Genomic DNA, 57,671 nt, shown 5'->3' with positions numbered 1-57,671 from the left:
TACCGATGCAGGTGCCGCTATGACACGCCAGCTCAAAGATGAAGGTCACCTAACCAAGCGCGAAACCGACGTTTTCACCATGTTCCAGTTCACTGCAGGCGCCGCGATTGTGAACTTCTTCTCCTCTGGTGCCGTGCTTTTCACATTAACGCTTATGGACGGCTCTCTTGCCGTGACGTCTTCAATTGGGTTAGCCGTCGCCGTCATGTTCTTGTTTAAGTTTGTTGGCGCTAACCTGTTCCGTGTGTACTTGAACATCACTGAAGGCAAAGAAGATAAGACACCAAAACAAGACCAAGCAAACACGCAGCAGGAGACCGCATAATGAGCGACGTAAAAGCGAAAAAACCTATGGTCACCGACATTTTTGTTGAAGGCGCAAAGAAAGGTTGGGTCATCGCCACCACTTCAACCGTACCGAATGTCCTAATGGCATTTGTGATCATCAAAGCGCTGCAAATTACGGGTGCCCTGGATGCTATGGGCGCCATATTTGCTCCAGTTATGGCCATTTTTGGTTTACCTGGCGAAGCGGCTGCTGTACTTATTGGCGCTTGGATGTCGATGGGCGGCGCGGTTGGTGTGGTCATCACCCTGTTTGACCAAGGCATATTAAATGGTACTCACATTGCTATCCTAGCACCTGCTATCTACCTGATGGGCTCTCAAATTCAATACATGGGTCGTATCATGGGACCGATTGGTACTGAAGGGCGTTACATTCCAGTGATGATCGCTATCTCTGTACTCAACGCCTTTGGCGCTATGTTCCTAATGAACATTCTGGTCTAGCGACACCACTAGCTGCGCTCAAAAAAATGGTTCATCGCGGATTAGCGGGAGCTGAAAACAAAAACGGTAGTTAATGGTATGGTTACATCGCCAAACACAACCTGCCAAAAACTACCGTTTTCATGTCGAATAATACTTTCCTATCTTCCTTCTGGGAAGGCTTTGAAATCATAAAGTCCCACAAAACTGACTCCTTAATTACAATCACCTTGAAGCCTGACTCTACCGCTCACTGCCAATGCGGTCGCTCATCCGACTCTATTCATGACTACCAATGGCGAGTGCTAAAAGAAACAATGATGTTCGATATTCCTGTTGAGCTTTTGGTACAAACTCGACGGATAAACTGTCCTGACTGTGGCGTAAAAACGGAAGCTATACCATGGGTTGCACCATATGCTCGAATCACAAATCGCTTGAAGGGCTATATTGAAAAGTTACTGCCCCTATTGCCTATCAAGCATATCTCCGAGCTGACCGGAGTGCATTGGCATACGATTAAAGAAATTGATAAACAACGTCTTAAGCGAGTTGTGCCAACGGTGCCTTGGAGTGATTTGCGTCAACTTGTTATGGACGAGTTCGCCATCTTCAAGGGGCACAGATATGCGACGGTCATTGCTGATGCTCAAACACACCAAGTGCTTTGGATTGGCATAGGCCGAAGCCGAAAGGACATTCGCCCATTCTTTGAAGAGCTCGGCGACAATGCCGTCAACATTGAAGTTGTGGCAATGGATATGAACACAGCTTTTGACCTTGAAGTGCAGGCGCATTGCCCAAATGCTCGTATTGTCTATGACATGTTTCATGTTGTAGCCAAGTTCGGTCGAGAGGTCATGGATAGGGTTCGTGTAGACCAAGCAAATCAATTAAAAACGGACAAGAAAGCACGTCGTTGGATAAAACGTTCCCGTTGGGTGCTTCTGAAAAACCGAGAGAACTTGAACGTAAAACAACAGAGTTATCTTGATGAAATACTCTCAATCAACCGAGACCTCATGATCACTCATCTGCTTGGAGCTCAACTCAAGGAACTTTGGTATTGTGACTCAGAGGAGCACGCTAAAGGTTTATGGGAAGTATGGTGGCAGCAGGTGAATGAAAGTGGCATACAACCTCTTATTAATTTTGCTAGAAAGCTCAAACCTTACCTTCACGGAATAGTGGCATCAGCTTCATACCATCTGAATACTTGCACCTTGGAAGGTATCAATAACAAGATAAAACTCATCAAGCGAATGGGTTATGGTTACCGAGACACGGACTACTTCTTTCTAAAGATTAAAGCGGCCTTCCCCGGAAAGCCGCGATGAACCAAAAAAATGCCCATCAATTGATGGGCATTTTTAATGGATAAACGTTACACCTTAAAATTAGCGACTTGCTGATGAAGCTCGCCCACGTTCGCTGTGACCTGCTCAGTCACCTCGTTCGCTGAACGTGTTTGCCCTGCGACCGCAGTAAGAGAGTCATTGATATCATTGACTAGCCCTGAGATAGTTTGTGTCGCATTCGCCTGCTGCTCCGCAGTCGCAGCCAAGCTCGCCATTTGCGCATTCACAAGCTCTACCTGCTCTGCTGATAATTGGATTCGGCCCAGTGCTGCGTCTGTTCGCTCCATCGCATCAGAAGCGATTGAGGTCCCCTCATTGATCTGCTCTTCCACTTTTTGGGTTGAACTACGGATAGCGTGCACAATGGCGTTGATCTCTGTGGTGGATTCCGTTGTTCGGCTAGCAAGCATTCTCACCTCATCGGCAACCACGGCAAAACCTCGACCTTGCTCTCCCGCTCGCGCCGCTTCTATCGCTGCGTTAAGCGCTAATAAATTGGTTTGCTCAGCCAAGCCTTCGATTACTTCAGTCACTTTACCAATGGCTTGACTCTCATTGCTAAGCTTCGCGACGAGCTGCTGCGCCGTTTGAATCGCACTCACCAAATCCGTCATATTGCCGTGGTTTTCGGTCAGCATGGTTTCGCCTGAGGCCAACTCTTGCTTAGCATCCACCAGCGCAGAAGAAGAAATCTGAACCTGGCTTGCGGTTTGCTCAGAGCCCACCGCCACTTCAGACAACGAATGACCGATGTTATCTAGGTTTGAAGACTGCAACTCAACTTGCTGCAAGCTTTGGCGACTATGTTTGGTAAGGTCATCCATTTTATCCTCAACAGCGCCCACACTCTGCGACACTTGCCCCACTAACTTAGACAGTGATTGATTCATGCTGTTAATCGAGGTCATAAGATCCGCCAATTCATCGCGGCCAGTGACCGTCAGTGGCGCACTCGACACATCACCTGCTGCGATCAATTGCGCACGCTTAGCGATAAGCGACACGCGGCCACCAATTTGGCGCCCCAAGAAATGGGAAACGACAAAAGCAACACCAAGAACAACAACGCAGCTTAACGCTAATATTGCCAGCAATGAATTCACGCTAGAGCCGATTCGATTTTCTGTCTCGCCTGCTTTTTGCTGAGCAAGAAGAACCACATTATCTAACTCACTTTGAACGTTCTGAATTGCGGGTAGTAATTCAGATTCCATCAAGAAATTAGACTGGTTCCAGCTCGGAGACTGGCGCAGTTCAATCACTTGTTTTGCTAACGGTAGATACAGCCCCTTCATCTCATTGAAAAGAGACCATAGGCTTTCATCACTACTACTGAGTAACTGTGTTTTGTAGCCGATTTGTTCGACAACTTTAGTGTGCGACTTCAAAAAGTCATTGTACTTATCGAGGTAATCTTGGTTACCGTACTGAAGATAATCTCGCTGAGCAGAAAGTGCATTGGCAAGAGAGTTGTAGGCATCGGCATAGAGTTTGAATAAGTGTTTGCGCTCACCACCCGCCGCACGACCTGCTTCGTCGTTGATAAGCCCCTGAATTTGATCAAGAGCGACTTCTGCTATTGGCGCTGCTTCATTGATAAATAGCGCATGAGCTGGAAGGTTGTCATGGGTTTGCGCAATCTCTAAGATTTTATTCGCAGTCTCTTTAATTGATGCCCAGCGCTCACTGACTGCCAAATAGGTTTGTTCTGGCAACAATCCTTCTAAGCTAATAAGTTGAATATCGACGTGATCAATATGTTGCAGCACTTTGGCTTTTGAGGCTTCGACTTGCTCTTCCGAGCCCACCAGCAACATATGGCCTCTTAACTCAGAAACCGTTGTTTGCAATGACTGGCCAAGTTGGCGACTGGCATCAACCGTTGGTAGGTCAAAACGCAATAATGAATGTGTTTGTGTTTGCAGTCCATCGACGCTTCGATACACAAACAGAGATGAGACGATAAAAAGTACCGCAAGCGCCAGATAACTCATCCGAAGCTTACTCGATATCGAGAGTTTCATCCTTAAACCTCTATAAAATACAACCGAATAATCACTATATCGGTAAAATGGAAGAATTCTAAACATTTTGTTGATGTTTTTATTAGCAGTTTTTTGCGATGCCATGGTTTAGACTTTAAGATTGAGATCAAAGTCGACATCACAAGGTGCAGTTATGGCTAAAGATTTATTCGCCAATCTTGATTTAAACTTATTGCGAACCTTTATCATCTTGAACCAAGAGCGCAATATGCGAAAAGCCGCAGAGCGCCTATTTGTCTCACAGCCAGCGGTGAGTAAAGCTCTGCAACGTCTACGAGATCACTTTGATGATGAGCTGTTTGTCAAAACACACCATGGACTGCGCGCCACCGAAAAAGCACACCAACTTGCAGATACTTTGAGCCCTGTTATGGATGACTTAGCCAGCGCAGTCAATCACTCTGCGGAATTTGACCCAGCGGAACTTGATGTCACCTTAAAGATTGCTGTCTCTCCTTTTTTCCTCGCAGGGATTGCCAACCAACTGTTCAATGCCATCAGAGCCGAAGCGCCTAATGTGCAGGTTCAGTTGCTCAACTGGAGTAAGTCGACGATTCAAGACATTGTCAATGACGATATTCATTTAGGCCTAAACTACACTATCAATCACGCGCCTAAGGAGATCATTCAAAAACGCATTGCCGAAGAGCAATTTAAAGGTTACGTGCGAGCCGGACACCCTCACGAAAAAGACTATCTAGAGATTGATGATGGTGTTGAGTTTGAAATTGCTACCCTTATTGCAGCTGATGTGAATTCAAATCAGTCCATCACCGAAAAAATGATCCGTATGCGCGGCCACGAACCTAAAATCGTATTTCGCTCCGAGATCCCTTCTGCTTTAGTCGATGTGGTGAAGAACTCCGATATGATGTTCCCAGGCTCTAGCTATTTAAACCTAGATACACATCCAGGATTACGCTCACTCGATATCTACTTCGGTAACGCCACCGTAGATACAGACATCAATACCTTCTACCACTATAAAAACCGAAACAGCGCGACCACTTTGTGGCTAAGTAAGCTTATTAAGAAGATTTTAACTGCTGATAACCCTAAGTTATCAGGCCAATAATTACAATTTATTAATAACTTAAGTTCATTTCCATGATAAAGGCTGTTCATTAGTTCAGCCTCATCAAACTGTTTATAGTTCTCTCATCGGCTCGGAACGCCACTTAAAAAGCAAGATGCCCCCTTTAGTTCCAATACAATTTTGAGAGATACCCATGAAACTTAAATTAATCAGTGCAGTCATCGCCGCTTCTTTCCTAGCAGGTTGTTCATCTAATGGTTCTAGCAACGACGGTGGTGAGCAAGCTCCGCAAGATGGAATCGCCAACGTAACCGTTCATGAAGGTGATGTGTTCAACGCTGCGCTGGTTGAAGGCGACGAAGGTAACCACAACGTACTTGCTATAGCGGGCGACGAAGGCAATGGCTACATCATTCACAATGGCACAACATATCTCGTCGAGGCGGGTGATGTCACTACCGTTGACGGCCAAGAAGTAGGTAGCATTCAAGCTCAAGACGGCGGCTTCATTTTCCACGGGGTTAATGGCGGTGAAGTTAAGCTGACTAATGTTGATGGTCGACTCATCGTTTCTGATTACCAGCCACCTCGCCCTGATAACGATTTGCCAATTACCGATCCAGATTTCGGAGTCACGCCAAGTGATGTTTGGTTTATCGACAGCGAAACTGGCGAGCTCAAGTTTAACGGTGAGACTGTGGGAACCATCACTCCGACGGATGACGTCATTGATGGGACCGGCACTTACGAAATTGTTATCGGTGATTCCAATGAAGCGAAGCTGGTACAAGTCATCAACTACGGTGGTTATGTAGAGGTAAAAGTACCAGGTAAAGGTCGCCTTGCTATCACTATCGATAACGGCGTGATCAGTCGCATTGGGTGGGATGCTCCAGAAATGGATCAACCTATCGAGATTGACCCAGGCTTTGACAATGATCGAGTAATTAAAGACATCGAGCGCCAAGAAACAGCAACAGGTGTTGAAATCAAACTCGTTGGTTTTAACGGCGGTGAAGTTTATGTATACACTGACCGAAATGGCAAAGTAGAAGATGTAAAAATGAACTCAGAAGCGAGCGCGTTCATTAAAGCTCACTTACCTAAAACAGAGATAAACCGCGATGAAGTTAGACAGAAACTGCAATCACTATCTCAAGAACAACGCCAACAAATCAAGCAAGCAGTAAAAGACCGCGTTGGTCGCTCTTAACAGACAACATCATTAGATAAAACCAAAGGAGCCGGATTTATTCGGCTCCTTTTATTTTGAGCGAAACAAATATGAAGAGATACATTGCTACCGCGATGGCGTTATTGCCTTTTTCTACGTTGGCCGGTCACCATGAGCTGTCCTACTACGAACCAACCATGAGCTTTCAAACTTCGAAAGTGGCAGACTCTTGGATCGGGACATTGTCGGGTACGGTTCAAGCGACGGAAGAAATCAACCTTGGCTTTGAGATTGACTCGACAGGTTATCTAGAGCTAGGTGCCGGGTATGGGATGTTACTTGGTGAAACCTATACCGAAGCATTTGCAACCTACGGCAGAGCAGACCTAGTCGACATTTATAATCTTGGTGCGTTTGCAGGTCGAATGCTTAGTCACAATGTTTTAGTCTTCGCTTCAACATCCTATGAGTGGCGAAAAAATGTCTTTCAGAGTGATGACTTCCCTATTCTAAGTCCCAATTTCAGCACTCACAGAGAATGGAAAGCCAGCTTAGGCGCAAGCTACACCCCAGTAACTTGGCTAACCTATAGCTACGCACTTAACCACGACCGAATTATGTCCGACACCCATTTGGAACCGAGTATTTTCCACGCCGACTTTACCCTAACCTTCAAGCCAAAGTACGTCGAGCCATATGTAAAATACCGATACGGCCAACACCGTGTGCGCCCGGGAGAGCCAAGAACGACCGAAGGGACTTTTGAGTTTGGGTTTAACCTAAACTTTCGTTAGTCCTAAAATCAGATAAGACCAAATGCAGCTCGCATTTGGCCTCAGGCAGGTGGACGGAACTTGGCGCTTCTGCAAACTATAAGACTACTTCCGCTTCCTAGCTCGATGTTGTTTAAGTGACGCAAGCGTTAACAAAGCAAGAAACGACAATATTGACGCTGACCCGCCATTACTTGTAGTAGCGGATGGTGCCGTAGGTAATTCAGGAACGTCAGTATTAGGGTCGAGGCGTGGGGTGTTTTCATCACAGCGATCGATACTGTTAGACTGCGCCGGCTGACAATGAGCGATATAATCGACCTCCATCGTTGCACGTTGCAAATCAGGATCTATTTGTCCTCCTAACATGCCTCCCATGGCAACATTGAGCAGCACAAACATCGGCTCTTTATAGCGTGGACACTGGCTCACATCATGGCGAATGACTTCCTGCTCATCAACGAAAAACGTAATCGAGTCCTGATCCCATTCGATGGCATAACGATGCCAATCTAAAACATCTTGGGCACCATTGGGGTATGGGTAACGATATTCAGCACCGCAACCCGCAGTATTAAAGAAGTTGGTAATGTAGCTTTGGGGCTGATTAGAGAACCACTCCCAAACATCAATTTCACTCGCCCCTGCATTCGGCCAACCGACGCTATCGTTGTCACCTTTAATTGGTTGCTCAGCGATTCTGTTTTCCAGCATCCAAAATGCTGGCCAAGTACCCGCTTCTAAATCATGGAAGCGAATACGTGCTTCTATGCGCCCATACAAAAACTCTCGTTTGTCTTTGCTATTAAGTCGCCCTGAGGTCCAAGTTTTGGTTTGCCCTCCTAGCGTCACACATTGGTTGGTGTGCTTTCTAGCGATAATCTTGAGCGTGCCATCGGAGACATCGTAGTTACGCATCTCAGAAGAGTCATCATCGGTATAACACTGAACTTCGTTGTTGTAGTTTGCTTGTGTTTGCGCTGTCCAGTTATCCCAATTGACCGCTTCGCCTTCAAAGGTGTCAATCCAGTGAACCTCCCATCCAGCAATCGCTTGTGGCGCTGCGATGCTGGCTGTTAGCAAACCAAACCAGAGGCCTAGGCTGCTATACCTTTTTCTAACCATTTTTAACTCCTGTACTACAGACAGCACAAAAGCCACTTGCGGCACGGTGGCCGAAGTAGAGTTGAGCTGTGTCATTGGTGAAAAAATTGGCGATGGCATCACTGCCACCGCCTATTGATATTTACCTTCTATCGATAATGAAGGTAAGGCTTACGTTCTTGCTTCTGAGAGTGCAGACTCACTCGAGCACTACTCGAACCAAGAGATATTGCGAACCTGAATATCTGCATCAGTAAGACCTACTTTGGTGGTACCGTGCACAATAAACGGCTGAGTGACTTGATTTAAGTTTGGATCACTTGAGAACTCGCTGATATCAACTTCAAACGATTGCCACTCAGTCGTGAGCTGACGCTCACCTTCGTTAAAGCGAATCGTATGATTGGTTGACCATTGCTCGCCCTTATCCGATTGGAAACCAACGCCAAAGCCAAACTCGGCGAGTGCCTTACCGCCTTCAATAGAGCCACGGATTTCAAATTTCAGTGTCTTAACCGCGGTAAAATCACGGCGGCTGTCGTCACCAATGTGTGCGCCCCAACCCCAATCTTTCGCAGTGTTTGGTGAAGTGGCCACCGTTAACACGCCCTCTTCATCAACACCTGCCCAAGCCGTATCTTCCCATGCATAGGCACCGGCACCGCTAAATAGACCAGCACCAAGGACCTTGAATTCACCTTCTACTGGAGGCTGTTCAACAGGAGCGAACGGAGGTGGTAGAACATCATCCAGAAGTGACGCATAGATCCCACCGTAACTAGCAGTAAAACCATTACAGTCACGCGTCAGCCCAAGCGCATTGAGAGTTTCAACTTTGTCCCACGCGACGTACTTAACATTACAGTCGATATCGATAAGGCCGAAGTTTTTCTCTGAGTGACCAGGGTTATCTCCGCCTTTCCATGGCTCGTCAAACGCTTGGAAGAAGAACAGCGATACGCCTTCGTTATTAGCGAAATCACGCATATCGTCATGGAACATTTTCTGTTTGTACTCATCAGCAGCTTGTGTGCCACCCTCGCCGTAGCCGTCGTTTGAGTTAGTAGACCAACCTGTCTCACCGATATGAATTGGCTTGGTTGGATCAACACTATTCACGAACTGCTGCGCCGCAGCATACTGCTCAAGTGAATGCTTGTACGCTTTCTGCATTGAAATGGCGATTTGTTGTTCTTTCGTCAGTGTTTGATCCGCTTCTGCAACCTTCCAGTCTTCCTTAAATTCTGGATGATAATGCGTGTCGTGATGAGCGTAGGTGTGCAACGATACATAATCCACTGCCTGTATCAATGCTTTAAGATCCGCTTGATCACCGTAGTTACCATTGGCATCAATACCTGCCCATACTGCCCAGTTATCGGAGGTGGTGACCCAAAGGTCTTCAGTATCAGTACTTTCCAACTTCCAGCTTTGTAGGTCATTCACATGGTTTAAGATAATTGAAGGGTGAACCTTATACGAGGCAGCCCAGTCGACCATAGCTTCATTGCCCACCGCTATCACTTTGACGATATCTGGATAAGCCAGTGCTAACTCTTTTGCTTTGGCAAGTTCCAACGCATTATTAGGTGAGTCGACAGACGAATCGATAGGTTCACCCGTCCACGCGTTGTTGGCATCTATCCAAACGCCAAGCATAACGTACATCTCAAAGCTATTGCTATCCGCGGCCGCTTCATCTTTAAGCTGACGAATCGCTTCTAGCAAGTTTTCTGTGTTGCTCTTGCCATCAGTGCCAATAAATCCTTGAGTGTTATAAGTACGAACGACCTTAATCCCCATGGCATTGAGAATTTTCATGTCTTCAATGTGATCCGCCACTGAAGGAACGAGTTCACCCGATGCACGAGAGTCGCTACGCCATGCACCATAAGAAATCGCTTGATATTGAGGGTTACCCAAAAGTGGTTGACCCGTATCGGAAATCGGGTAGCTTACGGGTACAGGTTGTGACTCTAGTCCCTCACCTTCTAGACGAATATTGTCCCAGTAAAAGACTTTATCGCTACCTACATTGCCAAAGTCAAAAAACAGACTCTTCATATCGTAAGTAATGGCTTCACTTAGCTCGCCTTGATTCAATTCGGTAAAGTCAAAAGTAAGCTGCTCCCATTCATTCGCCTTGCTCGTTGTGACTAAGACTTCCGCAAACTGAGTGCCATCATTAGAGTTTTCAACTTTGAGCAACACCGGTACGTCAACCTCTGGCGAGTAAACCCAAACAGTCACAAGGCTTCTTTCACTGCTTAACTCAAGACTCGAGCTATCAGCAATGGTGCTTCCTGCCCACGTTTCCGCTCCGGCCAATTTTGTCGTCTTAAGTACTGAGCCCGTGACGTACATGGAAGTTGGATCTGGGTTGATAGCATTAACTTCTGTGAGCGCATTACCAAAATCTATCGGTGCTTGCGATTTCACGTCCATCTGATAATCAGGCGTAACAGAAACAGTGATTTCACTGCCACCACCGCTATTGTCTCCACCTTGATTACCACCATCTGTCGTAGTGTCTGTAGAGTCAGAACCACAGGCCGCGAGCATCGCTGTCGCTGTAGCAAGAACAAGAGGTTTCAAACTGCTTTTGATCATTATAACTTCCTTGCGTGTTGGAGTTTTTTATTGTTGATGGTGCATGTCACCACCGGCAGATCAGCTTAAAAGACGACCAAATCTAGGTAAGCGCTTTCTTTTTTAAACAAAGAAAATTACCGATGGGTCTCTTTTTATTTCACTAACAATGGCGAATTAATGGTTAATGAAAAGCTTGTATATCTAGTATTAATCAACAGTTTGTAGGTGTATAGCAGTTAAAAAAAGTTGTTGTCGTAAACAAGAAAACCATCACCAAAAAGAAAGCGCTTACTTTAGTGCGATGTTAATCAATAGGCATACGCTAAAATTATTTCGATGATATTTGCCCAAATTACCACCGTCTCACATCCCCATCTTAGCAAGCCGATTCACCTAAAAAGCACGTTACCCCCTAGAGAATTCAAGGAGGCGACGTGCTTTACTATAAAGTACCGGAAAGAAAAAAGGAGCATACGAATATGCTCCTTTGAGTGAGTTAACCTTATGTTTAATGACTATCTTTCAAATCGAATATTATCGAGCTTAAACGTCATTGCACCCTGAGGTTCAAAAACTAGCAGGTTGTTTACCGCTTTCGGGTCCGCCTGTGCACCAGGAGCGAAGCTGTTATCACTATCTAGAATATCCGCGATAGCGATTTTCACCTGTCCCCACTCTCCCTCTGCTGGCGTAGGAACGACATAGTCACTCGTGTTTGGCCAGCCACTGTCCATCTTGATAAGTAGCTCAGTATCTGAGCCCTGCTCTACTTTGATATCAAAAATTAAGGTGCCGTTTTTCTTCCACTCGGTCATGTCCGTCACTGGCGATCGGAAGTAAAGGTTACCCGCACCATTTTGCTTGGTAATTTCAAGTACCGAGCCACGATCAGCTTCTTCGACGACCGCATGCTCCACTAAGTTCACTGGATCGTAACTTGCGAACGCCAGTGCTGCATTCAGCGTATCCGTGAAAATATCCAGTGTTGGGCCGTCGGCATAACTATCGTCCGCCGCCAGGATTGCCGGTGCTGCATGACCTTCTACATGCTTCGCTAGTTCAGAACGACTAGAACACCCTTTTCCTTTCCAACGATCCACACCGCATCGATACACTTTGACGTAATCCACCAACATGGTTTTTGGATAGTCGCTGTCGTCCACACCTTTATCATTGGCATTCGCAGACCACGAACCACCTATCGCCAGATTAAGCAGTAAATGGAACTTCTCATCAAATGGCGCAGCACCCTTGGCGTTGACCAATAAACCCTTCTCTTTTTCGTATTGGCTATACCAGCCATCTTGTGTTTGTGTCGCGTAATGCAAGTTATCTACATACCAACGGATCTCTCCTTCTTCCCACTCAATCGCGTAGGTGTGAAAGTCATCCGCAGGGTTGACACCATCAGGCAGCGTTGCGCCTTGACCACTATAAACGTTGTCCGGCCACTTTTTACCGTAGTGCAAGCTACCATAAATGCGATTTTCCCCGTCACCAGCCTGTGCGTTAGGTGCATCCGACTGAGTCTTAAGGTTTACAGCTTCCATAATGTCTATTTCACCGGAAGCCGCCCAAGTGCCGTATTTGTTTTCGGTTGGCAACATCCAGATTGCAGGCCAAGTGCCCTGACCTGTCGGCAGTTTTGCGCGAATTTCAAAGCGACCGTATTTCTGATCACGTTTATCTTTCGTTCTTAGCCTTGCAGAGGTGTAAGGCAGTGTCTTTTCTGGTCCTGCTTTGCCTTCTGGGTTATCCGGCCCTGTATAGCGCTCCTTGTGCGCCACGATGTGCAGTAGGCCATCTTGAACAAAAGCATTCTTGCTGCGACTGGTGTAGCATTGCTGCTCATTGTTACCACCGCCCCAACAGTTTTGCTCTAAGCTCCAGTTTCGTTTGCTGATGCTGTCACCCTCAAACTGATCTTCCCAAACCAGTTGCCAATCACCGCTCACCTCTACTGGCGCATTTGTTAGCACTACCGGCGCTTTCGTTTGCACTAAGCCTGTGTCTGTTTCTTGATCCTTATCCGTGCTTGCGCAGCCCGATAATAGCGCCAGTGAGATAACTGAGCCCAGTAATGTCGGGGTTAAAGTTGCTGTTCGCTTTTCCATTCGCATCACTACTCCTTGAATACGAGTATGCCTAAACCGATTAAAACTGTTTAACCAAAAACTTATTCTCGATTCTGTCCTAGATAAATTGAAAGCGCTTACTTCTTATTTTGTAAAAATAGGCGTTCAAATTACTGACTCCACCAATAAGTTTTGAGCTGTTGTGCTGCCTCTATCACTAACGCAGCCCGTAATAACTAGTTCACTACAAATAAGACACCTTGTACACAGCATTAAAAGTCCCTTTCCTCAAAACTAGCGAGTCATCACCAAAAAGAAAGCGCTTTCAATAGCAAAACTCGCATATTGGCTATTTTGTCATCTAGCCACCTATACGCGGCTAGAACGCAGACAAAGAAACTAACGTTTTGGTGTACGCTTTCTCAGGACTTGCAAACAACTGCTGAGTATTTCCCTGCTCGACGATCTCACCTTCTTTCATCACGATGGTGTAATGACAAAGCGATTTAACCACATTGAGGTCATGGCTGATAAATAAGTAGGTCAGCCCATACTTAACCTGCAATGACTTAAGCAAATCGAGCACTTGCGCTTGAACGGTGCGATCCAGCGATGAAGTCGGCTCATCCAATAGGATAAACTCCGGCTTTAAGATCAAGGCTCTTGCGATAGCGATGCGCTGCCTTTGCCCCCCAGAAAACTCATTCGGGTAACGATGCCGAGTTTGCGGGTCTAGGTCGACTTCACGCATCACATCACAAATCATCGAATCAAGAGTTTGCTCATCGTGCTCAAAATGGACACGCAATCCTTCACCAATAACTTGAGCGACTGACATACGTGGATTCAGTGCGGAAAATGGGTCTTGAAACACGACTTGCATTCGACTTCGATACGGCAACATTCCCTTGCGATCTAACGTTTGAATGTCTTGTCCATCAAACGCGATAAGTCCTTCACTTTGAACCAGCTTAAGAATGGCCATTCCAGTGGTCGATTTGCCCGAGCCACTCTCGCCTACTAAGCCAATGGAGTGCCCTTGCCTTAGTTCAAAATTCATATTCGTAACGGCTTTTACATGATCGATCACGCGTTTAAATAAGCCACCTTTGATTGGAAACCATACTTTTAGATCGGCAACAGACAGTAATGGCTTGGCACTGCTGCTGACTTCAACGGGTAAACCGCGTGGATCAGAATTAATGAGTTTTTGAGTGTATGGATGAGAAGGTTCATTGAATACCTGATGACACTCGCCCACTTCGACAAGTCGGCCTTTCCGCATCACGGCAACACGATCAGCAATGCGTCTCACAATACTCAGGTCATGAGTAATAAATAGCATTGCCATGCCCATCTCTTGCTGAAGCTCTTTAAGCAAATCGAGGATTTGCGCCTGGACGGAAACATCCAGTGCAGTGGTAGGCTCATCGGCTATCAGTAACTCAGGCTCATTAATCAGCGCCATGGCGATCATGACTCGTTGGCGTTCACCGCCAGAAAGCTCGTGTGGATACGCAGTAATTTTCTGTTCGGGATTACGAATGCCGACTTTTTTCAGCCAGGTAACCGCATGTTGCTCTGCTTTATTGGTTCGCATTCCCCTGTGGATAGACAAAGTTTCCACTAGCTGCCTACCGATTTTATGCAAAGGGTTAAGCGATACCATTGGCTCTTGAAATATCATGCCTATGCGGCCACCACGAATACCTCGCAGTTGACGTTCGGAACAAGCCAGCATATCGATATCGTCAAACTTGATATTGCCATTCAAATAGTGGCTTGAGCCTTTCGGCAAAAGCTTAAGAATCGCATTGGCAGTCACTGATTTACCTGAGCCACTTTCGCCTACCAGCGCTAAGGTCTCGCCTTTGCGAATATCTAATGAGACGTCAAAGGTCACTGGCTCTACATTTTTACCTCTGCCAAACCCTACCGACAAATTATCGATTGAGAGCACGTGTTTTGGATCGTCTTTAGTCATAGCGCTCTCCTTAGCCTTGTTGATGTGGGTCGAATGCATCGCGTACTGCTTCACCAGCAAATACCAGCAGAGTCAGCATCATCGATAACACAGCGAATGCGGATAAACCTAGCCAGGGTGCTTGCAGATTGGCTTTACCTTGTGCCAACAGCTCACCCAACGAAGGAGAACCCGCAGGTAAACCAAACCCTAAGAAGTCCAGCGAGGTCAGTGTGGTTACGGAACCAGAAAGAATAAATGGCATCATAGTTAGCGATGCAACCATCGCATTGGGCAGCATATGTCGTAACATGATACGTTTGTCATCCACACCCATAGCATGGGCGGCTTTCACGTAATCGAAATTTCGACAGCGTAAAAACTCCGCGCGCACCACACCCACCAGACTCATCCAGCTAAATAACACCATAATACCGAGCAGCCACCAAAAATTGGGCTCAACAAAACTTGATAAGATAATCAGTAGGAATAGCGTCGGCATGCCGGACCAAACTTCGATGAATCGCTGCCCGAACAGATCAACCCATCCACCGTAGTAACCTTGTGTGGCTCCGACCCCCACACCAATGATGCTAGAAACAAGGGTTAAAATGAAACCAAACAGTACCGAAATCCGAAAGCCATATATCACTCGCGCTAGTACATCGCGACCTTTGTCATCCGTACCTAACCAGTTGACGTTATCTGGCGCGGATGGCACAGAAGCTACAATGTCGTAGTTGATGGTGTCATAACTAAAACGGATCAGCGGCCAAATCAGATAGCCTTTTTCTTCGATAAGCTCAATGACATATGGGTCGGTATAGTCGGCCTCAGTCTCAAACTCACCGCCAAATTCAGTTTCGGCGTATTGCTCAAAGATGGGGTAATACCATTGGTTGTCGTACTCCACCAATAGCGGTTTATCATTGGCAATAAACTCGGCAAAAAGGCTGAGTACAAACAACAACATGAAAATCCACGTTGACCAGTAGCCACGTTTGTTGGCTTTAAAACGCTGCCAGCGCGCTTTTGTGAGAGGGTTCATCGCCATTTATCGCGCCTCGAAGTCGATACGAGGATCCACCCACGTATAAGTTAAGTCAGAAATAATGCTCAAAATCAGACCCAATAACGTCATGATGTATAGCGAGCTAAACACCACCGGATAGTCACGCTGTATGGTGGACTCAAAACCCAGTAATCCAATCCCTTCTAAAGAGAACATCACCTCAATCAACATCGATCCAGTAAAGAAGATACTGATAAAGGCTCCGGGAAAGCCAGCAATAATAATCAACATGGCATTGCGGAAAACATGCTTATAGAGAATACTGCTTTCATCTAAGCCTTTCGCTCTCGCCGTCACGACATACTGCTTGTTGATTTCATCTAAAAATGAGTTTTTAGTCAGCATACTAAGTGTGGCAAACCCGCCAATGACCATGGCAAGGATCGGTAGCGTTAAGTGCCAGAAATAGTCAACGATTTGCTGATACCAGGTCAGCTGTTCAAAATTACTCGATACCAGCCCACGTAACGGGAACCAGCTGAAATAGTTACCACTGGCAAAAAAGATGATAAGAATGATGGCAAACAAAAAGCCGGGAATGGCGTAACCAACAATCACCACAGCACTTGACCAAATATCAAACCTAGAGCCATGGTGAATCGCTTTGAGTATACCGAGCGGTATTGAAATCAAGTAGATGATGAGCGTGCTCCACAGTCCCAATGAAATAGAGACTGGCAGCCGCTCCTTAATAAGATCAATCACATTGCCGCCACGGAACAAGCTGTCGCCAAAGTTAAACATGGCGTAATTTTTCAGCATATCAAAGTAGCGTTCGTGAAGAGGCTTATCGAAACCAAATTGAATCTTGATCGCCTCTACAACTTCAGGATCAAGACCGCGAGAGCCTTTGTAACCAGTCGCAACATCACCCTGCCCTGAGTCCAGCTCCACCTCTGTACCGCCACCACTAAAACGCTCCATGATGCCTGAGTCTAAGCCTTGCATTTGCGCCAAGGCTTGCTCAACTGGCCCGCCGGGCGCAATCTGAATGATGAAAAAATTAATGGTTATAATCGCCCAAAGCGTTGGGATCACCAACAACAAGCGTCGGAAAATATAGGCCGCCATGCAATCCTCTTATCGACGTTTTTCAGGAAGCTGTTGTGCCTTCTGCTTTGATATCCACCAAGTATCTACCCCGAGATCATAAGTTGGCAGCACATCTGGACGTTCAAACTTATCCCAAGTCGCAACACGATACTTCTTAATATGCCACTGGGGAATGACGTAATAGTTCCATTGCAGCACTCTATCTAGTGAGCGACCAAGTACCTTTAATCTTTCTGGATCGTCTTGGCTCTCTGCAATCATGTCGGTTAATGCGTCAACAACCGGGTCTTTAACGCCAGCTTGGTTGTAAGTGGAATCAATGAAGTTTGAATTCCAAACAATTTTCAGATTCGAGCTAGGGTAACGATGCGCCGAGTAACTTGATGACACCATGTCATAGTCTCGATCACGCCAGCGTTTGAGATACTGGGTGGTATCAACGGTGCGGATTCGCATATCGATCCCCATAGCACGCATATTTTTCTGTACAGGAATAGCAATACGCTCTGTCGTCGGATTGTAGATCAACAGTTCAAAGCTCAATGGCTCACCGGTCTCAACATTCGTCATGACCTTGTTTTTCAGCTCCCAACCCGCCTCTTTTAGCAAGGCAAACGCTTTACGCATTTGCGGTCGAATACGGCCCGACCCGTCGGTCACTGGTGGATTATATTCATCCGTAAATACACGCGCTGGTATTTTGGCTTTGAATGGGGTTAACACCTCTAACTCTTGAGAAGAAGGCAACCCTTTCGCTTCATATTCTGTATTTTGGAAGTAACTGCGTGTTCGCGTGTATTGGTTGTAGAACATATTGCGGTTCATCCACTCAAAGTCCATCGCATAACTTAACGCTTCACGGACTATAGGATCGCTAAACACGGGACGCTCAATGTTAAACACAAAGCCTTGAGTAGCCATTGGCTTATGGTGCTCTATTTCTTGTTTTTTAATATAGCCACGTTCAAAATTACTCCCCGTGTAAGAGCTTGCCCAGAACTTGGCACTCGACTCTTGTCTAAAGTCGAACTCCCCTGCTTTAAATGCTTCAAGCATCACGGTGTCATCACGGTAGTAATCGTACTGAATCGTTTTGAAGTTGTTACGGCCAACATTGACGGGCAAGTCTTTTGCCCAATAATCTTCGTTGAGTTTGTAGGTCAGAGACTGCCCCATTTTGTAATCAACAATTTGGTAAGCGCCGCTGCCCACTGGAGGCTCATTCAATGGCTCTGAAAAGTTCTTATCTTTCCAAAAGTGTTCAGGCAACACTCTGGTACCTTGAGCTAGACCAAACAGTTTCTCTTTGTTTGGTACTGCCATATCAATTCTCACAGTGAGCGTATCGATGGCTTTAACGCTCTTCACGTCTTTGTAGTACGCCTTATATTGCGGTACCCCTTCAGCCATGAATTTATTAAAGGTAAATTCGACATCTTTGGCGGTGATCGCGACACCATCACTAAAGCGCGCTTTTGGGTTGATATCAATTTCAAGCCATGAATAGTCATCAGAGTAACGCACTTTCTCTGCGATAAGTGGGTAGTAGGCGTCGACTTCATCACTCGAGGGAAACATTAACGGATCATACAGCTCGCCAGTCGCTGCAGCAGGTTGGCCACGGGAGGCATAACGGTTGAAGTTGTCGAACGTACCCATCTGTCCAAAAGTGACGTTTCCGTACTTAGGCGCATCGGGATTAACATAGTCGAAGTGTTTAAAGTCCTGCGGATACTTTGCTGTGCCAAATCCAGTCAATGAAGTGGTTTCGACTACATTGGCAGCCATCACGGCCGATGTAAACAGGCCCGCACCGATCGCAACTACGGCGTATTTTATAAACGTCATCCTTTCCCCCGAAATGAAGAAAGGGCGTCATCGGCGTCCTTTCTTCGCTAGCGTAATTTTTTTGCTTATTTTCTTAAGTATATAACTATAAATAGCTGTATTTGACGGGGTTTTCAAGGGTGGTAAGCGCGAGTTAATTCAATATTAGGTTAAACCTTCATCTCAAAGGGGTTAAGCGATGAATTAATCACCACATTCGCGAATGTGTTGGATTTGATGCGTGTCAGGGCAATACATATGCACACGTCCTGAGTGACCTTTTTTCGACTTATAGAGCGCTTTGTCCGCTCGTTCGATAATGTTGCTGTCATCGGAAGTGTGGGTTGCTACACCAATGGAACATGAGACCTTGAACTGCGTGCCACTACTACTTTGAAACTCTAACGCATCAATTTTACGCGACAGTCGCGTCGCTAACGCATACGCCTGATGGACATGACTTCCCGGTAGCAACAATACGAACTCGTCCCCACCATAGCGGCACAGTTTATCTTGAGAACGCGTGCACTGGTCGATCACTGTCACGACGTCGACCAACACCCTATCGCCTATAGAATGCCCGTACTTGTCATTAATGGGCTTAAATCTATCGACATCAATGATCAATAACGAACTCGGCACGCCTAGCTCTCTGTATTTGGTTTTCTCTTCTTCAAGGGCTAAGTGTAAATAACGACGATTAAAACAGCCCGTGAGACCATCTGTGTTGGCTTCTTCAAGAAGCACCTGTCTTTCCGCCATGTCTTTCGACACATCAACAGCGAAACCAATGACACCGAGTACCTGATTGTTCTTAACGATGGGTGATGAAACGGTGAGGTGATACAACTCAGTATCATCAATAGAAAAAGGGATTTTCTGTTGGCTAGGTTTGCAGTGTTCTACGACACGTTTGTCATTTAATCGCATCATTTTGGCGGTGCGAAAACCGAACAGGTGCCAGTCGGTTTTCCCTTTAATACCCTCTATGGTCACACCAAACGTGTCGAGCACTTTGCGATTAACGTACTGGTAGTGACCATCGATATCTTTGATAAAGATATAGGCATCAACCGCATCGAATACCTCGGACAAACCAAGTAACTCTTCGCTGGATTCATGTTGCGTGGATAAAATCAGGTCAAGCATACGCTAACGCTTAGAGTGCACCGTGTTGAATATAATAATCCTAGAGTTTATACCCAAGTTTGCACTTTTGCTGTGCAAGCTCGCTATTTTGTCATTACAAATACCAATTTTGATAGCTAGCACACATTTTGAACAAAGGTCACATGATCACTCTACAAATTCATACTGCCATGATTGACACCAAACAAAACCAGTTCTTGAAACACGCTCAATTTGATTAATTATCTGAATGGGATCAGGCCGATTGACAAACCACACCGGCTTGGTGAGGCACTTGATAAATGGCTGTTTCGGTCTAGTATTAGAACAATAAGTGTGACGAGAGTCACGTTTTGTGGATATTGGAATGACTAACCACAGGATTGAGTTATGAAAACACTATTTATTGCGGCGCTGACGTTAGGCTTCTCCCTATCAGCAAGCGCCGTACAATTAGAGCCTGCAGGGGTAGCGACAGGACAAGGCGGATCGAATGTCTGCCTATATAAAGCTGCTGATACAGAAACCATCGTATACGCTCTATACAGCAATACACCTTGCCCTACCCTCACAAGCGAGTAGATGAAACCCGTAAATGAAACGAGCAACAGAGTAGCCTCGTGACTACTCTGTCTCAATGTCACTAATATTTTTTCATCGCCTCAACAAAGGCCTTCTCTGCACTTTGAGAACCAAGTGCTTCAGCTTCTTTTGACAATCTTAACGCCTTCTCAAACTGACCTTTTTCTACGGCTCGTTCAATAGCACTGTTAAAAGCCTGCTCTTTTTCCGCAGTGAGTGCGGTACCAGACTCAACTTCGACATACTGTTCTACTGTTTGCTGGCGTTCTTGCTGCTCCGCGTCAGTTTCTAGACGAGGGCCGGTTGGCTGATAATCCAGCTCCATCGTGACCAGTCCAATCGCAGCATGAGGAATGACGTTCGTCGAATAGAAAGGATCGTTCGCGGAGACTTGACCAGACTGTAGAGCAAACTCGCTTGGCTCCATTGGCTCTGAGCTTTGCGACATCGCTTCATCGGTTGTGACTACCACGAGATAAGTCGGAGCCCTGCCGTCAGGGTAACTTTTAGGAATCGAATACTCGCCAATAAAACCAGATTTATATAGTAGTGAACTCTCACGATGCTGAATGATTTTGTCATCAATCACATCAATCACTTGATACTGACTGTCTAAGATAAGAACCGTAGGCACGATTACTTGCTTTTCAATCACAGAGTAAACCGTGAGGTCCACGTTCCCCAGAGCATGTGGAAGCTTTAGCCCCTGAGCATAACTACGACCCGTTTTTAACGCAACCTTTGCAGATTCAGGGGTAAGTAGAACATCCACTGAACCAGGTTCCGTGACATTTTGATAATTAAGATCAGCCAATGTTTGGCAGCACCCTTCGGATGAAGCAAGTTGCTCAATACCGAGCACATCATCACCACTTTGTACGATTTGATTTTGTTTCGCACAACCAAAGGTGGTCGCGAGGGCAATCGCGAGGATGGTTTGTCGTAACATGGCAATACTCCTTACTGCTGTTGGCTACGTCATGCTAAGGACTATTTTAACCGAAAAGTAACCGCTTTCACGATATATTGTTGGAAAGTTAGAACTCAAACAAAAAAAGCCACTCTGTAACAGAGTGGCAAAAAGAAATAACCTAGATAAAGCAAGAACCAAATCCTTTACCTAAAGCCTAAACACAATATAACTCATCAATATTGTGAAAAATACGGATATGCTCTCTCCCCGTGATACACATATCCGTCCCCTCTAGTAGACAGTGGTTTACATTACCACCACATATCCGCTTGAATACCGACTAGTAGGTCTGCTTTGTCGCGGTTAGAACCGTCTAGGTAAGTCGCTAGGAAGCGGATTTCTGGTGCCGGACCAAAGCCTGTACCTACGGTTACTGTTGGTGCAATCGTTAATTTGTAATCGTAGCTGCTACCACCTACATCGTTTGCATCAGACCAGTCGCCATATTGGTAGCCCGCTTCTGTCGCGATAGACCAATTCTTAGCGATTGGGAACGTTGGACGAATCATCGCCGATGCCCATGAATCTTTACCACGTTTTTCTAGGTCATTATATTGGCCTTGAATGGAGTGGAAAATGCTCACGCCGTTTTCAAAGAAATAACCACCCCAAATAAGTGCGCGAGTTGATACATCACCAGAGTCCACTTTCTTCATATTTGCAGGACCCATAGCACCACCGTAACCTGGTTTCCATGCATTGTAAGTAGTAATCGTGCCACCTAGTAGCTGACCAGAACCTAGACCTTTACCTGCTTGTGCAATATATTTGGTAAAGCCTTTCTCAGATAAGCCAAATACAGTGTCAGAATGATAAATACCTGTAATTTCCATACCTGTATCTGCATATTCTACGTCATCAACAAAGTTATCTGGAAGGTATTTACCCATAGCATGAAGTTCAAAAGAACCAAAGTTCACACCAATATGAGCAGAGTGCATAGGGTTATTATCATCTAGGCCCCAGTACCCGCCTTCAGCATTATCACTGGCCATATAAGCAAAGTCCCACTTATTACCACCAAGCTCCATGCCTTCAATACCGACACCTGTACCAGACATATCTGTGTAGAAGAAGTCAGTCATAAAGATGTAGTTGTCTTTACCGTAGAAACGTTTACCACCCCACATGGTGCCCGTTTCTGTCACGCCATCAAATTCAACGAATGTCTCAATCAAACCAATGCTACCATTCGCTGCATCTGCGTTAGTACCTAATTGGTTTTTACCTGCCGACTGCGCGTTATCCGCACCAGCACGAGTCTTAATACGAATTGCTTGACCGTCCGCAGTGTCAAAGTTCTTTTGTAGTGCAAGCTCAAAGTGGTTATCTGATTCAATACCTAGACGACCCAGTTTTTCTTTTGTTGCAGGGAATTTAGAACGTTTAAAGTCATCATTCTTACTATATAGAGCACCTGCACGGAAATAACCATGGAATTCGAAACCTTGAGTATTTTCAGCGGCGATCACGTTTGAACTAGTAACACTTAGACCAGCCATAAGGCAAGCAAGCGAGATTTGTGATAATTTCATTATCAGCTCCTGATTTATTATAAATTGTTTTCCGTTTTAAAGTGCCAGCAAATAAACAAACAACCACTGCTTTTATTTAACCTACACTAAGAGATAGAAATGGAATGAAATCAGACCCCCTCTGAGTTCACACTACTTCTGGTTTTCACCCCTTCCTTAAATAAGAAAGAAAATAAATCTGATTTATCATTTTTCTAGGTAACTACCGAAATTTAGGATGCACGTTTTCCTCGACATTTTGTCGATAATTTTATTCTGTGACATGCATTCAACGTTGTAAGCGCTTTCTTTGTAGCGCTTAAAAAATGTTGCTTCGGTCAGTTCTCATTCATCTTAAACATGCTGCATAACTCACTATGCTTGAGTTTTCATACGTGATTTATCTACCTAGCCTCAATAACTCACTTCCCAACAAGGAAAGCGCTTACAATTCCTTTTAGATTTAATGACGAATAGCGTTCTCGTGATGGCTTGTTCCTCATTGCTTGGTATTCATATTAATAGTAGGCAGGCACTATGTACACAGGGCTCGTAATCGTTGATATATAAAACTTGAAGTCGATCACCGCAAAGAAAGCGCTTTCTTTTCTTAGTGTGGAGTCTGTCACTAAATGTAAGAAAACAATTCGCTATGATGCTTTCAGCCTACAAATCGCTAGCAAGATCACAGATCGTCATCGTAGATTATGCGTACAGCTTTCGAATTACCATTGCAGTTGCGCTTTGTAGTATAGTTAGAGGATGTTATTGAAGTAATTTCCAATAATTTCAATAAGATTGAATGATAGGATCGCGAATTGATTACAATTAAAGAAGTCGCTGAACTCGCCCAGGTATCTCAAGCGACGGTGTCAAGGACACTCAATGGCCACGCTTCTGTAAAGGAAGCCAATAAGCAAAAAGTCTATGCGGCAATGGAAGAATTGGGGTATCAGCCTAATACCTTCGCGCAAGCGCTTGCATCAAACCGCTCGTGTAGCATCGGAATGCTGGTTGGCACACTGGATGGTCCATTCTACGGCCCTATGATGCATGAAGTGGAAAAAGTGGTAAGGTCAGAAAACTACCACCTTATTATTACCAGTGGTCACGAAGAATATGACGAAGAGCACGAATCTATTCGTTTTCTGCGTTCTAAAAAGGTGGACGGTCTCGTGCTTACCGTTGATACCCTTTCGGACAGCGAGCTTCTCGAGATTTCTCGCCAAAATGAAGCTACGGTGCTCATTAACCGTTACATTCCCGAAATGGCCGATCGCTGTATCTGGTTAGACAATGAAAAAGGTGGGTTTCTAGCCACCGAATATCTTATTAACAAAGGGCATACTCAAATTGGCTGTATCAGTGGTCAGTTAAGTAAGGGAGACAGTCGAGATCGTTTGCAAGGTTACCGAAATGCACTGAGCCACTATGGCGTTGCTTATAATCCCAATGCTGTTGTGGAAGGCCGATTTGATAACCAATGTAACCATGATGCAATTCGTCGCCTACTTGATCGAGATATTCCTTTGACTGCTATCTTTTGCATGAACGATAACATTGCAATGACAGCTTATACTCTTTGTCTCGAGCGTGGACTTCGTGTTGGGGAAGATATTTCCATCATAGGTTTCGATAACGTACCATTTGGTCAACATATGACACCGGGACTTACAACGGTTGACTTCCCTATCCAAAAAATGGCCACCGCCGCGGCGAAAAAAGTCATGGCTATCGTTAAAGGTAAGAGCACAGCATCACAACCAATTGAGCCTATCGAGCCAAGTATCATAAGTCGTGGGTCGGTGAAAAACCTCAATAGCTAAATCTCGCTCTCTGTTATTTACACCTATTATTCAATCAATAAAAAGGCCGGACAATATTATTGTCCGGCCTTTCTGTTAACGCGGTATTGGTTACATCACCAACTTGCTCGCAGGGATGGTTACAAACACTGCTTTAACCTGTCCAGAGCGATCGAAAATGTGCTTACTTAGATTCTCAGGAATCATGTTCGACACTTTCTCAATGGTTGGGCCATTCACCAATTCAACTTTCAGTGACACATCATGCTGTTCTTCACTAAGCGAGTATACAAACGGTACCTGACATAGCGTGAATGCTAGGCTGCCAACTTCAACATCAAAGCGATTGGCCTCGCCTTTTAGGTCGAAGTATTCAAACGCAACGGACTCTGTCAAAAACTCCGACTTAGCCAGTAAGTTTGGTGTGATTTGGATTTCACCATCCGTCACCGAAATACCCAGCTCACCAAAGCGCGTGATCACCTCTTCCTTCACCTGACCAGTCATACCAGGTTGCTGAGCACCGGCTTGTTTTGGCGTATGTGAGTACGGATCCGTTGGGAACGCACCGTATACAAGTGGCGACTTGTTAAAGCCAATCCCTTCACGAACGCGATAGTAGAACTCCGCCAACTGCTGGGTTTTCTCTGTATTTCCAAGTTCAATCCACGCTTGCTGGTAGTTTTCTTGAACCGCAAGTAGCAATTTAGACACCATGTGCCAGTAGATACAACCTAAGCCCTCATAACCAAACATCGTCCCCGAACGACCGGTAAAGGCTTTGTGGTTGAAAGTCTGCTCATAGATTTCTGCAACTTTGGTCCAGTCTTGACGGCCAAAACGCGGATAGTCAGCAGCAACTTGTGCAATACGAGCTTCCAATACAGCCGCATTTTCAAAGTCAGCGCTGAAATGGACACGGTTCTCAATATCTTGATTAACAATGCGCTTATCGCCACTTTTTAGCATCGCTTGCAGCAGTTCACTGCTATCGACTAGATTTTTGGTGATATGGTTCTTCTTCAAGAACGACGTAAGGTCGCGATCTGGGTAAAGCATGAAGCTCATTTGGTCTTCACGGAACATATCGCTATCAAACAACTTAGTCAGCAAATCAACCGTCTGCGTTGCATCTAGAATACCAGCGCTCAAAATAGCTACCTGACCTTCAAGCATTGGGTATAGGTACTCTACGTTAGCACTATCACCTTGCAGATCTAAGATGTTGTATGCGTTATACAGGCCATCTTCGCGCTTGTTACTATGGATAGTATGATCCAACAGCGTTTTCGACACGCGAAGCAGTTCTTCAACTTCCGTCATTTCTAATGTCGATTTACCAGAGAAGCCATCCGCATAAACGCCCATACGGTACTCTTCTGCAACTTTGGCAAGCTTAGTCAACAAAGCCTTACGTGATTGCGGCGTCACTTTCTCAACACGCAATGAAGCGGCGGCTTCCGATAGAACTTGGCTGGTTTTAGTCAACCAAGTCGCCACTTCACTCGACAGCGCAATATTGATTGGCGCACGACAAATGAGCTTCTGCATGAAGGTCACATAGCGACGCATGTAGTACAGTGTCACCATCGACAGACCGTTACCTACAATCGCGTTGTTCGCATCGTTCCATTCCGGACGCTGCGTGTTCAGCCAGATACCACCATCAATAACAAAGTTACTTAACTTAGAAAGCAGAGGAACAAGCAGTTTTTCAAGCAGGTTCACTTGATATACGTCACCATTGTCACCCATGACCAAGCGACCATCGCTACCTAGTGAGGCACTAAGCTCCTCAGTAATCGCTTGCTTATGTTCATTGAATGCCACTGTATCTTTCGGGTTAGCAAACAGCTGATCAACACCGGCAATTTCATAAGGAACATTGGCGTAGCTGTATGTCTCTTCGCTCAGCCACTCAATCAGGTCATTGCTTTGATACTTGTCTGCTAGCTCAAGGAACTTAAGAAGATAAATGATCTGATGGTCGCCCCAGTACCCGATGTTGCTCCACGGATCATCCAGCTCAAGCAGTTCCCAATCGACACCTTCTTTGGTAATACGGTAAGGGTTGTAGCCATCGATGGTCGAGGCGTTCACAAACTTGGCCACAAACGAACCAATGAAGTTTGGATAGCTTAGCGCCATTGCCTCCCAGTTTTGGAAGATATCACGCCAGTTACCTTGATAAGCCAGTAGACGCTCACCTTCTTCATCACGTACTTTAATCTCAAAATGGTTCCATGGTCGGCTTGGGTCACCGTGACGACGACCAAAGGTTAATGGAAGGTATTCATACGCCATACGTAGCAACTGTTGATCGCCCGTCTCTTTCGCCATCGACACTAATTGAGGGTGTGATAGGTTTTCTGGAAGAGTACGTAACAACGCAGAGTGCTTTTCAACTACTTTACTGTTGATGCGAGAGAAGGTTGCAAGTACATCGCTGCTATCTAGCTTATAACCATCAACAAATACGCCACCGCGCATGTTGTTAAATAGCACGTTTGCGTAGTGGTGCACTGCCGTCTCTTCAGAAGACGTCAATTGCCAAGCATCCGCGCCAGCCATAAGCAGTTTCAGTTCGTCATGGTTAGCCTGAACATCTTTTGCAACCGTCGTCGTAATTTCATCGTCTAAAACGATTTGATTTTTCAGTGCGGCAACATCAGCGTGAGATTTGTCAATATCCGCAACAATCGTCCATGTTTCAGCGTCTCCAGCAGCAAGCGTCAGAGATTGAGAAATCAGGAACGCACCGCGCTCACCACGAGTAAGCGACTCAGCGTTTAACGGCAAACCTTTGCGGAAGTTCGCAACGTCTTTTGCATTTAATGAAACTTGCTGGGCATGCGGTGCAACACCAAATACCGTCGTAGCACGCAATGATTCAGCAGGCTCCGCTCTGTCACTTAGCTTGGCATACATGCTGTAGGTTGCCATTGGCAAGTCTTCGATGCGCTCGTTCCACTTGTACGCGTCCACTAATGCGCTGCGTGTTTGCAGTGCTTGCAGTGGTGCCCCCGAAGGCAGCAAGTTTTGGATACCGTCAATGATATCGAACTCGGCTGCACTGTCGCCAAGATTAGTCACATGGGTTTCACGAACAAAGCCAAACTTGTCCGAAGTCGACCAGCTGTACTGATAACTCAGACCTAACGTATGGTTTAGCTCTTCAAAGATGATTTTGTCACCCACCGCGTTCTTATAGAGATTGCGTTGAACATCGTAAAGACCATCGTGATGCGGGTTAAACGGTTCCCAAAGTGCAGGCTTGCCCTCGCCCTTTTTAACGCGTAGCACAGCTTTTGAGCCCGTGTTATCGGCATTTTCATGGATATGATCAACCGAGCGATAAGGGAACAGTGCGTTCTCTGGGCGAATACGACCAGCAGAAAGGCTGCCAGTCGACGATATAAATAACCAGTGGTTACTCGCAGAGACAACACTGATAAAAAACGGTGCCATCTGATCGACGTTAGAAATCTGATAAAAACGTTCGTCGTTGATAGTGATAAATTTTCCGTGTACTTCAAACGCTTGATTAGCTTGTAATTGTTCCGTCATATTGGTCACTTCTGATTTTGTAAGCGCTTTCTTCAAAGCGCAAAATTTTTGGGATTCTTTAAATTACATGTTGTGGCAACGAACAAAGTGTTGCTCAGAGATCTGTGTCGTCTCAGGCATCTCTTTGGTGCAAATATCGGTTGCGTTCGGGCAACGTGTCGCAAATGGGCAGCCCACGCTTGATGGTTTCCAAAGCGGGATCTCACCTTTCTTCACCGCTAGATCACGGCGACCAGAGTTGCCTACTTCTGGCACTGCAGACAGCAGTAGCTTCGAATACGGATGCTGAGGGTTTTGAGTTACGCTATCGCTCTCGCCCCACTCCACCATATGGCCGACATACATCACTGCGGTTTTTTCCGCAAAGTAACGCGCTGTCGCGATATCGTGCGTAATGTACATGAAAGAAATACCATGCTTGTCCTTGAGATCCGCCATTAAGTTCAAGATACCAAGGCGCACCGACACATCGAGCATAGAGATAGGCTCATCCGCCAAAATGACATCCGGATCGACGGCAATCGCACGCGCAATCGCAACACGTTGTCTTTGGCCACCACTTAGCTCGTGAGGGAACTTCTCTGCGGTTTCTTTTACCGGTGTCAAACCCACCAGCTCAAGCAAGTCATACACCAATTGTGGGATGGCTTTCTTGTCTGCACGGTTGTGAATCATCAACGGACGTGCAATGTGGTGATAGATTGTATGCACTGGGTTTAGTGAGCCAAACGGGTCTTGGAAAATCATCTGCACTTGACGTGCGTATTCCAATTGGCCGTTTTGCTTGATGTACTCATCGATTGGCACACCCTTAAAGTGGATATCACCAGCGGTCTTGTCATAGATTTGAGTCAAGATACGCGCACCAGTACTTTTACCAGAGCCAGATTCACCTACAATCGCCAGCGCTTCACCTTTGCGAAGTTCAAACGACACATCGTTGACCGCTCGCATTAGGTTTGATTTCACCGATTGGCCTAGAGGGAAATCTTTAACCAGGTTTTTTACCGATAGGATGACTTCATTACTTTGCATCATTACTTCCTTAAACCAGATGACAAGAAACTTGACGGCCGTTCGCCAGTGTTGAAAGTGCAGGTTCTACTTTCTGACACTTCTCAAAACACTCACCACAGCGAGCTTGGAAATTACAACCCGTTGGGATATCAAGTAGGTTTACAGGGTTGCCTGGAATACCAAATAGTCTTTCTTTAGGGCCATGAATCGTTGGGAACGACGCCACCAAACCTTTGGTATATGGATGCTCAGGAGCACCAAAGACCTGCTGTGCTTCACCTAGCTCGATCAAGTTACCGGCGTACATAACACCAATACGGTCTGCAATCTCACCCATTAAGCTCAAGTCGTGACTGATGAACAAGATAGAGAAGCCAAACTTGGTTTTTAGGTCGTACAGTTCGTTAAGGATCTCGCGCTCTACCACCACGTCCAGTGCCGTTGTTGGCTCATCCATGATGATCAGTTTTGGCTCAAGAGCGAGCGCTACCGCGATAACCACACGCTGACGCATACCACCACTTAACTGGTGCGGAAAACTTCCCATGCGGTCACCGTGAATACCAACGATAGACAGCAGTTCTACCGCTTTTTCATGTGCTTGCTTATAAGGAATTTTCTTGTGTGCCAAGATAACGTCCGTTAGCTGCTCACCAATGGTAATTACCGGGTTTAATGAGTTCATCGCACTTTGGAATACCACAGACACATCGTTCCAACGGAATTGACGCAGCTTACGGTCATTCATTTTGAGCACGTCTTCGCCCTTATACAGAATTTCACCTTCTGAGATAAGCGCTGGCGCTTTATGCAGACGAGAGATGGCAAACGCTAGCGTACTTTTACCGCAGCCAGACTCACCAGCAATGCCTAATGTCTCACCTTCATTGATGGTCAAACTGACATTGTTTACCGCACGAGCCACACCATTTGGCGATACGTAATCGACACAAAGGTTATTGATTTCAAGTAAAGCGCTCATCGTAGGCCTCTCTTTTTATCTGCTTCTTTTTTCAGTTTGTGCCACAGTTTGATGTGTGGACCAGTACGAAGTTTCGGGTTACTTACTTGGTCAATCGACATGTTAATCAATGCCAGTGCACCACCAGTGATTGCCAGTGCCATCGCAGGAACCATCATTTCCCACCATGCACCTGTATAAAGTGATGATGACGTCTGTGCCCAGTAAAGCATTGAACCCCAGCTTACTTCTGTCGCATCACCCAAGCCTAGAATACCCAAGCCTGCTTCTGCGCCCATCGCGTAGATAACCGTACCCAAGAAGCCACCAAATACGATTGAGATAAGGTTAGGTAGAATTTCTACCAGAATAATACGGATTTTAGATTCACCCATTACCTCAGCAGAAATAATGAATTCCTTATTACGAATCGCCATCGTTTGAGAGCGTATCACCCTTGCACCCCACGGCCAGGAGGTGATACCGAGCAACACGGTAATAACGAGGGACCCCACCTGCCCTAAGAATGCTGCGAGTACTATGAGTAACGGTAACTGTGGAAATACCAAGAATACGTTGGTCAAGAAGTTCAAGCGTTCGTCAACCTTGCCACCAAAGTAGCCAGACGATACACCCACTAGCACAGCGATACTCATCGCAATGACACCAGCAGTCAGTGCTACTGTCAGTGATTTGCGCGCTCCGTAGAGCACCTGGCTGTAGACATCACGACCACTACGAGTAGAACCAAGCACGTGTTCTGCGTTTGGCGCCACATGAGGACGAGCAACACGGCGCTCTGGATCGTGTGTTGCCAATGCTGGAGCAAAAACGGCACCAGCTAGAACGATAGTCAGAAGGAAACCACCAATGATTGCCGGCGGGTTGCCATAGAAAAAGGCGTACACCTTACCTAGTTTTGATTTGATATTCTTCCACGAGAAAGCAGATTCTCTCACCGCTAATTTGCTCTCGCGGTCATATTTATGAGCGTCAATTAACTTATCCATAATACAGCCTAGTTGGAAATTCGTGGGTCAAGCCAAACGTAAAGAAGATCGGCAATAAAGTTAGCAGTCAGAACTGCGGTCACTAAGATAAGCAGAATGGCTTGGATAAGCGGGTAGTCACGAGCAACAATGCCTTTTAGTAGGATGTTACCAAGACCTTGGTAGTTAAATACCACTTCCGTCATGATCGAGCCTGCGAAAGAGAAACCAATCGCCATCGCAATCGCGGTTGCAACTGGCAAGATAGCGTTGCGACCTGCGTAGCGGTACATCACTCGGAAGCTGCTAAGACCTTTGGCTTCCGCCATAGTTACGTAATCTTCACCAAGCACGTTGATCATCGCATTACGCATGTTGAACACCCAAGTAGCGATACCAACTACCACCATGGAACCGACTGGCAATACCGCGTGCTTAGCCACACTTGCAATGAACTCCCAAGTCCAACCTGGCTCAAGCGACGGATCGTACGTATACGCCAGTGGCAGCAATTCCATTTTCAAACCGAAAAAGTAGAACAGCAAAAGAGCGGTTACGATATATGGGAAGTTACTAATAAACGCCAATACCGGTGGTACAACTTGACCAAAAAAACCTTCACGGCGATAAGAAGCATAAGTACCGATGCTTACACCAATGATTAAGGCAACAATCAATGAGCCAAGCGCCAGGAACATGGTCCATGGCAACGCCATAGCAATCACTTCCGATACGTTGATTGGGAACATCAACACTGAAGGACCAAGATCAAGAGTGAATACACTTTTGATGTAGTGAATGTATTGAACAAATACGTTGCCATCGACGAAGCCGTACATTTCACGAACGGCGTCCATTTGAGCCGGATCCATACGACCTTGAGCAGCTGCAAACAGTGCATCAACAGGATCACCCGGCATCAGGCGTGGCAACATAAAGTTGAATGAGATTGCGATTAAAAACGCAGTAAAGTAGAAGCCAAAACGGCGAGCTAAAAACGACATAGCAATACCTTTTAATGTGGGGCCTCAGGAGAGGCCCCAAACGTTACGAGTTACTTAAGGTGCAAGTTATTTAGGATAATGACTCGCTTACCACCATCGTAAAATACAGGTTGAATGTATGGGTTTTCTTCGCTTGGCCAACCAACAATTTTCTTAGTGTTGTACTGGAACCAAGTCGCGTTAGAGAACAGCGGGATAAACGGTAGGTTTTGCGCCGTGAACTCTTGCAGTTCAGAGATGATCTCTTGCTGCTTCACTTTGTCACCCGTCTTACCGAAGCTGTTGATTAGCTGATCGATTTCTGGGCTATTTACACCGTGGCCAGCGTGCCAAATCTTACCTACATACGCAGATGAGAAATAAGCTTGGTATGCCAAGATTGGGTTAGTTGAAACCATTGACCAGTTGATAGACATCTTGTAGTTGCTGTCTTTTAGGTTTTTATCGTAAACCGCCCAGTCAACAGTCTTAACGTTCGCTTTTACGCCAACTTCGTCGAAGAATTCCGTTGCCATTTGAACTACTTGGATCCAGTCAGTCCAGCCGTTAACAACTTCAATGTCAAATGTGAACTTGTCACCGTTTGGCATATCACGGTAGCCATCACCGTCGACGTCTTTCAGACCCGCTTCATCAAGTAGCTTTTTCGCTTCTTCTGGGCTGTATGTTGTTAGGTTGCGATATTTCTCAGTCACACCTTGGTCAATGTTTGCTTTGTAAAGCTCAGCAATACCGCCCGCATTGTAGTTAACGGTTGGGTAACCGTAAGCGGCGATATCAACGATCATTTCACGGTCAAGTGCCATAGAAAGAGCCTGACGAACACGGATGTCATCAAATGGCGCTTCTTTTGTGTTCACATATAGGTGAATCGCATCGTTCGCTGGGTACCAGAAGTGGTGGTTCTCAGGATTTTGCTTCACGAAAGTACTTTCGATGTCAGCGATGAAGTTTGAACCCCAGTCGATTTCACCTTTGATAAGTGCAGGTTGAATTTGCGAGTTGTCGTTGTAAGAACGGAACGTCATACAATCTAGGTAAGGACGGTTATCTAGGTAGTAGTTCTCGTTGCGGCAAAGCTCCATTTGTTGCGGTTTAAGGTACTTAACCGTCGTCATTGGACCGCTACCAATTGGATTTGGGTTGGTAAAGGTCGTTAGGTCTTCTGCTTTGCTCCATACTTTCTTAGGAACAATGTGGTAATCCGCAAGGTTCCATAGGAATGTAGAGTCCGCTTCTGCAAGGTTAAGCTTTAGCGTACGAGCATCAACAACATCGATACCTTTTAGGTTACCACCAGACCAAATACCTTTAAGGTCAAATGCCGGTGCTTTCTTAGTCATTTCGAAACTGAAAGCGACATCTTCAGCCGTCAGTGGGCTACCATCAGACCATTTTAGGCCGTCACGTAGTTTGATTGTGATGGTTTTTAGATCGTCAGAGTAATCTGCAGACTCCGCCAAACGCCAGTGCGTCTCACCCGTCATATTGTTGAAGACCATCAGCGGCTCAAACATAGTACCGTTATAGATGTCTTTTACTGTATATGGGTTGAAGTTATCAACGAAACCGGTGTTGATGATTGGCACCGTCAACGTGCCCCCTTGCTTGATCTCTTCCGCTTGTGCAGTTACTGCACTACCAGCAAACAATGCACCACAAATCACTGAGGCGATAAATGTTTTCTTTTGCATCACTTTGTCCTTTAGTTTTGTTTTTGGGTCGAGCGATTTTCAATTTAAGTGGAACTGAATCAGTCCGGGGGTAACACTTCATGAAAGCGCTTTCTCAAGATGCTAAGCAATCCATTGCTCGATAACAAAAGTGCCAGCCAAAAAGCCCGCGTCGATCACAGTTCTATAAATGCATTATTATCAACAACTTAACTCGAATGACTAGAAAATAACCGCATCTTTCTCAATAATATTAGTCTTTAAATTCAAGCAATTAGCTCACCTCAAGCACTAAAAATACCTTATCTACAGAAATGTGATCTAAGCAACTTTGTAAACTAAATTAACAACAGGCACGCCATTCAAAACCTAGTAACACTCATGCATAACCGGGTGAATTTTAACCTGATAATTATTCATTATTATTTTAATAACAGTAACTTATAGACCAAAAGTAAACTATTAATCGGTTATGTGATCTGCTTACTACCACCTTTTATTCAAACTGATATCATCCAAAAGAAACCGCTTACTTTTTGGTGATCAATGTGACAATGATAAATTCGGTACGTTTTTGGAACGGAAACAAGTCCGCGTATCGTCAACAATTCGAGCTGGACGTGCTCAATCTGCTGCTCTCTGTAACCGCTGACAGCCATGGCGACGTCAGCATTATTGACGATCGTACTGATTTCCCGCTAGCTGAAGATGAAGGTGCGGTCCTAGATAACGGCAGTGACGTCCTGGTCACCGTAAAAGGAAACGCTAAGTTTGCTGGCAAACGCTTTATTGAGCTTGCGCTATCCGTGACAAAGCAGCTACTTGGACAACGTATCTTGTTCGCCCGCGAAGACAAGCTCAGCGATTTTTCTTCTGTCGACGATATCACTGGTAAAACCGTCGGCGTTCCAGAGACTTGGGTAGATGCAGAATTATTTCGACGCAACGGTTTTAACGTTGTTGAGCGCGGCAATTTCGATGGTTTATTTCAACGCCTGACCGACGGCGAGTTCGATTTTGTTTGCTTTGGAGCAAATGAAGCACTCGAAGTGTTTGAAAGCCGTGTTGCCAATCAATATCCCGTAAGCCTCGTCGGTGGCGTTATGATCGAGTACCCCTTCCCTTTAGTCTTTTATGTCAACGCCGACAATCCGGAGCTGGCCAAGCGATTGCAGCTTGGTTGCGAAATCGTACTCGAAACCGGTGACTATGAAGCGCTTTATCAACGCTACTTTGCCGACATCGAACGAACGTTAAAACTTGAGCAGCGTGAACGACTCGAACTGAATAACCCATTTATTTAAAACTCAAAACTATAGAAAAATAACAGGACTGGTATCCACTTATGCCCTTCACTCGCATTGAACTAGCAAGGCAAGCCCTTGCGCCTGTCAGCCGCCAAGCCGCCGCTGAAGGCATCGTTTTATTGGAAAACATCAACAACACACTGCCGCTACCTGCAGACTGTCGCGTATCACTTTTTGGTCGCTGCCAAATTGACACGGTGCGCAGCGGCACTGGTTCGGGCGGTGCCGTCAACGTGCCTTATTCAGTCAGTGCACTAGAAGGGCTCAACGCTCACCCTAACATTCAAGTTAATCAGGAATTAGTGAGCATCTACCAAAACTGGCTAGAGCAACACCCATTTGATGACGGTGGCGGCGGCTGGGCTGCGGAGCCTTGGTTTCAGCAAGAAATGCCACTGGAGCGCAGCATCGTAGAGGGCGCTCGCAAGCAAAGTGAACACGCTTTAGTGTTCATCGGCCGTACAGCAGGTGAAGACCAAGATAACTCTGACGAAGCAGGCAGCTATCGCTTAACCGATACTGAGCATCAAATGCTTAACCTGGTCTGTGAACACTTCGACTCAGTGATTGTGGTACTCAATGTGACCAATATCGTTGATATGTCATGGATGGATACGGTTTCTCAGCCAGATTCCATCAAGGCTGTGCTGTATAGTTGGGCTGCGGGTATGGAAGGCGGTCACGCACTGGCTGATGTTCTTTCTGGCGACCTTTCGCCAAGCGGTAAGCTCGCCGACACTATCGCTTATCAACTTAGCGATTACCCATCGCATGCTAACTTTGGCAATAAAGATAAAAACCTCTACCAAGAAGACATCTACTTAGGCTACCGCTATTTTGCAACCTTCAAACCGGAAGCGGTTCGCTATGCCTTTGGTGAGGGACTAAGTTACACCCAATTCGAACGTAACCTCATTTCTCACTCTATCGAAGGCACGGGCAAAGCACGCGCTATTCACTTCCATATTGAAGTGACCAACGTTGGTGAACAGTACAGTGGTAAAGAAGTAGTACAACTGTATGTAGAAGCGCCGCAAGGAAAGCTGGGTAAGCCTACTCGCAGTCTTGCCGGTTTTGGTAAAACTCGCATGCTAGCGCCTAACGAGTCAGAGTTAGTTCGTGTTGTCGTACCGCTTGAGGTGCTCGCCTCTTACGATGATTCGGGCATCACAGGCCACAAGTCCTGTTATGTCCTTGAAGCTGGCCGCTACGACTTCTATTTAGGTGGCAGCGTGCGAGAAGCTCAGTTGACGGATGCACCATTCCTCGTCGACACGCTTCAGGTGGTTGAGCAGCTTTCTGAATCAGCCGCGCCTGTTGAATCATTCCAACGCATCAAGCCCACTCTGCAGCCACAAGACGGCACTTTCCTAATTGAACATGAATCTGTGCCAACTCGCACGGTAGATATGCAAGCACGCATTGATTCACGTCTGCCTGATGACATTGAGATCACTGGCGATAAGGGGATCAAATTGCAGCATGTTGCCGATGGAAAAGCCTCGTTGCCAGAGTTTGTTGCCCAGTTCACCCCATCAATGCTCGCCACCATAGTGCGCGGCGAAGGCATGTGCAGTCCAAAAGTGACTCCAGGCACAGCGGCAGCGTTTGGCGGCGTTAGTGACGCGTTATTTGACCTAGGTATTCCTGTCGCGGCAGCGGCGGATGGTCCTTCGGGCATTCGAATGGACAGTGGTCATAAGGCGACACAAGTTCCTATCGGCACCTTGTTGGGTTGTACTTGGAATACCCAGCTTAATGAACACCTGTTCTATTTGGTTGGTGGTGAGTTGCAAAGCTACCAAATCGATACTTTGCTTGGCCCTGGTATCAATATTCACCGTCATCCACTCAATGGTCGTAATTTTGAATACTTCTCAGAAGATCCGCTACTGACGGGCACAATGGCAGCAGCGCAAGTTAGCGGCCTGAAAACGGCAGGAGTATCAGGCACCATCAAACACTTTGCCGCCAACGACCAAGAAACCTCTCGCTTTTTCGTGGATGCCGTTATGTCTGAACGCGCGCTTCGTGAAGTGCACATTAAGCCATTTGAGCTCGCTGTGAAAAAAGGCGGTGCGACCACTATTATGACCTCTTATAACCCAATCAATGGTCACTGGGGCGCATCAAATTACGACCTCAATACGACGATCTTACGTGGCGAATGGGGATTCGATGGCATCGTCATGTCTGATTGGTGGGCGAAGATGAATCACCCGGTATCTGGTGGTGAAGAATCAAAGACCTACACCTCGTTCATGGTTCGCGCACAAAACGACCTATTCATGGTGGTTGAAAATGATGGTGCTGAACGTAACGCAATGGATGACGACACACTGAGTGCATTGGAAGCGGGTCAATTGACCCTTGGTGAATTGCAACGCAGCGCTATGAACATCTGTCGATTTATCTTAGATGCGCCAGTGATGCAACGACCACTGGTTCGCTATAATCCAATCAAACCATTCACTGCGCACGATGCTCAGCCAACAGGCTCGGTACACACTATTGATAAGGCCGTTCAGCTTGAAATCAAAGAGGATGCGACTATCGCCCTTAACGTGACGAAAGCAGGCCAGTATCTGGTGAGCATGAACGCCAGCTATGATCGTAACGAGCTCGCTCAATCGTCGTGCAGCTTACATCTAAACGGCGAATACAGCATGTCACTTTCCACTAACGGCACTGAAGGCAAGCCCGTTGATGTTGAAGGATTGATTGTAGAGCTGCAAACCGGCTGGTATGAATTGGACGTCTCTTTCGTTAAGCCAGGTTTGACCTTACATCACCTTAATTTTGCTCAGGTTTAAACCTCCCAGTAAATAACTAAAAAGGGCAGACGTAAACGTCTGCCCTTTTTATCTCAATGCCCTTTTAGGCCAACCTGCTTCATACAGCTGCCTGGCGCTGACTCACAACCCAAACACGAACGTGGTCATAAGTTAGATTGTAGACAAACGCGTAGACAGTCACGAATATCGTCACACCAATATCCATGACAAACGCTTGCCATAGATTCACATTAAGCATGACTGCCATGACAGGGACAGTGGCGAGCAACAATCCCGCCTCAAACAGTAGCACGTGAATAATGCGAACCATCACAGTTCGTTGTACTCGGTCACCTTTGACAAAATAGTCGAAAATTAGATTGAAGAGATAATTCCAACACATTGCCATCGTCGCAATAACTATCATTGTTCCCGACAATCTACTGATGTCATGATCGGTAAATATCGCTAATCCTGCTATTGATAAGCTTACGGCTAACACTTCAAACAATACTGAATGAAAGACTCTCTCAAGCACTCCCATTGTCGACTCCTCACTAATTTCATATGTTTTGTAGATGATTTATCTCCAATTATGCCCACTCAGCGATAGATAGAAAGTTAACAGCTATCACAAATCGTGATACCTTGAGGTCAATTTTGTGATTGAGAATTCACCATGTACAGTTTCGAACAGCTTAAAGTGTTTGTTGCGGTTTGCGAGTATGGCTCATTTTCCGCAGCGGCGCGTAAACTCAAACGCGCTCAATCGGGCGTGAGTCAGGCTATCTCTAACCTTGAAATCGCAATCAACCAAACCTTGTTTAGCCGAGAGAAAAACACGCCAGAGCTGACCGAAAACGGCAAGGCACTGCTGCCGATCGCACGTTCGATTCTTCATCAGCAGCAGTATTTCGATCAAAAAGTCGATTCACTGGCCAACGACTATGAGCACGAACTGGTCATCGCCATTGATGAGAGCCTAATGAGCCGCACTTTGTTGTCTATCCTTGCGCCTCTTGCAACTCAGTACCCTATCACCAACTTTGAGATCATCACCGCCTCTACATTCGACGTCGAAAAACTGGTTAGAGAAGAAGTGGCGCAGATAGGCATTGTTTATGCCGATGGCGAGCTACGCGTTGATATGGACTTCTTTGTTATGGGCCAAGCACGATTTCTCACAGTAGTTGCACCCGACCACGCTCTTGCAACGCTGCCCGTCGTTAAAGATTCTGATCTCAAAGCGTATCGCCAATGTGTGCACCGTAGCTCAGATAAACAAGAGCTTTGGTTTACCTATGGCATAAGTACCAACGTGTGGTACGCCAATACGCATCAAAACTTGGTTGATATGGTTTTACAGGGCATCGGCTGGTCAAACCTACCTGAAATGCTGGTAAAACAAGCAATACAAGAGCAAAAACTGGTTGCCCTGCCCGTCGCGCATGAAAAAAGCGGTTGGGTGACGACCGTCGGATGCTTAGTGTCGCGCCGACATGGGAACGGACCTGTGCTCAGCGAACTGGTTAACGTGTTGCAGAAACATCAGTTTGTAAATGATCATTGGCAATAAAATCAGTGACAACGTCACTAATATAACTTGGAAATTGTGACTGTATACCTAAGTCAAATGTCGCAATGTATCTATACTTTACAATGCGTTATACCCAAATCTCACTCCAATCAACAAGGGCGAACCCATGCAAGCAGCTTCCCAGCCAAAACAACAAAGAAAAAACTTGGGGATATTAATGGAGCTATTAACCTTCATTCGTCCTTATCAGATAAAAGTGTTTGCAGCGCTGCTTGCTCTTATTATCACCGCGGGTTTAACTCTCTCAGTTGGCCACGGGGTGCGAATGTTAATCGACCAAGGGTTCACCCAACAATCGCTCAGTGACCTAGAAAGTGCTATTCAGTTTATTCTGCTCATCACCCTCTGTATTTCCATCGGCACTTTTTTTCGATTCTATTTGGTCTCTTCGGTTGGAGAGCGTGTTAGCGCCGATATTCGCCAAGCGGTATTTGATCACATCATCACCCTCCACCCTAGCTACTTTGAAACCAATGGCAGTGGCGACATCATGTCCCGTATCACGACAGATACCACGCTACTGCAAAGCATTATTGGATCGTCTTTCTCCATGGCGATGCGCAGCGCATTAATGTGTGTGGGGGCGATTGTAATGCTGTTTGCGACCAACATTAAGCTGACACTAATTGTACTGGCCTCGGTCCCTTTCATCTTGGTACCGATCCTTTTTTACGGCAGGCGCGTGCGAGCACTATCTCGTCAAAGCCAAGACTCTATGGCGGATGTGGGCAGTTATGCAGGAGAAGCGATTGAGCACATCAAAACCGTTCAAAGCTACAGCTTCGAGTCCCAAGAGCGAGCTTCCTTCGCCCTAGAAGTTGAACGCGCTTATGATATCGGACGCCGAAGAGTTAAACAGCGCGCGATTTTAATATCGGGAGTGATTGTGATTGTTTTCAGTGCCATTGCTGGAATGCTTTGGGTCGGCGGCAGCGATGTGATTAACGGTGTGATGTCGGCCGGTGATCTTGGCGCTTTTGTGTTTTATGCCATCATGGTCGCTTCATCACTCGCGACGATCTCAGAAGTGATGGGTGAGCTACAACGCGCTGCTGGCGCGACTGAAAGATTGGTTGAGATATTACACGTTGAAAGTCGAATTACCGCCCCAAATCAGGATCGACTTTCACCCAATTACCTGCAGCCAGAAGTTGCCTTTCATCGCGTGGTCTTCCACTACCCTTCCAGACCCACGCAAGCTGCGGTGGAGTCCCTAGATTTGGTCGCCGAAGAAGGCAAAGTCTTGGCATTGGTTGGGCCTTCCGGCGCCGGAAAAACCACCTTATTTGAATTGATGCAACGCTTTTACGATCCAGAGACAGGACAAATCACGTTAGGCGGTATCGATATTCGACGCTTCGATCCCCATGAACTGCGTAAGCAGATGGCATTGGTCCCTCAACAACCAGCTCTATTTAGTAATGATGTGTTTCACAATATTCGCTACGGTAATCCTACAGCAACTGACGAGGAAGTGATTGAAGCAGCGAAGAAGGCCCATGCTCATGACTTTATTATGAACCTGCCCGAAGGTTATCAGAGCTTTTTAGGCGAACGTGGCGTGCGCCTATCTGGTGGTCAGCGCCAACGCATTGCCATTGCGAGAGCAATACTGAAAGATCCGAAGATTTTGCTGCTCGATGAAGCCACCAGCGCCCTTGATAGTGAAAGTGAGCACCACGTCCAGCAAGCACTGGAAGAGCTGATGCAAGGTAGAACGACAATCATCATCGCGCATCGCCTGTCTACCATTCAGCATGCTGATCAAATCGCGGTTCTGGATCATGGCCGGTTAGTCGATAAAGGCAATCACCACGCGCTGCTTCAGAGCTGCGAGTTGTACAGACGGCTCGTTGACCTGCAGTTTAAACACTTGGCAAGCTAGTGGCACTGCTCTTCCCACCTCTGACGTGACAAACCATAAATCGCATGATCCACGACTCGACCATTCAGGTTTTCGGCGCGAGTAATTACCCCTTCAAGCCTAAATCCAAGTCGCTCGCACACGCTGCGACTAGGTTGGTTGTCTTCGGCAACGGATATCTGCACTTTCTCCATGTCGAGCTGTGTGAACGCGATATCTATCATTTTCGCAACCGCCTTGGTCACAATGCCTTTCCCTTGTTGAGACTGAGCAAGCCAATAGCCGACTTCCACTTTCTTAAGTGAATGGCTAATCGTGTTAAAGCTGATATTTCCGACCAGTTCGCCTTGATAAATGATCCCACACGTCATCGACTTGCCGACAGCATAGTCATGTAGCGATTGCTCGATAAAGCGAGCAAAGAATTCTTGGTTTCTACCGTGCTCGGGCCACACCAGCCACTGGGAGAGATACGCCCTATCGCGAGAGACAATGGCAAGATACTCAGAGGCAAAACTGGGTTGCACTAATGCTAATGAAAGCGTGTTGTCGATATCGAGTTTGAACATAACATCCTTATTTCTTGTTCTTTAAAGATAGTGAGGCTCAGAAGAAGCCAAGAAAGGTAAACCACTAGTAAAACTCTGCTAAAGCTGAACGATAAGCGTTGCAGGCAGCCTGACTTAAATAGCGGTCCATTCGAACAAATAACTCCAATAGCTCTGCGCCATACTTAGCTTTAAATGATGTGTCCGCCAATACTAGCTCGAGCTCATTAGCGACAGTGATCTCACAAAAATCAGCGGCTAGTGCTTCTGTGAGCTCAAACCGCGCATCGGTAAATCGGTCTCGAAACATTATCTTCTCTTGATGGCCGAACTGCGCGAAAACAACATCTCTATCGCAGCTACAATATAGATAAACTAAGGACTCCGCTTCCTTACCTATCACATCGGCAATGTCTCGGCGCTGATTTAATGACACCATGTTGTCATTAAATCCCGCCGTGCCGTACGCAGCATGAAACAGACCCGCGTCGATCACCGTATCCCTTGCCTGCCACTGTTGTAATAACTGTGCAGTGCCCTTCAGGTGGGCTTCTAAACTGCCGTTAAGATGCTGAAAATCACCCGCCCCAAGCGCTTTCAATAGTTCAAATTTCTGCATCTGATGTCCCTCTATTAGCCACGTTTGACCGCTATCACCGAATAGATATGCCAATGCTTCTCGATCCCGATCGCCGTCGTACCTGGCTCATTGCGCTCATGAAATCGAATAACGTCAAAGTCGTCAAACAAGGCTTCTACTTCGAATCGAGTGAGTGGGGTCGTTTGCGAGGGATAGTCAGACGCCCAACTGTCGCTGAGCCCCAAAAAATCGCCAACAAAAACACCGCCTTCTGCAATGGAATCACTGATACGCTGCCATGTTTGTTTAAACGCAGTAGGATTGGCAAAAAGCAGACTTGCACCAGCGATGACAACGCCAGCGTTTGGGTAGGAGAAGTTCTCAAAAGTATCTTGCGATACCTCAACCAAGTCATCTTTAGCGAATCGGTCATGACAAATGGCGACGGCTTCCGCATTAATGTCGAACCCAAAGACACGATATCCCTGCGAAGACAAATAACCGATATCACTACCGGTACCACAGCCACAATCTACCGCAATCTGAAGTCCAGATTCATTCAGAGACAGCGCGAACTCCGTGCGCTTAGCATGAGGTTTGGCGAGTGATTTTTCGTAGTAACGTTTCCATTTTTCAGCGTGGTTATCCATTTCTAGGGGCCTAAATTAGGACGGAAGTCCGTGTAATGAAGTACATAATTAATGTACTACACCCACTGCAATATACAGTGAAGCAGAATCACTCAGTATTGAGACTTGGTTCTCAGTGACTGAGCCAAATACCTCTACAGCACTGGATGTCGAGTGGAGCATTCCAGACAATGATGTTTGTTCTTTCAGCCACCCAACATAGAAATTAGAATCAAGTTGTAGATGGTGCTTATGTTGGATACGCTCCACTATTTTGGCCACTCGCTGTGAGGCTTTATCTGTTCGTAAATCTGAAGAGTAGTAATCGATCGTGTAGTTGTTTATTAAACAATACTTATTCTCCACCACTATTTGATCGCCATCTTCAAAAATAAAGTACTGCCGAAAAACTTCCTCATCTGAGTCATTGTCCTTTGTTTGGAAGCTATAAGATACTTCGGCTTCATTAAAAGCAAAAACCAACTTTACTTTATCACAAGCATAACTTGTATTGGATAGCATCAGAAGTATAAATACAGAAATACAGCGAGTGAGCATCATGATACAGCCTCACTTATTGGCTTGATATTAGGTACAATTTCCACATGCCAGCAAGAGTTAGACATCTTAGATTCATCAATAAATAAACTAATAAATCCGTCTTCATACAGCTCTTTTAGTACCGAACTAAAACTCTCTATTGAAAACATATCATTATTTGACATTCTCGTAGAATTCACACCGATGTCGATAATATTACGTTTCTTATAATCAGAAATCGTAGTACAGTGTTTCGAAACCTTTCGTCCTTGATTTGTTAACTCTTCAATCTTACTCGTCATCAACTCGATAACATCATCAGGTGTCCTGTGAATATTATCTTTATAGACGCCTAGTACCGTATCTCCATTGGTTCCATACAATCTAAACTGCTTTTGAAGATCTATTTTGGCATTCCGATACATAATTGACGCTTGCTCCGTTGGGAACCTAAGTGTGCTTGTTATCACAGCACTTTTTAACCCAGCTCTATCTAGTGCTAGTTTAAGAACTTCGATTGAATAGTTGCTTACTAATCTCTTGTCCATAGAGACTGATGGTGCATAACGAACCGACAAGGATTTTCTCGGAGCTTTTTTATTGAGTTGCACCCTACCAGCTTCACTTTTGACTATGATAGCGCGGCTACTCAACCTTCTGTCTGCTTCAGAAACTCTTAACGCCAGAGCCCTGAATGTTCTTCCACCTGCATCTACTCTCCCATCAGGTCGCCAACTAGGCATAATTTCCTGTTGAAAGGTCAATATTTCTCTCTTAGTCGCTGACCCACAAAGACCATCTACAAGTAGCTTTTTACGATTTCCGACATTCAGCAACACCTGAACTAGCCTAACATCATGTCTTTTATTTATGCCATTATTCCCCACAGAACTATCAATGCCAAACACAATAACCCCCCTAATATCATCACGAAAAATATAGAAGATGGTATTGATGACCAATGGGGATTCAAATCATCTTGACGTTTATTCGAGCAGGGTCAATGAGTTCTATGTCGATATGTAATCTATATATTTAACACCACAAAAATCGCCAATAACAAAACCGTTATTGGCGACTATATAGAACGTTATCATTTATGATTAGAGGGCCATAGCTTTGGCCTATCTTTACCAATGCACATCCAAATCCTGATCGATACCATTTTGGATTGCTTGCCATTCTTCCATCAGCGAACTGGCTTTTTGAGCGCTAATGGGTTTCTCTAATGATGCATTTTTGTGGTCATTAACAGAGAGCATATAAGATTGTGCATTCAGATCGGCGGGGATATTATGATAGTCCTTGATACACTGCTCTGTGGTTTGATTCGGTCCCCAAGCTAGAACCAGTTTACTTCCGTTAATATCCATTGTGATGGCTAGTGAGCTGCAGTCCATATCATTCTCCTTATCTCTTTTAGAGCTGTTACACCAAAGAGCATAGTCAAGCTACTGCGACAACGTGATATTAATACCAAATCCGTGATCACTGCCGATATCACTTTCCCCCTGTTTAGGTGGCTTGCAGTACAGCGGTTGGTTTCCCGTAAAGCCATCACTTCACCCACAATGGTCAATCAATTTCTAAGTTTTTGGCCATTTTTGCCGCTGTAGAATGAAAGCTTTCAAGCTCCGCTTCTGTCAGCCCATTAGCCATCATCGCGAATACGCGCTGGTCAATCTCCGCTAAGCTTGCCATAACTTTTTGTCCCGACTCTGATAACTCAAGATAGTGACTACGCTTATCGTTTGGGTTTGGCGCTTTAACCAAAAGAGATTGCGCTATCAAAGCGTTAATCAACCGTGTCACCTGAGCCTTATCTCTATCCAGATAATGCGCAATATCAATCGACGTACACGGCGATGTTTTGGTGATGATCTTCATGACCCGCATGTGCATAGGTGCAATGTCATACTCTAGGTTTTCAATGTGTTCCGCCATCTGACGCTTAAGTGAATGAACTAAACGAAAGACAGATTCTAAAGACGTATTTTCAGACATGATCGATCCTTTCTAAATTTAGTTGACATTGTCAACCATCGAATTTATAGTTGACATTATCAACTTAAATCAAACTTATTTCAAGACTGGAGAATCGATATGACGACACAAGCAACACTGCCCTCTCTAGGTTCCGACGTCTCCCTAGAGCCAAACAAGAAAACACCTGTACTGCTAAAGGTGCTGGTCATGATTGGTTTAATGAGCTTAATTGGCGAATCATTAACTGCAGTAATGACCTATATGAACGTCGGACTAGGAGATACCTTTGTCCAGCAATGGTTGTCTTCTTGCGCACTTGCCGCTCTGGTAATGATGCCTGTCGGTATGGGGATGATGGCGATAATTACCAAACTCATTGCAGCGCTAATGCCGAATAAAAGCGAACCAATTCGAAACTTAGTGGTTGGCTTGGTTATGGCTACAGTGATGGAGTCACTTTTGGCCTTGATCACAGCGGCAAACACAGTTGGATTTACTGATGCGTCAAATTTTGCCACTGGATGGTTCAACGGCTTTATCGCCGCACTGCCTATTGGATTGACGATCATGATTGTTATGTCATTGACCGTGAAACCTAAAATTGAAAAATTCCTAAAAAGCTAAATCTATTTACGTTTTTGGAGAACCAGATGAAATCATTGAGCAACAAGCACAACCAGTACCGTATTACGATTGAAGAGATCAACACCAAAGCAGATCTTGAACTTCAAACACTCACATTCGAGATTGAAGACAGAGAAGATATGTTCGCTATTGTAGAAAAGATGAAGCAAAGTAGCGGGCTAGATGAGTCGTCTGCAACTCGCTTAGGCGTCAGCCTCCGTCTTTTAGGCCCTATGATGATGCAAGACAGAAAACACCCGTTATTTGCAGACTTCATGCCTCACTTTAGAACCTTTATGCAAAGTCTAAAAAAGACCATCAAAGGTCAGTAACATATATAAGCCTCGCATCTGCGAGGCTTATTGTTTTTAGACGCACCGACATACCTCGAAGTTTTACAAACAGCTAAGTCATTTCAACCAAAAAGTGAAAAGGTTAACGGCGCGACTCACGCTTTGCTGCTAGGGTTTAATCTCACCCATAGATGAATCAAGGCGATGTATGTCAAAGACAGCGAAATTGGAAAACGAAGACAAGTTGTTTAAAAAAGCACTTGAAGTGGGGTGTAAAATGGCGGCTATGCAAGGCTATCCAATTCATGACCCTTCAGCGAGTCAGTCGATGAAAGCTAGAGCGCTGTATCTCTTCTTAGTGGAAGTTCGCCAAATCGTCCCGCTTCCCGAAGATAAAGTCGATGGGCAAAACATCAAAAAACGACTGGCACTTTGGCTTCATAGTGCGCTTCCAGACAGCGATCCTTTAAAGTAACGGGCTCTCAAAATACGTCCTTTAAACGTCGCGCTTACTGATGGCGCGACACTTCCCCCATCCAAACGCTGGCAAAGTCTGGCCATGACCAGTCAGTAATTTTCACGCCTTGCAATACACTCCCCCAACGCAGCGTTTGCCTATGGTGAAACAGCGGCAGCAAGCGGTTTTCTAACAATAATGTCGTGGTAATCGACTCGAGCTCACTCAAGTAATGGGTAACGCTCTGGTGCTCTCTGAGCTCTGAAAGTTGGCTATCTAACCAATCTCGACTGTCCGCATCCAATCCGTGTCTTAACATCGAATCAGAGCCCAACCACCTAAATACCGACACCGGCAGATTATCATCGACGATAAAGCTTGCGATGATCATATCCTCGTCAAGCTGCCCATCGCTCGCCTTTCGATGAAGCGACTCAAGTGAGTAAGTATTAATTTCGCATATCACGCCCAGTGAGTTCAGCTGCGCTTTTATTGCATTCGCACAGTCTTGAATAACAAGGTGGTCATACACTGCGATGGTGAGCACTTGGGGTAGCGCAACTTGGTCGGCAGTGCGTCGCTTAATCTTGGTCCAACTTGGTAACACATTATGGGCGGGTATCGAAGCGCGAGACAGTGGATGCAACTTAGGGTGTTCAAGTATCAAATAAGGTGAAAGCAGACTGCAAAGATAATTGCGCTGCACCGTTGTCATTGGCGAAGTAGCGCTGTTAGCATTCAACAATAGATAGAGGCAACCATTTTCAATACGGGTTTGAGTGTGGTCTTCTATAGAGGCTATCTCCCCTTCGAGACGAACATTTGAGTCTTTCGGCTGGGAATATTCGAGTTCGATACGCTCAGTGCCCGTTTTTTCAAGCTGCCAAATGGTCACAGTATCGGTTAAAACAGGGAAGCCAAAGTAACGATCATTGGCTGCCAACCGCAAACGCTCACTGGAATGTTCAATCATTCGAAATGGGCCACAACCATCCACCACTCGACCGTCTTGATTGTCAACCTGCGATACGGGCTGAATAGAATAGCGCAAGTCGGACACCAAGGCGTCAAAGCTCATGTCAGGACAACTCAACGAGAAGGTGATGGTTTGATGACCAAAACTCACCCCTTGCAGATGCGCTAACTCCTGCTGGTATTCAGGCAGTGTACTCAACTTTTCAAACAGCTTAGCTACCGCTTCTGGCGTCAATGCCGCACCCGAATGAAATTCTAGTCTCGGCCTCAAGTAAAAGCGCCATTGAGTATAATCTTGGTTGGTATCCCAATGGTGAGCAAGCTGTGGCGACACCTTACCTTCATGATCACAAGCCGTTAAGCATGAGTAGATCTGACGCACTAAAAAGCGCTCACTATTTCTCAGTGGCATGTGTGGCAAGATAGGCTGAAATGCACGTTGGTAAGTCAATTGAATATGAAGCTGCCCTTCTCGCACCATAGTGCCTGAAGTTTGTTGCAGCAGTTGTGAAAATTGTTCTTGGTCACCATGCAGCAACGCAAACGCCGATTCATACTGACCTTGCGCAATCAAATCACGTCCCATCTGGTGACGAAGTGTTGTTGAGTCGAAATGCAATGCCAAATGCGAACGCTGATTTCTACCCGATTTTGGCGACCAAGTAACCCAGCCGCGCGCTTGTAAGGCTTGCAATACCGTTCTCGCATGCCTTGTCGTGGTGCACAAGACATTGGCGACCTCATTGAGCGGCAGATGATGCTCCTTTTTGGAACTTAGGCCTAACAGCCTCTCATAATATTGCAGTGCTCGTTCGTTTTTCATACTCAATAACAGGAAGTTCATAAGACCATTTTTTCCTAATATTAGCCTATTCAGCAAACCAAACCTATTAAGCCTCGCCAAATGACAGTTAATAGGAAAAATAATCATCAAATCTAGCTCTTTTTAAGTTCCCCTTATCGTTAGATACTGCGTCTATGTTGAACGAGCACGCTACGGTTAAAACGCGCTCGCTAATCTCAATGATTCAGAGGTTTCTATGATTCAGTTTCCAGACAATTTCCTTTGGGGTGGCGCTATTGCCGCAAACCAAGTAGAAGGTTCATTCACGCTCGATGGTAAGGGACTATCAACGTCAGATATGTTGCCTTCTGGTATCTTAAGCACGCACCAAACTCGTGAGGCACGCACACCAGGGATCAAAGATATTGCGATCGATTTTTACAATCGCTACCCGGAAGACATTGCACTGTTTGATGAGATGGGCTTCAACTGCTTGAGACTCTCCATTGCGTGGACGCGCATTTATCCAAACGGTGATGATGCAGAGCCTAACGAAGCGGGACTCGCATACTACGACCGTATTTTCGATGAACTGGCGAAATACAACATGACGCCGTTTGTGACACTCTCTCACTACGAAATGCCCTACGCGCTGGTCGAAAACTATGGCGGCTGGGGAGATCGCAGGCTGATTGACCTGTTTGAGCGTTATGTAACTACGGTATTCGAACGTTACAAGAACAAAGTAAAATTGTGGCTGACATTTAATGAAATCAACATGTCACTGCATGCGCCATTCACGGGCGTTGGCCTACAAGAAGACGCCAGCGAACAAGCGATTTACCAAGCGATCCACCACCAGTTGGTTGCAAACGCTAAAGCAGTTCAAGCCTGTAAGCGCATTATTCCTGATGGCCAAATCGGCAACATGCTATTAGGGGCATTAAACTACCCTTACACATGTAACCCGGATGACGTCATTGCCGCCATGCACGAAAACAATAAGTGGCTGTTCTTTGGCGATGTGCAAACTCGTGGTAAGTACCCAGGCTACATGCTGCGCTATTTCCGCGAAAACGGCATTGAAATTACGATGGAAGATGGCGACTTGGAAACCATCGCTAATGCGTCTGTCGATTTCATTTCGTTCAGCTACTACGCCAGCGGCTGTGCCAGTGCTGACCCAAAACAAAAAGAGGTTGGAAACATCGTCGACAGTGTGCCAAACCCATACCTTGAGAAGAGCCAGTGGGGATGGCTCATCGACCCTAAAGGTCTGCGAGTGCTGCTTAACTTCTTGTATGATCGCTACCAAAAACCACTGTTCATTGTAGAAAATGGCTTGGGCGCTCGCGATGAGTTGGATGAAAACGGGGAAATCCAAGACGACTACCGTATCGCCTACTTGAACGATCATTTAGTGCAAGCGCGCGAAGCCGTAGCCGATGGCGTCGAGTTAATGGGCTTCACGAGTTGGGGTCCGATTGACTTGGTGGCGAACTCTACAGCTGAAATGAGTAAGCGTTACGGCTTCATCTATGTGGATCGCCACGATGATGGTAGCGGCACATTAGAAAGAAAGCGTAAGAAGAGTTTTTATTGGTATCAAGGAGTTATTTCGAGTAACGGGCAGTCACTGTCAGACTAGTTCCCACTCCTTTTTGAACTGGTAAAGAAACCATCAGTTGCGCCCAAACATTTCATAAACTTCTAGTTTCGGCGCGGCTTCAGTGTTAAATTTATGAAAAAATTAACAGGGAGTTCACGATGAATTCGAAAATAGCAGTGGTCATGGGCTTGGCGTTAGCAGCGGTACTAGCAGGATGTGCACCATCGAACGAATATCGTAATAACCAAGAAATTGGCACTAAGATGCAAGACGAAGCGAAGCGTGAGAAAGAGATTTGTACCGCACTGGGTGATATCAACTGCGCGCAGCAGCTTTAATCAAAACGCATAAATAGTAGAAAGGGAGCCTAGGCTCCCTTTTTTGGTTAGTTTCTTAGCTTAATCTTTCTTGGAATCAACTCAACACCAGGGTTATAGCGTTTAGCCGATGCATTGAGTGCTAACTCAAGCGCACTATCGCAGATCAGTTCAAACTGCTGAGGAAGCGAATTGACGCGCAGGGGTAGAAAATCGAGTAGACGATTGTCACCAAATGTCCCTATCTTAACTTTCCCCATCAGTTCCGGGTTATCAATCAGAACATCAAGCACACCTTCAAGTAAGGTGTAAGAAGTAGTGACCAATGCATCCGGTACGTTACCCTGCTCTATCCACTCCATAAAGACTCGCTTGCCTTCATCGCTATTAAAGTGGTCACCATAGGCAACAACAGATTTGAGCTGCTTTTCTTTTATCGCAGTTTCAAAACCCAATTGACGCTCTCGAGAGATGTTCAGCTCTGGTAATGCCCCAATCAAGCCAACTGTATTGACCTTGTTATCTAACACTGATTGAGCCAACTCGTAAGCCGCCCCATGATCTTCACTAATCACACAGCTAAAATGCTCATCATCCAAGCTTCGGTCAATCGCAATGACAGGCGTACCGCGCTGCTGAATAGGCAGATAGTAGTCACTGGCGTCAGTGATCGCACTTGCGACAAACAAGGCATCAATACGACGAGAGATCAGCGCATCCGCCACCAGCTTCTCTGTGTCTGGATTGTCATCCGAACAACCAATCAAGATTTGAAATCCCGCCTTGCGAGAATTTTGCTCCAGCAATTTAGCGATGCGAGCGTAACTGGTGTTTTCGAGATCTGGAATGATCAAACCAAATGAGCGGCTTTGTCCCGCTCTTAGAGACGATGCAGCATGATCGGGGCGATAGTTGTGCTCCTCAACCACAGCCATAACTTTGCGCTGCGTTTTTTCCGAAATTCGATATTTTTGAGCTTTGCCATTAATAACATAGCTCGCGGTGGTTTTTGATACCCCTGCGAGTCTGGCGATCTCATCTAGAGTCATGTTTCGATCCTTTTCTGTGCGATGGATCATATAAATGAATCCTAAGCCTACTGATGATTTGAATTATAAGCTGAATCGGTTCAGTATAAAAGCTGAAAGGATTCAGCAAGGTTCACAGTTTTTGAACTTGGTCCATAATGATAATGGATACCGATAAGAGTGGCGCTAGATTTGATGTCGTTAGTCAGGCATCACAGGAGCGAGAGCTCAGTTAAAACGGCCACTTCGACAACAGCAACGGATTTGCTGACTTTTTTTGAGATTTTTGCTGAATCGATTCAGTTAAGCTAAAGCAGTTATCTGAAAGCAAACATGAATCGGTTCCTAGATAGAATAAAACAGGTGAGCAACTATGCTTCAACTCGACACAAATACGATCACACTGAATCAATCTTCCGATAATAAACTAAACGCAATCAAAGCCATCGCCGCTGACCTTACCGCTAAAGGTTTGGTGCAAGACGGTTACGTTGACGGCATGCTAAATCGTGAAGGCCAAAACTCGACGTTTCTTGGTAACGGCATTGCCATTCCGCACGGTACGACTGACACCCGTGATTTGGTGAAACAAACAGGTGTCGCCGTTCACCACTTCCCTAACGGTGTAGACTGGGGCGACGGCAACATTGCTTATGTGGCTATTGGTATCGCAGCAAAATCTGACGAGCACTTAGGCATTCTTAAGCAACTGACTAAGATCCTATCTGCGGACGGTGTCGAGCAAAAACTTAAGCAAGCGAAAAGCGAAAAAGACATCATTGCCCTTCTAAACGGTGACGTTCAGCTGGAAGCTGACTTTGATGCATCACTTATTCAACTTAACTTCCCAGCAAGTGACATGGTTCAGATGTCAGCCGTAGCTGGCGGTCTTCTCAAAAACACTGGCGGTGCGGGCGCAGAATTCGTTGCCGACCTTGTGACCAAATCTCCGACTCACCTAGGCAAAGGCCTATGGCTAGTGAGCAGCGACAAAGCGGTAACGCGCACTGGTATGGCATTCGTTTCTACCATTAACCAGTGCGAACTTGACGGTACACCCGTTCAGGGACTCATCGCGTTTGCAGCGTGCAACAACGCTCACCAGCCTATGCTAGACAAAATCACTGAGCTGGTATTTAAGCAAGAGCAACACACACTACTGTCGCTCTCTGCTGAACAAGTGCTTGGTTTCTTCACTGGCGAAGACGTTCAAGCGGCAAGTGCCGAAGATGGCAATGTTGCGGTATTCAAAATCAAAAATGCTCACGGCCTTCATGCTCGTCCTGGCGCTATGTTGGTGGCTGAAGCGAAGAAGTTCGAATCGTCTATCAAGGTGTCCAACCTCAATGGCGATGGCAAAGCGGTTAACGCGAAAAGCCTGATGAAAGTTATCGCGCTTGGCGTGAAACACGGCCACGAGCTTCAGTTTAGTGCTGAAGGCGCAGATGCTGCAGAAGCTTTGGAAGCGATTGGTAAAGCTATCGCATCGGGTCTAGGTGAAGGCTAAGGAATCTGTTATGACCACTACAAATAAAGTCGTCACCATCACACTTAACCCAGCGCTGGACCTCACAGGCAGTCTGGAGACCTTGAATAAAGGTTCCGTCAGCTTAGTGAACCAAGGCTCTTTGCACGCAGCAGGGAAAGGCGTAAACGTAGCTAAGGTACTCAGCGATCTCGGAGCTGAAGTGACAGTCACAGGTTTTCTGGGCAGCGATAACCAAGAGCTGTTCTGTCAGCTATTCACTGAGATGGGCGCGTTGGACAAATTTGTTCGTGTTGCGGGCTCTACTCGCATCAACGTAAAACTGGTTGAACAAAGCGGTGACGTTAGTGACATCAATTTCCCTGGTGTTGAGGTTGACACGGAGGCAATCGCCGCATTCGAGCAAACCCTCAATGAGCTCATGGCAGAGCACGATTACTTTGTCTTCGCGGGCAGTTTGCCACGCGGTATCACACCAGAGCAATGTGCGACTTGGATTGCGCATCTGCAGCAAAACGGTAAGCGCGTCCTATTCGACAGCAGCCGCGACGCATTAGCCAAAGGACTCGATTCAAAACCTTGGCTAATCAAGCCCAATGATGAAGAGTTGTCACAGTTTGTTGGTCGTCACCTCACCACGCAGGCGCAGTGTTTAGAAGCGGCCGAGTCACTTTCTGACAAAGGTATTGCCAACATCGTGGTTTCGATGGGCGCCGAGGGTGTGCTGTGGTTAGAGAGCGGTGAATGGCTACAAGCAAGGCCACCAAAAATGTCAGTCGTGAGCACCGTTGGCGCTGGTGACACGCTCGTTGCAGGCCTATGTTGGGGTCATATGCAATCTAAGCCGAAAACAGAATTACTTTCTTTTGCAACCGCCTTATCTGCGCTAGCAGTAAGCCAAGTTGGCGTCGGTGTTGCGAGTGTGGAAGAAGTTTTATCCCTACAACAAAAAATAGAGTTACAAAAGCTTAGCCACTAATTTACCTAAGCCTTTGGCTTAGATTCTTGTGGCAAATGGACACGAAGGTCGAACCTATGAAAATTTCAATTATTACCGCTTGCCCTAGTGGCGTAGCAAACAGCATTATCGCGGCAGGTCTTTTAGACCAAGCTGCAAAAGCACTCGGACACGAAGCGAATGTTGAGTGTCATTCTAGTGTGGTGGAAACACAAACTCTGACAGAAGCTCAAATCAACGAGTCTGACGTTATTATTGTGGCCGCTAACGCGCCAGTGGATACTCAGCGCTTTGTAGGCAAAAAAGTCTATCAAGCGAGCATCTCCGAGTGCACATCGGATCCAAAAGCATTCCTTGCTGATGCTATCGAAAAAGCGACCGAGATAGAGCAAGGTGTAGCTGTTACTGCGACAGCAGACACATCAAGCAGCGCGAAAAAAATCGTGGCTATCACAGCCTGCCCTACTGGCGTGGCGCACACCTTCATGGCGGCAGAAGCTCTTGAAGACGAAGCTAAGCGCATGGGTCACACCATTAAAGTGGAAACTCGTGGCTCTGTAGGTGCGAAGAACCAACTGACGGCCCAAGAAATTGCCGATGCGGATCTGGTTATTATCGCAGCAGATATTGAAGTTCCACTGGATCGTTTTGACGGCAAACCTATGTACAAAACCAGTACTGGCCTTGCTCTTAAAAAAACCGAACAAGAGATCAACAAAGCGTTTGTTGATGCCTCTCCTTATAAACACACTGCTGGCGCAAGTCAGTCAGGTGCAACCGAAGAGAAGAAAGGTGTGTATAAGCACCTTATGACCGGTGTATCTCACATGCTTCCAGTGGTTGTCGCAGGTGGTTTGATCATCGCTCTGTCGTTTGTATTCGGTATCGAAGCATTTAAAGAAGAAGGCACCCTAGCGGCAGCGCTCATGACCATTGGTGGTGGTAGCGCGTTCGCTTTGATGATTCCAGTACTCGCGGGTTACATCGCGTTCTCAATTGCTGACCGTCCGGGTCTAGCTCCTGGTCTAATTGGCGGCATGTTAGCAAGCTCAACTGGCGCGGGTTTCCTAGGTGGTATTGTCGCTGGTTTCCTAGCGGGTTACTCAGCGAAACTGATTGCCGATAAAGTAAGCCTTCCACAATCAATGGAAGCGTTGAAACCTATCTTAATCATTCCGTTTGTGGCTAGCTTGTTCACAGGCCTTGTGATGATTTACATCGTTGGCGGTCCGGTATCTGGCATTATGGCAGCCCTAACTGACTTCCTGAACAACATGGGTAGCGCGAATGCAGTTCTACTTGGTGTGCTTCTTGGCGCGATGATGTGTTTCGATTTGGGTGGTCCAGTAAACAAAGCCGCTTACACCTTTGGTGTTGGTCTTCTGGCTTCTCAAACATACGCTCCTATGGCAGCTATCATGGCAGCGGGTATGGTACCTGCGCTTGGTATGGGTCTGGCGACATTCCTAGCTAAAGACAGGTTTGAAGCAGGTGAGCGTGAAGCAGGCAAAGCATCTTTCGTGCTAGGTATGTGCTTTATCTCTGAAGGTGCGATTCCATTTGCTGCGAAAGATCCAGTACGCGTTATCCCAGCTTGTATGGCGGGTGGTGCACTAACTGGCGCACTTTCTATGCTAGTTGGCGCTAAGCTTATGGCTCCGCATGGTGGTCTGTTCGTACTGCTTATTCCAGGTGCCATCTCACCAGTACTAATGTACCTAGTAGCGATTGCAGCGGGTACTGCAGTGACAGGCTTTACTTATGCGTTCCTAAAGCGTCGTTCAGATGACAAAGCGTTAGCAGCGGCTTAACTACCTTAGCCCAAACAGTTTGACTGTTTGGGCACAATGCCAACCCCCACGAATATGGCATTTTTAATTAGCGCTGCCCTCGCAGCTAATTTTTTATGCTATACAACGGCCTGTTGTGACGCCTACGCATCCACCCCAGCGACATTAAACTTAACGATAGCCACCACGACAAAGCACCTCCCCCGCCGTCACCGCCACCTGTAGTTGTGCTACCTCCTTGGAATATCACCCGGCCATTAACACCCAAATAGTCAATGCGATCTTGCTCGGTCACAATCACTGTTGGTGTTCGCTGCCCACTGAGCACGCTATCAATCCAACTGGCATAATCGGCAATCTCAGTGTAGGCAGAGGTCACTGCTGACGCCGCATCACCGCACTCGGCAGGGCCAAAACTGGTGATCCCTACCTGCTTGAACGCGCCATTATCATTCCAGTAGATCGGCCCTCCAGAATCTCCTTGGCATGTTCCTGCTTTTAAACCGTTAGCTACGGATTTGCTACCACTAAAGCAGATCTGCTTATCGGTTAGGTAGTTACCGTTGGTGAAATTATTAGCACATGTCAAATTGGTCACCCAAAACAAATCCGCTCGCTGTAGAATACTGGTGCCTTCAACGCCACTCTCCACATTCCCATGTCCTAAAGCAACAAATGACGCAAGTCGACTCCTGTATTGTTCTGACTCCACTGCCGTCGCTCGAGTCACCGCGCTTCCTCCTGAGATAGGGCTTTCTAAACGAATGATCGCGATATCGTTAGGTAACAGCTTAGTTATGTTGTTTTCAAAGTTAGGATGAAAAAATACGGCTTCCGCGCGACGTTTCTCTGCATTGAGAAAGTCGTTTTCATTTTCAAGCCCAGCCACCGCGCTGGTGAACAGCACAGCACCTTGGTCATAACTGTTGTAGCTCGACAAGCAATGCCCCGCTGTCATCACATGACGACTATCAAGCAGAGTGCCGCCACAATATGCACCTGAAGAGTAGCGTCCGTCGTATTCCAAAGAATCAATAAAAAGGCTAACGAAAGAGGGAAAATCTGAGATAGATGCGTTGGTGCCGTTGACGATCATCGGCGCGATATCGACAGAGGATGCCGTGCCGGACACTGGCTCCGACTCACCGATGTTAGAGTAAACCTTGCCCGCCACAAAAGTGAGTGGCAGAACCGATAACGCCAACAACCAAAATTTCACGTTTCGATTCATTCGGAATCTCCTTTCTGAATAATTCGCGGGAGTTAACGTGATGTATCTCTCACTTTCAGTATAGAGTGTTACGAAGGAACTCGTGGACTCGATTAGGTATTTCTTAGCAATGAGTCAAAGGCAATAAAAAACGCCGAGCAGAGTACTCGACGTTCTATTTAGATAGGGCTAAACACTTGGCTAGCTAGCCGTTCACTTTCGTCTCAACCAACCAACACAGGCGAGAAGCGCGGCGAAT

At 46.1% G+C, this 57,671-nt stretch carries 49 protein-coding genes (2 of these 49 cut by a window edge); 20 read left to right on the top strand and 29 right to left on the bottom strand.

What is annotated here, in order from left to right; all coding sequences use genetic code 11:
• From AAA946_RS17775 to AAA946_RS17765, 3 genes are all read left to right on the top strand, one after another.
• Window positions 1-325 carry the 3' end of a nucleoside recognition domain-containing protein gene (locus AAA946_RS17775; RefSeq protein WP_338166120.1) on the top strand. The gene continues 410 nt to the left of window position 1, outside the view, so the window shows 325 of its 735 coding nt (coding positions 411-735); the start codon falls outside the window, past its left edge; it ends in the stop codon at window positions 323-325.
• Window positions 325-792, top strand: coding sequence for a nucleoside recognition domain-containing protein (locus tag AAA946_RS17770; protein ID WP_112462870.1), 468 nt, complete (start codon window positions 325-327; stop codon window positions 790-792). Before AAA946_RS17775 ends, AAA946_RS17770 begins: the two co-directional genes overlap by 1 nt.
• A gap of 122 nt (window positions 793-914) precedes the next feature.
• Window positions 915-2,108 (top strand): ISL3 family transposase, encoded by a 1,194-nt coding sequence (locus tag AAA946_RS17765; RefSeq protein WP_338164865.1) that lies wholly within the window; start codon window positions 915-917, stop codon window positions 2,106-2,108.
• Between the two features lie 47 nt (window positions 2,109-2,155).
• Here AAA946_RS17765 and AAA946_RS17760 read toward each other — a convergent pair whose 3' ends face one another.
• Complete coding sequence (locus AAA946_RS17760; protein ID WP_338166119.1) at window positions 2,156-4,153, bottom strand: HAMP domain-containing methyl-accepting chemotaxis protein; 1,998 nt, start codon at window positions 4,151-4,153, stop codon at window positions 2,156-2,158.
• 154 nt (window positions 4,154-4,307) lie between these two features.
• On the opposite strand from AAA946_RS17760, the gene AAA946_RS17755 reads away from it, so the two are divergent.
• The 3 genes from AAA946_RS17755 (at window position 4,308) to AAA946_RS17745 (ending at window position 7,178) form a co-directional block, all read left to right on the top strand.
• Window positions 4,308-5,249 carry a LysR family transcriptional regulator gene (locus AAA946_RS17755; RefSeq protein ID WP_338166118.1) on the top strand — a complete coding sequence of 314 codons (942 nt, stop codon included), beginning with the start codon at window positions 4,308-4,310 and terminating at the stop codon, window positions 5,247-5,249.
• Window positions 5,250-5,403: 154 nt separating this feature from the next.
• Window positions 5,404-6,423: a hypothetical protein gene (locus AAA946_RS17750; protein WP_338166117.1), complete on the top strand. Its 1,020-nt coding sequence runs from the start codon at window positions 5,404-5,406 to the stop codon at window positions 6,421-6,423.
• A 71-nt stretch (window positions 6,424-6,494) separates the two neighbouring features.
• On the top strand, window positions 6,495-7,178 hold the full coding sequence (locus AAA946_RS17745) for a hypothetical protein (protein ID WP_338166116.1): 684 nt from the start codon (window positions 6,495-6,497) through the stop codon (window positions 7,176-7,178).
• Between the two features lie 84 nt (window positions 7,179-7,262).
• Here AAA946_RS17745 and AAA946_RS17740 read toward each other — a convergent pair whose 3' ends face one another.
• The 8 genes from AAA946_RS17740 to AAA946_RS17705 all read right to left on the bottom strand — a co-directional run bounded on the left by AAA946_RS17740 (window position 7,263) and on the right by AAA946_RS17705 (window position 19,992).
• Window positions 7,263-8,381 carry a glycoside hydrolase family 16 protein gene (locus tag AAA946_RS17740; protein WP_338166115.1) on the bottom strand — a complete coding sequence of 373 codons (1,119 nt, stop codon included), beginning with the start codon at window positions 8,379-8,381 and terminating at the stop codon, window positions 7,263-7,265.
• A 90-nt stretch (window positions 8,382-8,471) separates the two neighbouring features.
• Window positions 8,472-10,871: a hypothetical protein gene (locus tag AAA946_RS17735; RefSeq protein WP_338166114.1), complete on the bottom strand. Its 2,400-nt coding sequence runs from the start codon at window positions 10,869-10,871 to the stop codon at window positions 8,472-8,474.
• Window positions 10,872-11,368: 497 nt separating this feature from the next.
• Window positions 11,369-12,973 carry a glycoside hydrolase family 16 protein gene (locus AAA946_RS17730; RefSeq protein WP_338166113.1) on the bottom strand — a complete coding sequence of 535 codons (1,605 nt, stop codon included), beginning with the start codon at window positions 12,971-12,973 and terminating at the stop codon, window positions 11,369-11,371.
• 334 nt (window positions 12,974-13,307) lie between these two features.
• Complete coding sequence (locus AAA946_RS17725; RefSeq protein ID WP_338166112.1) at window positions 13,308-14,912, bottom strand: ABC transporter ATP-binding protein; 1,605 nt, start codon at window positions 14,910-14,912, stop codon at window positions 13,308-13,310.
• Window positions 14,913-14,922: 10 nt separating this feature from the next.
• Window positions 14,923-15,945: an ABC transporter permease gene (locus AAA946_RS17720; protein WP_338166111.1), complete on the bottom strand. Its 1,023-nt coding sequence runs from the start codon at window positions 15,943-15,945 to the stop codon at window positions 14,923-14,925.
• Window positions 15,946-17,034 carry a microcin C ABC transporter permease YejB gene (locus AAA946_RS17715; RefSeq protein ID WP_338166110.1) on the bottom strand — a complete coding sequence of 363 codons (1,089 nt, stop codon included), beginning with the start codon at window positions 17,032-17,034 and terminating at the stop codon, window positions 15,946-15,948. It abuts the gene before it with no gap.
• A 9-nt stretch (window positions 17,035-17,043) separates the two neighbouring features.
• Window positions 17,044-18,804, bottom strand: a complete 1,761-nt coding sequence (locus AAA946_RS17710; protein WP_445206123.1) for an extracellular solute-binding protein — start codon at window positions 18,802-18,804, stop codon at window positions 17,044-17,046.
• Between the two features lie 243 nt (window positions 18,805-19,047).
• Complete coding sequence (locus tag AAA946_RS17705) at window positions 19,048-19,992, bottom strand: diguanylate cyclase (RefSeq protein ID WP_338166108.1); 945 nt, start codon at window positions 19,990-19,992, stop codon at window positions 19,048-19,050.
• A 369-nt stretch (window positions 19,993-20,361) separates the two neighbouring features.
• Between AAA946_RS17705 and AAA946_RS17700 the strand changes: the two genes are divergently transcribed.
• Complete coding sequence (locus tag AAA946_RS17700; RefSeq protein WP_338166107.1) at window positions 20,362-20,553, top strand: hypothetical protein; 192 nt, start codon at window positions 20,362-20,364, stop codon at window positions 20,551-20,553.
• A gap of 61 nt (window positions 20,554-20,614) precedes the next feature.
• On the opposite strand, the gene AAA946_RS17695 is transcribed toward AAA946_RS17700, so the two are convergent.
• Window positions 20,615-21,502 (bottom strand): MalM family protein, encoded by an 888-nt coding sequence (locus AAA946_RS17695; RefSeq protein WP_338166106.1) that lies wholly within the window; start codon window positions 21,500-21,502, stop codon window positions 20,615-20,617.
• Between the two features lie 275 nt (window positions 21,503-21,777).
• On the bottom strand, window positions 21,778-23,061 hold the full coding sequence (locus AAA946_RS17690; RefSeq protein ID WP_338166105.1) for a carbohydrate porin: 1,284 nt from the start codon (window positions 23,059-23,061) through the stop codon (window positions 21,778-21,780).
• A gap of 797 nt (window positions 23,062-23,858) precedes the next feature.
• Between AAA946_RS17690 and AAA946_RS17685 the strand changes: the two genes are divergently transcribed.
• A complete protein-coding gene (locus AAA946_RS17685) occupies window positions 23,859-24,866 on the top strand; it encodes a LacI family DNA-binding transcriptional regulator (RefSeq protein WP_338166104.1) in 1,008 nt (335 codons plus the stop codon).
• A 90-nt stretch (window positions 24,867-24,956) separates the two neighbouring features.
• On the opposite strand, the gene AAA946_RS17680 is transcribed toward AAA946_RS17685, so the two are convergent.
• The 6 genes from AAA946_RS17680 to AAA946_RS17655 all read right to left on the bottom strand — a co-directional run bounded on the left by AAA946_RS17680 (window position 24,957) and on the right by AAA946_RS17655 (window position 34,077).
• Window positions 24,957-28,412, bottom strand: a complete 3,456-nt coding sequence (locus tag AAA946_RS17680) for a hypothetical protein (RefSeq protein WP_338166103.1) — start codon at window positions 28,410-28,412, stop codon at window positions 24,957-24,959.
• Window positions 28,413-28,475: 63 nt separating this feature from the next.
• A complete protein-coding gene (locus AAA946_RS17675) occupies window positions 28,476-29,450 on the bottom strand; it encodes an ABC transporter ATP-binding protein (protein WP_338166102.1) in 975 nt (324 codons plus the stop codon).
• A 7-nt stretch (window positions 29,451-29,457) separates the two neighbouring features.
• Window positions 29,458-30,411: an ABC transporter ATP-binding protein gene (locus AAA946_RS17670; RefSeq protein WP_042497367.1), complete on the bottom strand. Its 954-nt coding sequence runs from the start codon at window positions 30,409-30,411 to the stop codon at window positions 29,458-29,460.
• Entirely contained in the window at window positions 30,408-31,400 is a 993-nt protein-coding gene (locus AAA946_RS17665) for an ABC transporter permease (protein WP_338166101.1), read from the bottom strand. Before AAA946_RS17665 ends, AAA946_RS17670 begins: the two co-directional genes overlap by 4 nt.
• An 8-nt stretch (window positions 31,401-31,408) precedes the next feature.
• The gene (locus AAA946_RS17660) at window positions 31,409-32,383 is read right to left on the bottom strand and encodes an ABC transporter permease (protein ID WP_042497360.1); all 975 of its coding nucleotides are present in this window, start codon (window positions 32,381-32,383) and stop codon (window positions 31,409-31,411) included.
• 50 nt (window positions 32,384-32,433) lie between these two features.
• Window positions 32,434-34,077 carry an ABC transporter substrate-binding protein gene (locus AAA946_RS17655; protein ID WP_338166100.1) on the bottom strand — a complete coding sequence of 548 codons (1,644 nt, stop codon included), beginning with the start codon at window positions 34,075-34,077 and terminating at the stop codon, window positions 32,434-32,436.
• 527 nt (window positions 34,078-34,604) lie between these two features.
• Between AAA946_RS17655 and AAA946_RS17650 the strand changes: the two genes are divergently transcribed.
• Together AAA946_RS17650 and AAA946_RS17645 are read left to right on the top strand one after the other, a co-directional pair.
• Window positions 34,605-35,360 carry a hypothetical protein gene (locus AAA946_RS17650; protein WP_445206110.1) on the top strand — a complete coding sequence of 252 codons (756 nt, stop codon included), beginning with the start codon at window positions 34,605-34,607 and terminating at the stop codon, window positions 35,358-35,360.
• 41 nt (window positions 35,361-35,401) lie between these two features.
• The gene (locus AAA946_RS17645; protein WP_338166099.1) at window positions 35,402-38,176 is read left to right on the top strand and encodes a glycoside hydrolase family 3 protein; all 2,775 of its coding nucleotides are present in this window, start codon (window positions 35,402-35,404) and stop codon (window positions 38,174-38,176) included.
• Between the two features lie 79 nt (window positions 38,177-38,255).
• Here AAA946_RS17645 and AAA946_RS17640 read toward each other — a convergent pair whose 3' ends face one another.
• Window positions 38,256-38,681, bottom strand: coding sequence for a PACE efflux transporter (locus tag AAA946_RS17640; protein WP_338166098.1), 426 nt, complete (start codon window positions 38,679-38,681; stop codon window positions 38,256-38,258).
• A 135-nt stretch (window positions 38,682-38,816) separates the two neighbouring features.
• Between AAA946_RS17640 and AAA946_RS17635 the strand changes: the two genes are divergently transcribed.
• Window positions 38,817-39,713, top strand: coding sequence for a LysR family transcriptional regulator (locus AAA946_RS17635; protein ID WP_338166097.1), 897 nt, complete (start codon window positions 38,817-38,819; stop codon window positions 39,711-39,713).
• Between the two features lie 127 nt (window positions 39,714-39,840).
• Window positions 39,841-41,619, top strand: a complete 1,779-nt coding sequence (locus AAA946_RS17630) for an ABC transporter ATP-binding protein/permease (protein WP_338166096.1) — start codon at window positions 39,841-39,843, stop codon at window positions 41,617-41,619.
• Here the strand turns inward: AAA946_RS17630 and AAA946_RS17625 are convergent.
• The 7 genes from AAA946_RS17625 to AAA946_RS17595 all read right to left on the bottom strand — a co-directional run bounded on the left by AAA946_RS17625 (window position 41,616) and on the right by AAA946_RS17595 (window position 45,899).
• Entirely contained in the window at window positions 41,616-42,167 is a 552-nt protein-coding gene (locus tag AAA946_RS17625) for a GNAT family N-acetyltransferase (protein ID WP_338166095.1), read from the bottom strand. The genes AAA946_RS17630 and AAA946_RS17625 overlap by 4 nt on opposite strands.
• 64 nt (window positions 42,168-42,231) lie before the next feature.
• Window positions 42,232-42,765, bottom strand: a complete 534-nt coding sequence (locus tag AAA946_RS17620) for a DUF6817 domain-containing protein (RefSeq protein WP_338166094.1) — start codon at window positions 42,763-42,765, stop codon at window positions 42,232-42,234.
• 14 nt (window positions 42,766-42,779) lie between these two features.
• A complete protein-coding gene (locus AAA946_RS17615) occupies window positions 42,780-43,376 on the bottom strand; it encodes a class I SAM-dependent methyltransferase (protein ID WP_338166093.1) in 597 nt (198 codons plus the stop codon).
• A 48-nt stretch (window positions 43,377-43,424) separates the two neighbouring features.
• Entirely contained in the window at window positions 43,425-43,916 is a 492-nt protein-coding gene (locus AAA946_RS17610; RefSeq protein ID WP_338166092.1) for a hypothetical protein, read from the bottom strand.
• Window positions 43,913-44,803: a peptidoglycan-binding domain-containing protein gene (locus AAA946_RS17605; RefSeq protein WP_338166091.1), complete on the bottom strand. Its 891-nt coding sequence runs from the start codon at window positions 44,801-44,803 to the stop codon at window positions 43,913-43,915. The genes AAA946_RS17610 and AAA946_RS17605 overlap by 4 nt, the downstream gene beginning before the upstream one ends.
• Window positions 44,804-45,025: 222 nt before the next feature.
• A complete protein-coding gene (locus AAA946_RS17600) occupies window positions 45,026-45,295 on the bottom strand; it encodes a hypothetical protein (protein WP_338166090.1) in 270 nt (89 codons plus the stop codon).
• 175 nt (window positions 45,296-45,470) lie between these two features.
• Window positions 45,471-45,899: a MarR family winged helix-turn-helix transcriptional regulator gene (locus tag AAA946_RS17595; protein WP_338166089.1), complete on the bottom strand. Its 429-nt coding sequence runs from the start codon at window positions 45,897-45,899 to the stop codon at window positions 45,471-45,473.
• Between the two features lie 99 nt (window positions 45,900-45,998).
• Between AAA946_RS17595 and AAA946_RS17590 the strand changes: the two genes are divergently transcribed.
• From AAA946_RS17590 to AAA946_RS17580, 3 genes are all read left to right on the top strand, one after another.
• Entirely contained in the window at window positions 45,999-46,505 is a 507-nt protein-coding gene (locus tag AAA946_RS17590; protein WP_338166088.1) for a DUF2798 domain-containing protein, read from the top strand.
• 26 nt (window positions 46,506-46,531) lie between these two features.
• The gene (locus AAA946_RS17585) at window positions 46,532-46,837 is read left to right on the top strand and encodes a DUF3861 domain-containing protein (RefSeq protein ID WP_338166087.1); all 306 of its coding nucleotides are present in this window, start codon (window positions 46,532-46,534) and stop codon (window positions 46,835-46,837) included.
• Window positions 46,838-47,006: 169 nt separating this feature from the next.
• Window positions 47,007-47,273 (top strand): DUF5062 family protein, encoded by a 267-nt coding sequence (locus tag AAA946_RS17580; protein ID WP_338166086.1) that lies wholly within the window; start codon window positions 47,007-47,009, stop codon window positions 47,271-47,273.
• Between the two features lie 34 nt (window positions 47,274-47,307).
• Here the strand turns inward: AAA946_RS17580 and AAA946_RS17575 are convergent, their stop codons facing one another.
• On the bottom strand, window positions 47,308-49,074 hold the full coding sequence (locus AAA946_RS17575) for an SgrR family transcriptional regulator (protein ID WP_338166085.1): 1,767 nt from the start codon (window positions 49,072-49,074) through the stop codon (window positions 47,308-47,310).
• A gap of 196 nt (window positions 49,075-49,270) precedes the next feature.
• Between AAA946_RS17575 and AAA946_RS17570 the strand changes: the two genes are divergently transcribed.
• Window positions 49,271-50,662 (top strand): glycoside hydrolase family 1 protein, encoded by a 1,392-nt coding sequence (locus tag AAA946_RS17570; protein ID WP_338166084.1) that lies wholly within the window; start codon window positions 49,271-49,273, stop codon window positions 50,660-50,662.
• A gap of 119 nt (window positions 50,663-50,781) precedes the next feature.
• Window positions 50,782-50,961 carry a hypothetical protein gene (locus AAA946_RS17565; RefSeq protein WP_338166083.1) on the top strand — a complete coding sequence of 60 codons (180 nt, stop codon included), beginning with the start codon at window positions 50,782-50,784 and terminating at the stop codon, window positions 50,959-50,961.
• A gap of 47 nt (window positions 50,962-51,008) precedes the next feature.
• Here AAA946_RS17565 and cra read toward each other — a convergent pair whose 3' ends face one another.
• Complete coding sequence (cra, locus tag AAA946_RS17560) at window positions 51,009-51,989, bottom strand: catabolite repressor/activator (protein WP_338166082.1); 981 nt, start codon at window positions 51,987-51,989, stop codon at window positions 51,009-51,011.
• Between the two features lie 352 nt (window positions 51,990-52,341).
• Here cra and fruB point away from each other — a divergent pair, with 352 nt between their 5' ends.
• Genes fruB through fruA form a run of 3 tightly spaced genes read left to right on the top strand, consistent with a single transcriptional unit; the run spans window position 52,342 to window position 56,223 of the window.
• The gene (fruB, locus tag AAA946_RS17555) at window positions 52,342-53,475 is read left to right on the top strand and encodes a fused PTS fructose transporter subunit IIA/HPr protein (protein WP_338166081.1); all 1,134 of its coding nucleotides are present in this window, start codon (window positions 52,342-52,344) and stop codon (window positions 53,473-53,475) included.
• Window positions 53,476-53,485: 10 nt separating this feature from the next.
• On the top strand, window positions 53,486-54,433 hold the full coding sequence (gene pfkB / locus AAA946_RS17550; RefSeq protein WP_338166080.1) for a 1-phosphofructokinase: 948 nt from the start codon (window positions 53,486-53,488) through the stop codon (window positions 54,431-54,433).
• A 56-nt stretch (window positions 54,434-54,489) separates the two neighbouring features.
• A complete protein-coding gene (gene fruA / locus AAA946_RS17545; protein ID WP_338166079.1) occupies window positions 54,490-56,223 on the top strand; it encodes a PTS fructose transporter subunit IIBC in 1,734 nt (577 codons plus the stop codon).
• 85 nt (window positions 56,224-56,308) lie between these two features.
• On the opposite strand, the gene AAA946_RS17540 is transcribed toward fruA, so the two are convergent.
• Together AAA946_RS17540 and AAA946_RS17535 are read right to left on the bottom strand one after the other, a co-directional pair.
• The gene (locus AAA946_RS17540) at window positions 56,309-57,433 is read right to left on the bottom strand and encodes a S1 family peptidase (protein ID WP_338166078.1); all 1,125 of its coding nucleotides are present in this window, start codon (window positions 57,431-57,433) and stop codon (window positions 56,309-56,311) included.
• A 192-nt stretch (window positions 57,434-57,625) separates the two neighbouring features.
• On the bottom strand, window positions 57,626-57,671 hold the final stretch of the coding sequence (locus tag AAA946_RS17535) for a S1 family peptidase (protein WP_338166077.1). 1,010 nt of this gene lie beyond the right edge of the window; the window shows 46 of its 1,056 coding nt (coding positions 1,011-1,056); its start codon lies off the right edge, out of view — the gene reads right to left on this strand; it ends in the stop codon at window positions 57,626-57,628.

Source organism: Vibrio sp. 10N, from assembly GCF_036245475.1.
GTDB lineage: Bacteria > Pseudomonadota > Gammaproteobacteria > Enterobacterales > Vibrionaceae > Vibrio.
The sequence above is the reverse complement of the archived record's forward strand: the minus strand, read 5'-3'. Positions and strand labels throughout refer to the sequence as shown.

Coding starts and splice junctions, on each gene's coding strand:
- AAA946_RS17625 (WP_338166095.1), bottom strand. CDS start 42,167: ATGTTCAAACTCGATATCGACAACACGCTTTCATTAGCATTAGTGCAA.
- AAA946_RS17680 (WP_338166103.1), bottom strand. CDS start 28,412: ATGACGGAACAATTACAAGCTAATCAAGCGTTTGAAGTACACGGAAAA.
- AAA946_RS17585 (WP_338166087.1), top strand. CDS start 46,532: ATGAAATCATTGAGCAACAAGCACAACCAGTACCGTATTACGATTGAA.
- AAA946_RS17610 (WP_338166092.1), bottom strand. CDS start 43,916: ATGATGCTCACTCGCTGTATTTCTGTATTTATACTTCTGATGCTATCC.
- AAA946_RS17740 (WP_338166115.1), bottom strand. CDS start 8,381: ATGCCATCGCCAATTTTTTCACCAATGACACAGCTCAACTCTACTTCG.
- AAA946_RS17640 (WP_338166098.1), bottom strand. CDS start 38,681: ATGGGAGTGCTTGAGAGAGTCTTTCATTCAGTATTGTTTGAAGTGTTA.
- AAA946_RS17615 (WP_338166093.1), bottom strand. CDS start 43,376: ATGGATAACCACGCTGAAAAATGGAAACGTTACTACGAAAAATCACTC.
- AAA946_RS17745 (WP_338166116.1), top strand. CDS start 6,495: ATGAAGAGATACATTGCTACCGCGATGGCGTTATTGCCTTTTTCTACG.
- AAA946_RS17750 (WP_338166117.1), top strand. CDS start 5,404: ATGAAACTTAAATTAATCAGTGCAGTCATCGCCGCTTCTTTCCTAGCA.
- AAA946_RS17570 (WP_338166084.1), top strand. CDS start 49,271: ATGATTCAGTTTCCAGACAATTTCCTTTGGGGTGGCGCTATTGCCGCA.
- fruB (WP_338166081.1), top strand. CDS start 52,342: ATGCTTCAACTCGACACAAATACGATCACACTGAATCAATCTTCCGAT.
- AAA946_RS17720 (WP_338166111.1), bottom strand. CDS start 15,945: ATGGCGATGAACCCTCTCACAAAAGCGCGCTGGCAGCGTTTTAAAGCC.
- AAA946_RS17565 (WP_338166083.1), top strand. CDS start 50,782: ATGAATTCGAAAATAGCAGTGGTCATGGGCTTGGCGTTAGCAGCGGTA.
- AAA946_RS17760 (WP_338166119.1), bottom strand. CDS start 4,153: ATGAAACTCTCGATATCGAGTAAGCTTCGGATGAGTTATCTGGCGCTT.
- AAA946_RS17620 (WP_338166094.1), bottom strand. CDS start 42,765: ATGCAGAAATTTGAACTATTGAAAGCGCTTGGGGCGGGTGATTTTCAG.
- AAA946_RS17670 (WP_042497367.1), bottom strand. CDS start 30,411: ATGAGCGCTTTACTTGAAATCAATAACCTTTGTGTCGATTACGTATCG.
- AAA946_RS17655 (WP_338166100.1), bottom strand. CDS start 34,077: ATGCAAAAGAAAACATTTATCGCCTCAGTGATTTGTGGTGCATTGTTT.
- AAA946_RS17730 (WP_338166113.1), bottom strand. CDS start 12,973: ATGCGAATGGAAAAGCGAACAGCAACTTTAACCCCGACATTACTGGGC.
- AAA946_RS17705 (WP_338166108.1), bottom strand. CDS start 19,992: ATGCTTGACCTGATTTTATCCACGCAACATGAATCCAGCGAAGAGTTA.
- AAA946_RS17660 (WP_042497360.1), bottom strand. CDS start 32,383: ATGTCGTTTTTAGCTCGCCGTTTTGGCTTCTACTTTACTGCGTTTTTA.
- AAA946_RS17575 (WP_338166085.1), bottom strand. CDS start 49,074: ATGAACTTCCTGTTATTGAGTATGAAAAACGAACGAGCACTGCAATAT.
- AAA946_RS17540 (WP_338166078.1), bottom strand. CDS start 57,433: ATGAATCGAAACGTGAAATTTTGGTTGTTGGCGTTATCGGTTCTGCCA.
- AAA946_RS17695 (WP_338166106.1), bottom strand. CDS start 21,502: ATGTTACGACAAACCATCCTCGCGATTGCCCTCGCGACCACCTTTGGT.
- AAA946_RS17580 (WP_338166086.1), top strand. CDS start 47,007: ATGTCAAAGACAGCGAAATTGGAAAACGAAGACAAGTTGTTTAAAAAA.
- AAA946_RS17690 (WP_338166105.1), bottom strand. CDS start 23,061: ATGAAATTATCACAAATCTCGCTTGCTTGCCTTATGGCTGGTCTAAGT.
- AAA946_RS17770 (WP_112462870.1), top strand. CDS start 325: ATGAGCGACGTAAAAGCGAAAAAACCTATGGTCACCGACATTTTTGTT.
- AAA946_RS17600 (WP_338166090.1), bottom strand. CDS start 45,295: ATGGACTGCAGCTCACTAGCCATCACAATGGATATTAACGGAAGTAAA.
- AAA946_RS17700 (WP_338166107.1), top strand. CDS start 20,362: ATGAAAACACTATTTATTGCGGCGCTGACGTTAGGCTTCTCCCTATCA.
- AAA946_RS17715 (WP_338166110.1), bottom strand. CDS start 17,034: ATGGCGGCCTATATTTTCCGACGCTTGTTGTTGGTGATCCCAACGCTT.
- AAA946_RS17675 (WP_338166102.1), bottom strand. CDS start 29,450: ATGATGCAAAGTAATGAAGTCATCCTATCGGTAAAAAACCTGGTTAAA.
- AAA946_RS17590 (WP_338166088.1), top strand. CDS start 45,999: ATGACGACACAAGCAACACTGCCCTCTCTAGGTTCCGACGTCTCCCTA.
- AAA946_RS17595 (WP_338166089.1), bottom strand. CDS start 45,899: ATGTCTGAAAATACGTCTTTAGAATCTGTCTTTCGTTTAGTTCATTCA.
- AAA946_RS17645 (WP_338166099.1), top strand. CDS start 35,402: ATGCCCTTCACTCGCATTGAACTAGCAAGGCAAGCCCTTGCGCCTGTC.
- AAA946_RS17725 (WP_338166112.1), bottom strand. CDS start 14,912: ATGACTAAAGACGATCCAAAACACGTGCTCTCAATCGATAATTTGTCG.
- pfkB (WP_338166080.1), top strand. CDS start 53,486: ATGACCACTACAAATAAAGTCGTCACCATCACACTTAACCCAGCGCTG.
- AAA946_RS17735 (WP_338166114.1), bottom strand. CDS start 10,871: ATGATCAAAAGCAGTTTGAAACCTCTTGTTCTTGCTACAGCGACAGCG.
- AAA946_RS17635 (WP_338166097.1), top strand. CDS start 38,817: ATGTACAGTTTCGAACAGCTTAAAGTGTTTGTTGCGGTTTGCGAGTAT.
- cra (WP_338166082.1), bottom strand. CDS start 51,989: ATGACTCTAGATGAGATCGCCAGACTCGCAGGGGTATCAAAAACCACC.
- AAA946_RS17710 (WP_445206123.1), bottom strand. CDS start 18,804: ATGGCTGCCAATGTAGTCGAAACCACTTCATTGACTGGATTTGGCACA.
- fruA (WP_338166079.1), top strand. CDS start 54,490: ATGAAAATTTCAATTATTACCGCTTGCCCTAGTGGCGTAGCAAACAGC.
- AAA946_RS17630 (WP_338166096.1), top strand. CDS start 39,841: ATGCAAGCAGCTTCCCAGCCAAAACAACAAAGAAAAAACTTGGGGATA.
- AAA946_RS17665 (WP_338166101.1), bottom strand. CDS start 31,400: ATGGATAAGTTAATTGACGCTCATAAATATGACCGCGAGAGCAAATTA.
- AAA946_RS17765 (WP_338164865.1), top strand. CDS start 915: ATGTCGAATAATACTTTCCTATCTTCCTTCTGGGAAGGCTTTGAAATC.
- AAA946_RS17755 (WP_338166118.1), top strand. CDS start 4,308: ATGGCTAAAGATTTATTCGCCAATCTTGATTTAAACTTATTGCGAACC.